We start from the raw sequence: 55,719 nt of genomic DNA, 5'->3' as shown, positions 1-55,719 counted from the left end.
CAACAATCCGAACGCCACGGCGACTTGCGGCTGCGGATCATCGTTCCGCACGGCGACCGAAGCGGGTAATCCGGCAGCGGAGCCTTGCTAAGACCGTTGGGCTAAGAGTTACGAAACCTCCGATATATAAAATCGGAGGTTTTTTTATTCCATCGCGGCTTCCCTGGCGGCGTTATGGGCTAGTCTATGGAGTTCGTTATTCGACTTATGTTTGCTTATGTATCTTACCCTCACGCTTACCCCTGGATAATTATCCCTCAATCGATTCAAAGCAATTATTATTTCGTTCCTGGACCTTGCGTAATGCGGGCGCGGAGATTCGCTCTTCCCCAAAATCCGCTCGATTCGACTGCAGTCGGTATAGACGACGGCGATTTTCGGTTTGTTGTCGATATCGGAAAGCCATTTATCGAGGATTTCCAAGCTATATAAAACTGCTAACAATTCCCCGTAATTCGAATCGGCATCAACATCCATACGCAACCGCTTGGCGGATATGCCTATGAATCGGTCGTGAACGTAACAGCAAGCAACACTATATCTGCTTCGATCAACGAAACCGGAATAATCGCAGTAGAGGGTAATCATGCCCGCATTGACGATTTTGTCCCTTAGCAGGGGATTGCCGTAGGCTTTGCTAATCCATCTTTCTTGGCTACCGTTCATTTGCCATCTACTCCATTCGCGACAATAAGAAGAAGGAGCCCATTACAGGCTCCTCTTGACGGTGGTTGATTGAACGAGTCTCAAAACATCACACTTCGCGACAATGGAACTTTTCGGGCACCGCTCTTATGCTTTTCCGGTTTAACGGAGAAACATAAAGCGAGTGTGTTCAGATATGCTCTGCAGCACAACCCCTCGCTTCCTAAGGCTAAGTGATTAGATAAGTCCCTCTTGCAGTCCTTGCACCGATTGGTCCAATGGAACCACACCTCTCTTGCACCGTCCATATTAGAATGGGTTAAGACGATCATGATTATTCGCATCGGCGAATGTTGCTAACATTTACCTAATAATTTACCATGAACTTTCCATATACTTTTTAGTTATGCTAATGAAGCAGAATGGATGGGATTCACCTCGGACGGGAGGGAAATCAATGGGAAGAGCGCTTAGAACGATCAAGCAAAGAATCGAGAACCTGCGCAACGAAATGGTCTTAATGTTCATTCAGAACGGGGCGCGCATGAACGATCCTCAGGTTCTACGGTTGTCTCAATTACTCGACGACCAACTTAACCGTTATGAACGATGCGTCAGATTCAGGACGCCTGGGCAAGCAATGAAGACTAGCGGGTTTGCGCGGTTGGATTACCGACGCGATGCCTGAAAGGAATCGGACAATCCATAAACGGCTATAACGACATCATGCCAGCGGAGCATGGGCTTGTCGATGGAGCCGTTTTTTGTCGTTCATGGAGAATAAGCGGAAAATAAGGCGAATTTCGGGCGTCATTTATCCAAGATCATGTCCTTCTACCGGAGTATGTATATATATACCCTCAGGGAAGGAGCCCGATGGATGGAAGTTACGATCAGTCGGCAATTGGCAAGCAAATGGGTGAAGACGAACGCATTGCTATCCAATCCTTATATCGCTCGGCATATTCCGTCTTCCAGACTATATAATTCGGAGAACTTGCGCAAAATGATTTCCAGATACGGCATGGTGGTCGTGAAACCGGTTTGCGGCGCAGGGGGTATCGGAGTCATCAAGGTTGAAAGAATAGGGAATGCCTACAGGCTTACGCATAAATCGACCAAGCGCAAGTATTCCAGTTTCGGAGCACTGGTGAGAGGTTTGAACGGAGCGCGGAGAAAAAGGGCTTATTTGATCCAACGAGGTATTCATTTGGCCACGATCGGCGGAAGGCCGATCGATTATCGCGTTAAATTCGTCAAAGAAAACGGGAATTGGACTTATCGATCGATGGTGGGGAGATTAGCGAGGCCCGGATTGTTCGTCACGAACCTTTGCCGGGGCGGGACGAAGATGTCGGCAGCCCAAGGAATTCGGCGTTCTTTGTCTTCCCGGGTCGTAGGCGCGAAAAAAAGGGAAATGCGACATTTGACGAATGCCTCAACCGCGCTATTGGAGAGCCGTTATCCCGGGATCGGACAACTGGGTTATGACTACGGAATCGACCGAAACGGACATATCTGGATGTTAGAGGTCAATACTCGACCGCAGTAACTCGCCCATTCCGACAACTTTTTCTATAGAATCCTCTAATTGAATATTTTGCGGTTATGAAAGTTCTTTATGAAAGCATCCATGAAAAAACTGTGTATAACTTCATCCACAATTCTCGCCTTGCCGACATTGGTCTACAAGCATTTTTCAACAAATTGCTCACAAGTTGCGCACACCCTGTTGTGGATAACCTTAAGGTTGTCCACGAACTTGAGGACATGCTATGATGCCTTCACGATCTTCCTAAAAGAAGGAAAGGGTGTGGGCGATGTTGCCTCTATTGACCGATGATCTATTGTTGGATGCTTACCGTAGCGCTCTTCGTTTGCAGTTGGAAAGGGAATTCGTACGTATGCTTAAATCCGAAATCAGGCGCAGAAAGCTATCCGTTCCGGAAGAACGGGGATTCTAAACATGCCACGCGGTAATGTCTGCGGTAAAAGGACGATGACAGTCGATGCAGCGAACGGCGTGTTGGCATATGACCTCGATTGCGATTTCGAGGGTTCCCTGGGCGGAGAGCTGTGCGGGTTCATAGGGGGCATAAGGACCGCTCCAATCGCTCCAACGACCTTCGTCTTCGGCCGCGGAACCGCAATCCGGACAAGAAATCTCTAGGGGGCTCAGCGCATTGCAGATCGGACAAATCAAAAGGGCATCCTCCTCAGGCACCGGTTCGATCCGGTATGCCCATGGTAGGATGCCCTTTTGCATTATAATTTCATGTTGCTGCTATGGCCCGGAGATAGTTTGGCTGCCGGATCGACGTAAACTTTAGCGTTATTAATCGCGGTAGGCGCTTCTCCGAATCCAACGGCGATAAGCTTAAGCTTGCCGGGATACGTCGTGATGTCCCCAGCCGCGAAAATTCCGGGAATGTTCGTTTCCATCCTGGAGTCTACGATAATCGAACCGCCTTCGATCTTTATTCCCCATTCTGTAATCGGACCCAGAGAACTGACGAAACCGAAGTTAACGATAACCGAATCGACTTCGTAATCGGTGGTTTCGCCCGACTTCACGTCGGTGAGCGTAACCTGCTTAATCAAACCGTCGCCGTGCAAAGCCGTGATTTCGGTCGGCGTGATCACTTCGACCTTGGATTTCATGAGCAACTCCACGCTGTGCTCGTGAGCGCGAAACTTATCGCGACGATGAACGAGCATGACCCGTTCAGCGATCGGCTCTAGCATGAGCGCCCAGTCGAGTGCCGAATCGCCGCCGCCGCTGATCATCACTTTTTGATTGCGATACCTTTCCAAGTCGTTAACGAAATAATCGAGATTGGTTTTCTCGTATTGAGATGCTTCCGGTAGTTCGAGTCTGCGGGGCTCGAATGCTCCGACGCCTGCCGTAATAATGACGGCGCGTGCATGATGAACTCGCTTATCGGTAACAATTTCAAAGAGGCGTTCTTCGAGCTTGCTCACCTTGACGACTTTTTCTTCTAAATATAAGTCGGACTGGAAGTGCTCCATCTGACTTTTTAAGTTATCGACGAGCTCCTGAGCGGTGATTTTAGGAAAACCGGCTACGTCGTAAATATATTTCTCGGGGTAGAGAGCGGCAAGCTGACCGCCGAGTTGCGGCATGCTTTCGATAAGGCTGACCGACATTTGCCGCATTCCGCCATAGAAGGCCGCGAACATCCCGGCAGGTCCTCCTCCGATGATGGCTACGTCTGCGACAAGTTCATTGCTCTGATTCAAAAGCGTGACACCTCCGTTAATCTTGCGGGAAGATAAGATGGACTAACTTGATCTAAACGTATTTAATTATAAACTTGCAAGGGCAAACATGAAAAGGACTTTGTAAGGATGTCCAAATTAATTCGTGAAAATGAACCTTGAAAAATGTTGGAAAAGCCGATATGATTTACTTGTAGATCTCCGTTAAAGCGACTTAACGAAGAACATTGTGTAATTTTTCACAAACTAAACACACATAGGGATTGGATGGGATCATCAATGAGCAGTATACCGAAGATTGTTATCCTTGGAGCAGGCTACGGCGGTGTTCTAACCTCGCTTCGGCTGCAAAAGGAATTAAATTATAATGAAGCGGACGTAACGTTAGTCAACAAGCACGACTACCATTACATTACGACTCACCTGCATATGCCTGCGGCGGGTACGGATAATCCGGAGAATGCTCGAGTCAACATCTCCAAGCTGATCGATGAATTCAAAATCGATTTCGTGAAATCGACGGTTGTCCAAATCCGCCCGCAAGACCGTAAAGTCATCTTGGAGGACGGCACGCTATCCTACGACTACCTTATTATCGGACTTGGCGGAGAGTCCGAAACTTTCGGAATCCCCGGATTGGGCGAGCATGCGATGAACATTCGGAGCATTAACTCCGTTCGGTTGATCCGCGAACATATCGAATACCAATTCGCGCGCTTCAAGCGCGAGCCGCATCGTACGGACTACCTGACGTTCGTAGTCGGCGGCGCAGGCTTCACCGGCATCGAATTCATCGGCGAGCTTGCCGACCGCATCCCGGAATTGTGCAAACAATTCGACGTGGATCAGTCATTGGTGAAAATCGTTAACATCGAAGCGGCTCCGACGGCGTTGCCAGGATTCGATCCCGAACTCGTTGAATACGCGATGCAAGTGCTGCAAAAGAAAGGCGTTACTTTCCGCATCGGCACAGCGATCAAAGAATGTACTCCTGACGGCGTTATCGTCGGCGAAGGCGAAGAGATCAAATCGCAAACCGTTATCTGGACAGGCGGCGTGCGCGGTAACCGTTTGATCGAGGAAGCGGGCTTCGAAACGATGAGAGGCCGCGTGAAAGTCGACGAATTCTTGCGCGCTCCCGGTCACGAGAACGTGTATATCTTGGGAGACAACTCCCTTGTGTTCAATCCGGAAGGACGTCCATATCCCCCGACGGCGCAAATGGCCATGCAACAAGGCGTTAACTGCGCGCACAACTTGGTAGCGTCGATCCGCAACCAACCGCTGAAAACTTATACCTTCGTTAATAAGGGTACGGTGGCATCGCTGGGCAAAGGCGAAGCGATCGGGATCGCTTTCGGCAAGAAATACAAAGGCCGCGTAGCCGCATGGTTGAAAAAAGCAATCGATATCCGTTATTTGTTCATCATCGGCGGTATTCCACTCGTGCTTCGTAAAGGCAAGTTCCTGTAATGAGACACTGCAGCGTGCAAGTGCGGGGCCTGTTGACAAGAGATGAACTGGACCGGTACAACGCGCTGATGGAAGTGGGCTCCTATTTGGAATCGCAATCCAGGTACGATCTAGTGGCGACGGTTCAAGCGGAAGTGGACTTGCTCATTCAACCGGGAATCGAGAGGTTGAAGGAGAAGGGACGAGCGAGGGATCGGATGACGCAGGAATACCTGGAAGAGAAGCGTCGCGCGGAATGGGAAGCACAAATGAAAGCCGTGGACGAAGACGAAGATTAAACGAATTGGATATATGGTCGGATGGGCGTCAGCCCATCCGGCCTTTTTTGTCATTGGCGCCGACCGACCACGGGAATCTGATTGAGGCTCCATCTTATGGGGAATAGATAACAAGATTCAATGATGTATAGCTTCGATCGGCGAAGGAGAAAGGATATTCCGCGTCGAAAAGATTGGCATACATACATAGAGTAAAGAAGGAGAGATCCATATGACCGAACGTATCGAGAAGGATTCGCTTGGCAGCCACACGGTGCCGGGGACGGTTTATTACGGCATTCAGACGTTGCGCGCGCTCGAGAACTTTCCGATAACCGGTACGCCTATTCATGCGGAGTTGGTCGTCGCTCTCGCTCACGTGAAGAAGGCGGCAGCCTTGGCTAACGCGGAGATGAAAAGGTTGCCGGAACCGATCGCCAATGCGATCGTTCAAGCAGCGGAAGAAGTCGCGCAGGGGATGTGGGCCGACCAGTTCGTTGTCGATTCCATACAAGGCGGAGCCGGAACTTCCATTAACATGAACATGAACGAAGTACTCGCCAACCGGGCGCTCGAGATAATGGGACATGTCAAAGGCGATTATTTTTATTGCAATCCGAACAATCACGTCAATATGTCCCAGTCGACGAACGATGCGATCCCGACGGCACTACGCATAGCCTCGTATACGCTGGCGGAGAAGCTGACCGCGACGATGCGCGAGCTGCTTGACGGGTTCGAGCGGAAATCGCGCGAGCTCGACGATGTCATCAAGATGGGACGAACCCACCTGCAGGATGCGGTTCCGATTAGAATGGGGCAGGAATTCGGCGCGTATGCCAAAGTATTGGCGCGGGACATCGGGCGAATTAGCCGCGCGGCGGAGGGACTGCTATCCGTTAATATGGGAGCGACGGCCGTAGGAACGGGACTTAACGCTTCCGAGGATTACATCGAGAAAGTGGTAGCCTTAATGGCCGAAGAGCTGAAGATCCCAATTCGTTCGGCTTCGGACTTGGTAGACGCGACGCAAAATACGGATGCCTACACAGAGTTGTCAGGTTCGCTTAAAGTTTGCGCGATGAATATGTCCAAAATCTGCAACGACATCAGGCTAATGGCTTCGGGACCGATGGTCGGACTGGGCGAAATTTCGTTGCCGTCGCGCCAACCCGGTTCCTCTATCATGCCGGGTAAAGTGAATCCCGTCATGGCGGAGGTCGTTAACCAAGTCGCGTTCCAAGTCATGGGCAACGACCACACGATCTGCATGGCTTCGGAAGCCGGTCAATTCGAGCTTAACGTCATGGGGCCTGTTATCATTTTCAATCTGTTGCAGTCGTTGAAAATCATGCGCAACGCTTTGGACGTATTCAATCGTTACCTGCTTGAAGGCTTGGAAGCGAATCGGGAACGCTGCCGCTCATACGTGGATCGCAGCTTCGGAGTCGTGACCGCCCTCAATCCGCATCTGGGCTACGATGTTGCCGCCCAATTGGTTAAGGAAGCGATGGCGACCGGGTTGACGATCAAAGAGATCATACTCGAACGAAATCTTCTGACGAAAGAGGAAATGGACGAGATTCTCGACCCGGTACAGATGACCACGCCGGGAATCGCGGGCGAGCGGCTTCTTCAGGATCCGAAGTAGCGATTAAATCGCGTTCCTTGGTTCAGTTTTCAATGCTTGATCATGTTTTTAAGTATGAATAGAACGTTAGCCGGACGTTCGGCGAGCCTGCGAACGAAATAAGGATACCACATTCGACCGTACGGAACGTAGCAACGTACCCGGTAGCCTTCCTTGGCTAACGTTTCTTGCAGTTGGGTTCGGATTCCGTAGAGCATCTGAAACTCGAACGAGGAGTAGGGGGTCGTCTGCTCCTTGACGAAGGACTTCACCCAATCGATAATCGCTTCGTCATGAGTGGCGACGCCCGTATAGATTCCGCTTCGCAGTCGCGCCGCTATAATTTCGCGAAAGTTGGCGTTAACGTCTTCCATGCGCGCGAAGGCAAGGGTCTTCGGTTCCTTATAAGCTCCTTTTACCAGCCTCAGATTGACTTTCTCCAAGCTAAGCCTGCGGATATCCTTTTCCGTCCGAAATAAATAAGCCTGAATAACGGTGCCCACGTTCAGGTAACCTTCGGCGTGCAACCGCCTTACGATGTTTATCGTATCGTCGGTGTAAGCCGAATCCTCCATATCGATCCGCACGAAATTTCGCATGCTCCGGGCTTCCTTTACGATTTGCTTGATGTTATCGTAAGCCCGCCCCGGGTCGATCGCGAGTCCCATTTGCGTAGGTTTCAGGGAAACGTTGCAGTCGGCCTTGGATTCGCGAATACCGATAAGCAGCCTCGAGTATTCCTCTCTGAACGAGTCAGCCTCCGAAATACGCGTAACTCCTTCACCCAAATGATCCAGTGTCGCGGCGATGCCTTTATCGTTTAGCCGTTGAATTTTTTCCAACGCTTCCGTTAGCGTTTCTCCGGCTACGAACTTGTGCGCCCCGAGTCTCAAGCCGTACTTTAAGGCAAATGCTTCCGCGGCGCGATTGCCTGCCAACGAGAGCAAAGCCGAACGAAATAGCTTATCGGCGAACTCCAATGGAATCATCCTCTCTATCTCCGCATTTATTGTACGAAGCGCATAGCGAAATACAAGGAGGCGGACTAAGCATGCAGCAAGCTTATCGCAACGAACCGTTTACGGATTTCGGACGGGAGCATAACCGGCTCGCGTTCCAGCAGGCTTTAGATTTGGTAAAGTCGCAGTTCGGCAAAAGCTACGGCATTCTTATCGGCGGGGAAACCATTCATACGGCTAAAACGATAAGCTCGATAAATCCCGCGAAGAAGGACGAAGTGCTGGGTTTCGTATCGCAAGCCGATATCGGACTCGCCGAGAAGGCGATGGCAACGGCGGCAGAAGCTTTCGAAAGTTGGAAGACGGTACCCGCAAGCGAACGGGCAAGGTACATTTACAAGACGGCGGCGATTCTACGCAGACGAAAGCACGAGTTCTCGGCTTGGATGGTTTACGAGGCGGGCAAAAGCTGGCAAGAAGCCGATATCGACACGGCGGAAGGGATCGACTTCCTTGAGTTCTACGGTAGGGAGATGGAGCGTCTCGCCGAACGTCAGCCACTTGAGCGCATCCAGGGCGAGGACAACGAGCTCGCTTACATTCCCCTAGGGGTCGGCGTCATCATTCCGCCATGGAATTTCCCGCTTGCGATCATGGCGGGGATGACGACGTCCGCCATCGTTACCGGCAATACGGTCGTACTGAAGCCCGCAAGCCCGACCCCCGTCATTGCGGCTAAGTTCATCGAAATTCTGGCGGAAGCGGGAGTACCGGACGGCGTCGTTCAGTATTTGCCGGGAGCGGGCGGCGAGGTAGGCGATTACTTGGTCGATCATCCGCTTACCCGGTTCGTGAGCTTTACGGGTTCCCGCGATGTGGGATTGCGCATTAACGAGCGCGCGGCCAAAACCCAACCGGGCCAGAAGTGGATCAAACGCGTCGTCGCCGAAATGGGCGGCAAGGATACGATCGTCGTCGACGCAGATTGCGACTTGGACTTAGCCGCCGAATCGATCGTCTTATCCGCATTCGGTTTCTCGGGGCAGAAATGCTCGGCATGCTCGCGCGCGGTTATCGTGGAAGAAGCGTACGAAACCGTTGCCGAGAAAGTGAGGGCGCGCGCGGCGTCGTTAACGATGGGAGATCCGACGGATTATTCCAACTACATGGGGCCGGTTATCGACGAGAAAGCTTACCGGAAAATTACTGAATATATCGCGATCGGCAATGAAGAAGGAAAATTGCTTCAAGGAGGGGGGGCGGGAAGCCAGGCAGGCTACTTCATCGAACCGACGGTATTCGGCGACGTCACGCCGACGGCGAGAATCGCCCAAGAAGAAATATTCGGGCCCGTCGTCGCGTTGATTCGCGCAAGGGATTTCGACGAAGCGCTCGATATCGCCAACAATACGGAATACGGACTAACGGGAGCGGTAATCTCGCGCAACCGCGAACGGCTCGCGAAAGCAAGGGAAACGTTCCACGTTGGCAACCTTTACTTCAACCGCAAGTGCACGGGAGCGTTGGTCGGCGTCCATCCTTTTGGAGGATTTAATATGTCCGGTACGGATTCGAAAGCCGGCGGACGGGACTATTTGCTCTTGTTCCTGCAAGCCAAGCTCGTGTCGGAGAAATATTAGTTCGTATTGTATCTTACTCCCAACGATTAACGAAATGAACTCCGCAGCCGTCATTTTCAATGGGAAAATGTCGTAAATAGACCCGACAGCCAGGACGTTAATCGTAGTGTCCTGGCTGTCGGGTCTATTTCTTTGTTATGGATATTCCGCTTTACTTGAACAATTCCGACAGCGATTGCTCGGTCAGCAGGTTGCCGACGTAGAAGGCGCCGAACTCGCCGTAGCGGGCGCTTACTTCGTCGAACCGCATTTCGTATACGAGTTTCTTGAATTGCAAAGCGTCGTCCGCGAAGAGGGTAACGCCCCATTCCCAATCGTCGAAACCGACCGAGCCGGAAATGATTTGTTTCACTTTGCCCGCGTATCCCCGGCCGATCATGCCGTGGCTTCTCATAAGGGTTTTGCGTTCTTCCATCGGAAGCATGTACCAGTTATCTTGCAGGTCGCGCTTCTTGTTCATCGGGTAGAAGCAAATATGGTTGCTTCTAGGCAATGTCGGCTTCAAGCGGGCGACGATCTCCGGCACCTGCAACGGATCTACTCCCGGAGGGCTCATGTAATTGCTGAGCTCGACGACGCTGACGTAAGAATACTCTTTGCGCGTGAAGCGGGCAAAGCCGGAACGATTGAACGCGTTCTCGATCGCGTTCAATTCCTCAAGGGTTTCGCGAAGGTGCATGAAGATAAGGTCGGCTTTCTGTCCTACGACGGAGTACAAGGCCAGGCTTCCTTCCTTGCGTTCCTCTACTGCCCGCCAATCCGATACTAACGAGGTTAACTCGCTTAAGGCTTGATCTTTCTCCGAGGGCAGAGCGGCATTCCATGCCTGCCAATCGATGCTGCGCAAGTCGTGCAGGACATACCATCCGTCCAATGTTTGTGCGGCTTCGCTCATGCGTAATCACTCCTTGTCCAATATGCTTTTCCCATTGTAGCCCAATGGAGAGTGGCGGGCAAACGATTCGCTTGGTCCGTTCTCAAGAAATCGTCGCCCGGCCGCTAATTTGTTCACATCCCATTCACACCCTGCTCGTTGACTGAGAGGAAGCCAACTTGTAAACTGGTAGAGTACGCTATTTTGCATAAGCGGGAAGTGGTTAAGGACATGGTCGGCGGAGTACTCGGAGGAATACTGTTCGGAGTCTTGGGCTCATTACTTTGCCTGGTGCTTTTCTTCGGCATCGGTTTCATATTGAACATGCTTATTAAAACAACGTGGTTTCCCCTGTGGCTATTCGTTATTATCGTAGTGCCGCTCGGGATTTGGCAATTGTGGCAAGGCGATCTTACCGTAACGGAAAACATTCAGTCCCTGCTCGTCTCGGACATGATACTGATTGCCGCGGGCGCCGTAGGAGCTTATATGAGCGGATGGGCGATTCGCGCGTTACGGCGCGGCGGGTACAAGATGTTCTAGCGTGAAAAGTGAATGCAAGCGTCAGGGGGAGAATTATGCTCCGATTGTCGGAACGAATCAAAATGGCGAAGTACGCACTCGTAGGCGGTTTGAATACGGGGGTAGACTTCGTCGTTTTTTGTATATTGATTTACGGCATGGGTATGGGTTCGTTCGGAGCTCAGACGATATCGTACATCGCGGGAGTCGCGAATAGCTATTTGTTGAACCGTTACTGGACTTTCCAAGTCAAAGGTAAACGCGGGATGGCCGAAATCGTCCGGTTCCTGTTGATCAACGTTTTGTCTTTCGCGGCCGCCACGGCGCTCTTGCTTGGGCTGGAGCACTGGGGAACGGAATCGGCGATCGCCAAGATCGCATCGGTCGTCTGTTCTCTGGCGGTCAATTACGTCGGATATCGGTTATGGGTTTTTCGAGGGATGGAATTACAAGGAAAAAGGGCAAACTAACGAAAAAGACATCGCGAGGTGCTGACCGTGCCCTTGATTCACGCTAACGGAGTAGAGCTCCATTATCATTTGCAAGGTAAAGGCACGCCTATCGTATTTCTCCATCCGCCATGCATCGGCAGCCGGGTATTCACGTATTTACGGAACGACCTTGCGGAAGATCATAAGACGTTATTGTTCGATTTCCGGGGTCACGGCCGCAGCGGCGGTTCCCGATCGCCTATCACGATTCCGTTATTGGCAGAGGATTTACGCCAGCTGCTGGATAGGCTTAACATTTCGCAAGCTTATTTATGCGGATATTCATTGGGGACGATGGTGGCATTAGATGCTCTGTTAACTTACCCGGATAGGTTTCTTGGGGGGATCTTGCTCGGCGGGGTATCGGAGGTAACCGGATGGAAAACTCGCGCCAAGCTGAAAGCGGGACTATGGGCGGGCAAAATGAAGGCGCGCGACTTGATCTCGATTCCGCTGGCTTGGGCTCATGCGGACAATCGGGAAACCTTCTATCGAATCCGGGGAGAGACGATGGCGGGAGATATCGTCAAGTGGCGCGAATATATGGCAAGCGGGTTAAAACAGTCGTTCAACGCACGATTGGGGGAAATCCGTCAGCCTATGATGCTCCTTTGCGGGCAGAAGGATAAAGAATTCAAGGGATATATGAAGACGCTGCAGAAGGGGTTAACGAATTATAGCGCCGCTTATATCCCGGGATTGAAGCATACGATACCGATATACGGCGCCGAACCGATCGGGGAGCTCGTCCGGGGTTGGGTAAGCGCTCAGGAGCTCGATCGGGAGAACGAGCTCGAGCGAAGTGGGCTAGCGAAAGCAAGGCGCTCGTATGCCATAGAAGAAGAAGAACGGCTAGGGGAGCGCAAACCGTTTACGTTCGACGAGGCAGAACCCGAGGCTCAAGAACCTTTTTATCATTAATAGAGGTCCTAGATATGGACTCCAGCTAGCGCATATCGAAGGTGACGAAAGGCTTCGTTACCCCGAACGCGGCGGAGTCTTTTTTTACATGTCTTCGGGAGGTTGGATTTGTGCTACAATAGAACAACCATTATTCAAGCGAAAAGAGTTGTCGATCCCGCGATGCGCGTATCGAATATCATGGAGTTTACGGAAAATCACCGTTATTTTACGAATCGAGATTTTGCCTTGAGCGGTTTGGACCGCAAGGTGTTCATTACTCTCTATCAGCCGATGGTAGGGGCGGTTTCGGCTGCTTTCTATCAATTACTCTATCATCAGTTTCCGGAAGAGAGCGCGGGTTATTCCGTTCCGGAGCCGCAGCGCAAGCTGTTCTTGGGACTCGGATTGGAGCTTAACGCCACGGGTCGGCAAACGGCGATCGATGCCGCATCCAGACTGGAAGCGGTTGGCTTGCTTCAAGTGTTTCGCAATCATAATCCTTTGACGGAAGAGTCCATATACGAATACGTGCTGCAACGTCCTCTTAGTTATACGGAATTTTTCTCGAACTATCATCTTACTCTCTTGTTAAGGGATAGAATCGGCAAGTCCGCGCTATTGGAGCTGAAGGACGGCTTTGAAGTTGCCCAGCCCCCCGAGCTGGCCCGGTTCGTCAACAGGGAAGAGGCGACGATGCCGTTCTACGAAATGTTCCGCATCGGCTCGGCAACGCTGGATCCTGAGCTCGAGATGGGCTGGCAGGAGAGCGCAACGGCCAAAGAACGGACGCCGGCGTTCAAGACGCAGGAAAAGATACGCCACGGCGAGATGATGCTGCGTTTCCCGCGCGGATCCGCTAACCGGTCGTTCGTCGAGCGGCTTAACCGGGCGCCGGAGTCGATGGCGCAGCTGAATTACTTGGCTTATAAATTCAACCTGGAAGTACCGGAAATTTGCCGTCTTCTCGACGAAGACGGAATATTCCACTCCGACGGCACGCTGACTTGGGACGAGCTTCAGAACCGGGCCAACCTGATGTACCGTCAGGATCGCAAGCGGGACGAGGAACGGGAGAGATTTCTCGCGCGCGGCGAAGAACGGCAGATACCGGTGAACGAGGAACCGGCGGCAACGAGTTCCTCCATGCAACTTGACATACCGGAGCGGTTCCAAGAAGAAGTGACGGTTGCCCGGTATAACGAGATGTTGCGCCGGGAGCCTTATACCCGGATGCTCGAGCGTTATTTTCCCGGAGCGGTGCCGGATCCTTTCGTCCGTATTTTCGAACGAATCGATCTGAATTACAAGTTACCGGAACCGGTCATCAACGTTCTTATCCATTACGTTTTCTCCTTGGGCCACGCGCAGCGATTAACCAAATCCTTCGTCGATTCCATTGCGTCGAATATGCTGGCGAAGGGTATCGACACGCTTGATAAGGCGGCGATGTACATACGAGAGCAGGAGAAGCTGAACGTATCGCTGGAACGCAAGCGTCGCGGGGAAGAGACGGCGAGAGACGGCGGAAGTTCCTTCGGATCGCAAGGTCAGGCAAGAAGCGGGCGCCGCAAGCCGGCTATGTCCGTCGTTAAGGATAACGGGCCGGTCAAGGAAATGTCTCCGGAAGAGCTGGAGAGGATGAGAGAATTAGCTCGCAAAATGAAAGAAGAGAGTTAGCGGCGTGTTAACCGACTATTAGTGATTGTACTTGTAGGTTTATGAAGAAATGCTTTTGAAATTCTCGGCCCGGATGGCGAGTGGTGGGCGGAGTTAACGAAGTTACTTAGCTATCTCGGCTCGGATGGCGAGTGGTGGGCGGAGTTAACGAAGTTACTTAGCTATCTCGGCTCGGATGGTGAGTGATGGGCGGAGTTAACGAAGTTACTTAGCTATCTCTGCTCGGATGGTGAGTGATGGGCGGAGTTAACGAAGTTACTTAGCTATCTCGCTCGGTTGGCGAGTGGTGGGCGGAGTTAACGAAGTTACTTAGCTATCTCGCTCGGTTGGCGAGTGGTGGGCGGAGTTAACGAAGTTACTTAGCTATCTCGCTCGGTTGGCGAGTGGTGGGCGGAGTTAGTCTACGTAATTAGCGGGCTTTGATTGAGGTCAAGGTTAAGATATCATTCAATCTAGGGGGAACGGGAATGGAATCAATAGGTGAAGCGTTTCGAAGAATGCCGGTCATCGAAGGATTGGAGAAAACGGAGAAGATAGCCAACCAAGTGCTGAACGATCCGTTGGTACTGAAATTGCGTTCCCGTTACCCCGAGGTGGACGATCATGTGCTGAAGATTAATCTGAATAGGCTTTACCAGATGACATCGGAAGCTCGGGCATGTAAGGAATGCCCGGGCTTAGATAAATGCCCCAATGATATGCAAGGACATTCCACTGGAATCCAATGCACGGAAGTGGGAGGACGGTGGCAATTAAATGATTACAAAACTGCGTGTTCCAAGTGGACAGCCAACGAGCAGCAACAACAAATCCGCCGCAGAATTTCAAGCTTTTACGTGGACGAGGCTGTCTATAGGGAAAATTACGATGAAACGGAAATGCTGCAGGATGCCAATCGGGAACCAGCCATTCACGAATTATTGAACTATGTCCGGACAACGAAGAGCCAAGGTTTGCAGAAGAAAGGCTTATATTTGCAAGGTAGCTTCGGAACGGGTAAAACCTATATGGCCGGTTATCTACTGCAAAAGCTGGCCAGGGAAGGTTTCTCCGGTGTAATCGTGTACATGCCGGAGTTCGTCGAGGATGCGAAAGCTCTTATGTTCGAGCCTCAGAAGCTGAAAGAAACTCTTTCTTTGATGAAAGAAGCCGATTTACTTATTTTCGACGATATCGGAGCGGAGAATTTGAGCCCGTGGGTCAGGGATCATGTGCTCGGAGCTATTCTCAATCACCGGATGAACCGCAAGCCGACCTTCTATACTTCCAATCATGATTTGGAGGACTTGGAACGGCATTTCAGCTTTACCCATAAGGAAGGCGAGGAAATGCACAAAGGACAGCGTCTAATGGACCGGGTTCGTCCGTTCGTCGACGTCATTCACGTTCGCGGCCGCAATCACCGGGGAAGTTGATTCCCGTAAGTCGCGGAACGTGACAGAATTAGCCCGGTTTCTCCGGGCTAATTCGCTTAAGCCTGATCATTCCACTCAATTAACCCGACTGCGCCGGGCTAAACCGCCTGAGCGTGCTTGTTCCTCGCAAGTAACCCGACTCCGCCGGGCTAAACCGCTTGAAACCATTCATTCCTCGCAATTAACCTGACTTTTGCCGTTTACTCGTGGGTACTCGCTCATTTATAGCGCAAGGTCGTTCTAAACCCGTCTACAGTACCAAATCCGATGAATTGAAGCGGCATGGACCCTCTAAACCCGTCTACAGTGCCAAATCCGATGAATTAAAGCGGCAAGGTCGCTCTAAACCCGTCTTCGGTACCAAATCCGATGAATTAAAGCGGCAAGGCCGCGCTAAATCCACCTACAGTACCAAATCCGATGAATTAAAGCGGCAGAACCGCGCTAAATCCACCTACAGTACCAAATTCGATGAATTAAAGCGGCAAGGCCCCTCTAATCCTACCTAACCCTGCTAATTCCGAGTGAATAACTTGGACTCATGGAGCATGCTCAAGCTCTTGTTCAATCATTCACTACAGTCGTTTGCCGCAAGCTTAACATTTGTACCAAATATTCGAAATTATTTATCGTTATTTTTTATAGTATTTATTGACAGTAGGCAAGATCAACTGTTATTATTGCTCCAATACCAACTAAACGGGTAGTAATTATAAAAAGAGTAGGAATACAGGTGGTATCATGGACCTACGGATCGGCCATCCGGGTCTAAATGCACGAATTCAAAACTAAATTAATTCTAGGGGTGTATGAGAATGACAACATTTAAAACCCTCCGTCTCGTCCTTATCGCGACATTGATTATCTCGGTATTGTCAGCATGCGGATCGAATAACGGCAACAATCAACCGGCTTCCGAATCAGGCGCATCGACTCCGGCAGGCGAATCTAGTCCCGCTAGCGAAGCTCCCAAAGATATCGAACTGCTGAACGTGTCGTACGATCCGACTCGCGAGCTTTACGAAGAATTCAACAAAAGCTTCGCAGAATACTGGAAAGGCAAAACAGGCGGCACGGTAACGATCAAACAATCGCATGGTGGATCGGGTAAGCAAGCCAGGGCGGTTATCGACGGATTGGAAGCGGACGTCGTAACGTTGGCGCTCGGATACGACATCGACGAGATCGCAGCCAACGATTTAATCAAGCCCGATTGGCAGCAATCCTTTGAGCAGAACAGCACGCCTTACACATCGACCATCGTATTCCTCGTACGCAAAGGCAACCCGAAGGGAATCAAGGACTGGGGAGATCTGATTAAAGAGGACATCGAAGTTATCACTCCGAATCCGAAAACCTCCGGAGGAGCGCGTTGGAATTACCTAGCAGCATGGGGGTACGCTACGAAAACGCTTGGATACGACGAAGCGCAAACGCTGGACTTCCTCAAGCAGTTATTCAAGAACGTTCCCGTCTTAGACACCGGAGCGCGCGGTTCGACGACGACTTTCGTTGAAAAAGGAATCGGCGACGTGTTGCTGGCATGGGAGAACGAAGCTTATCTCGCGTTGAAAGAGTTCGGAGACGACTATGAAATCGTAACGCCTTCGATCAGCATCCTGGCTGAGCCGTCGGTTGCCGTCGTAGACAAGAACGTCGACAAGAAAGGTTCCCGCGCGGCAGCGGAAGAGTACCTGAAATATTTGTACACCGAACAAGGTCAGGAAATCGCTGCCAAGAACTTTTATCGTCCTCGCCTTCAATCGGTCGCCGATAAATACAAGGATCAATACGGACAATTAAACTTATTGACGATCGATCAAGACTTCGGCGGTTGGGCGGAAGCGCAAGCGAAGCACTTTGCCGACGGCGGAACGTTTGACCAAATATACACGCCGGGTTCCTAACAAAGGGCCGGAAGAGGAGTTAGGGCGGGCACATGACATTAATTCGCAAGAAAGACCGGGTATTGCCGGGATTATCGATTACATTGGGATTTTCCGTCCTGTACTTGAGCCTGATCGTTCTTATTCCGTTGGCCGCGCTTGTCATCAAGTCGGCCGAACTTTCTCCCGCCGAATGGTGGGATACGGTATCCGATCCCCGGGTCGTGGCCTCCTATCGGTTAAGCTTGTTGACCGCCTTCTTCGCGGCGCTGGTAAATTTGGTATTCGGTTTGTTGTTGGCTTGGGTGCTCGTGCGCTACAAGTTTCCCGGCAAGAAAATCGTGGACGGCTTGATCGATTTGCCGTTCGCGTTGCCTACGGCCGTCGCCGGCATTGCGCTAACGACGATCTACGCGCCTAAAGGCTGGGTAGGCTCCCTGCTTGAGCCTTTAGGCATAAAGGTAGCTTACACGCCGATCGGTATTACGCTGGCGCTCATCTTCATCGGGATTCCGTTCGTCGTCCGGACGGTTCAACCGATCCTGCAGGATATGGAGTCCGACATGGAAGAAGCCGCGGTGCTTCTCGGAGCCTACCGGGCGAGAACCTTCTTCAAGATCATATTGCCGGATCTGATCCCGCCGCTATTAACGGGTTTCGCGCTAGCGTTCGCTCGCGGAATCGGCGAATACGGATCAGTCGTATTCATCTCCGGCAACATGCCGATGAAAACCGAGATCGCGCCGCTGCTTATTATCACGAAGCTCGAGCAATACGAATACGCGCAAGCGGCGGCGGTAGCGGTCGTGCTGCTCCTCATCTCGTTCGTATTGCTTCTCATGATCAACATCTTGCAAAGGTGGAGCAATCGCCGCCTTCGCACCGTAAAAGGAGGGTAACCGGAAATGGCGGGAATCGTTACGAATCCCCGATCGGGGAAAAGCCAGCCGGCTAAGCCTCACTTGACGGAATCAAAGGCCGTGCGCTTTGTTTTAATCGGCATCTCGCTTCTTTTTATAGGGCTTATCGTCATTCTTCCCATGGTCTCCGTTATCGCGGAGTCGTTTCGTAAAGGCTGGGAAGCATACTTATCCGCGCTAACCGATCCGGACGCGATGTCGGCGCTTAAATTGACGTTAATCACCGCATTGATAGCAGTTCCGCTAAATACGATATTCGGCGTTGCCGCGGCTTGGGCGATCACGAAGTTCAAGTTTCGCGGCAAAAACCTGCTAGTCACCTTAATCGACCTACCCTTCGCGGTATCCCCTGTCGTGAGTGGGCTCATCTATGTGCTTTTGTTCGGCGCCCAAGGTTTCTTGGGGCCTTGGCTGGATAAACATGATATCGATATTATTTTTGCAACGCCGGGTATCGTTCTTGCTACTATGTTCGTTACGTTTCCCTTCGTAGCCAGAGAGCTCATTCCTCTCATGGAGGCACAAGGCGTGCAAGACGAAGAAGCGGCCGTCAGTCTTGGCGCGCGCGGATGGAGAGTATTCTTCAAAGTCACGTTGCCTAATATCAAATGGGGGCTCCTGTATGGCATGATCCTCTGTAACGCGAGAGCGATGGGGGAATTCGGAGCGGTATCCGTCGTATCCGGGCATATCCGGGGAGAGACGAACACGCTGCCTCTGCACATCGAAATCGTGTACAACGAGTACCAATTCAGCGCTGCTTTCGCCGTTGCTTCTCTGCTGATGTTGCTCGCGATCATAACTCTCGTCGCTAAATCCATTTTGGAGAGTCGCATGCATCAGGAGCAATAAACCTAATACTTAAACTAACGATGGGATCATTCCATTCAGGAGGGAAACGAGATGGCGAAACCGGTAGAAGTAGACGAACGTTGGTTGGGTCGTATTGCCGAGCAGGTAAACGGTTTGGAATACGGAGAGGTAAACATCGTCGTGCATGACGGCAGAATCGTGCAGATCGAGCGCAAGGAACGCAAACGCTACGACGATTCGTCCATTCGCGTCGTCAAGCAGGAGCGGAACGAAGCCCAATAGAACGAAGGTCGCTGTTTTCCGACGATATATAAGAAGAATTTAATCGCGCGGTCCTTCGAGAGAAGGGCTGCTTTTCTGTTAGGATGAATAAAGAGAAGAACTAAACTAAAGCAAAAGCCGCCATAGGAGCAATGCTCCTGGCGGCTTTACTGGTTGAATGCCATTGATTAAGAAATAACAAATTTAACGATTACCGCTGCAGCGAACACAACGAGCATGAAGCCGAACATGGCCCCGAAGCCGATAGCCGTATCCATAAAATCGTCGCGCGGCTCTTCGTTGATGTGCTGGCGGGGATCTCTAACGTTTTCCATGGGAAGCCTCCTGACACATTCGATAAGTATAGTATACCCAACATCGCTTTTTGTTGTAAAGTATTCCTGCATGACGCCGGTGACAAGTTTGCGAAGTTTGCCGCATCCGAAATCCGGTGAAGTCATGAAACCCCAAGCTGTGCTACAATGAGAAGAACGGGTGTTCTGCCCGATATTCATTCCGCTTAGAGGAGGTGCCGTTCATGGACATCCTGAATCCTTCCGTCAGCCAAGAGAAGGCGATGGTCAATATTCGCCACAAGCTGGCGCTGCTTCCCGACCAGCCGGGCTGCTACTTAATGAAAAACGACGAAGGCAAGATCATATACGTAGGGAAAGCCAAGGTACTGAAAAATCGCGTGCGCTCTTACTTCTCTGGAAGCCACGATGGCAAAACGCAAAAGTTGGTTTCGGAAATCCGCGATTTCGAATATATCGTCACGGCAAGTAACACGGAGTCGCTTATCTTGGAATGCAATTTGATCAAGGAGCATTTTCCTCGCTACAACGTGCTGTTGAAGGATGACAAATCGTTCCCCTATCTGAAAATCACGCACGAGGCTCACCCTCGCTTAGAGGTAACGCGGAGAGTCGTGAAGGACAAGGGCAAGTATTTCGGCCCATACCCCAACGCGTATGCCGCGCAGGAAACGAAGAAGCTTCTGGATAGGTTGTACCCGTTGCGTAAGTGCAATACGCTACCGGACAAAGTTTGCTTGTATTACCACTTGGGGCAATGCGTGGCGCCTTGCGAGTATCCGGTGGAGCAGAAGGTTTACGACGACATGATCGGCGAGATCTCTCGGTTTCTGAACGGCGGTCACACGGATATCAAGAAGGAACTGAAGCGTAAAATGGAAGTCGCCGCCGAGGACTTGGAATTCGAACGGGCAAGGGAGTATCGCGACCAGATCATAGCGATCGAAGCTCTGATGGAGAAGCAGACGATCAATATGGCGGATGCCATGGACCGGGACGTCTTCGGCTATTCGACCGACAAGGGCTGGATGTGCGTGCAAATTCTCTATATGCGCCAAGGCAAAATGATCCAACGCCACGTGTCCGTATTTCCTTATTACGGCGAGGCGTACGAGGATTTCCTGAGCTACGTGACCCAATATTACAGCGACAATCCGGCTCTTCCCCGCGAGATGCTATTGCCTGCTCCTCCGGGAGCTTCGGAAGCGGAAGGAAGTCAAACGGCAGCTGATACCGTTACTGCGGATGCATCTTCTCCCGTCGAGGAATCGGATGCACAGCCGAATTTGATTTCCGAAACAAAGGAAGACTTCGGAGAAGAGATCGCTGAAGAGGGAGAGGCGGCTGAAGTGGGGGAATCTCTGCGCCGGTGGCTGAAAATCAAAGTAGCCGTGCCGAGGAGAGGCTCGAAACGCCAGCTAGTCGCGATGGCTTGCGACAATTCCCGCGTCGCGTTGGAAGAGAAATTCCGGCTGATCGAGCGCGACGAATCGCGTAGCGTGAAGGCCGTGGAAGGCTTGGCCGGATGGATCGGCATTCCGAGCGCTAATCGGATCGAGGCGTTCGATAACTCGAACATGCAGGGGGCGTCACCCGTTTCCGCCATGGTCGTGTTCACGAACGGAAAGCCCGACAAGAAGGAATATCGTAAATACAACGTAAAGACCGTCCAAGGTCCGGACGATTATGAAACGATGAGGGAAGTCGTCCGCCGCCGCTACGAGCGAGTACTGAAGGAGGGCTTGCCGTTGCCAGATCTGATCGTCGTGGATGGCGGTAAAGGACATATCGCTTCGGTCATGGACGTGCTGATCAACGAGCTCGGCATGGACGTTCCCGTGTGCGGGTTGGCTAAGGATGCCAAGCATCGCACGGCGCAGCTGCTCATAGGAGATCCGCCGGAGGTCATACCGTTGCCTCGCGACAGTCAGGAGTTTTATTTGCTCCAGCGCATTCAAGACGAAGTTCACCGCTTCGCGATTACGTTCCATAGGGAGAAGCGGGCCAAATCGATGATCGCTTCGCGCCTGGACGCTATTCCCGGCATCGGCGAGAAGCGCCGCAAACAATTGCTTAGCCATTTCGGCTCGTTGAAGGCCATCAAAGAAGCTTCCATCGATGATTTCAAGGCGGTATCCATCGGGGAGGCGCTTGCGCAACGAATACTCGAGACCTTAAACGCGGAATAAAGCATGCGATAAATTTTCGAGAAAAGCAGCTGTAGCAACGGTTTATAAGCGACAGCTGCTCAATGCGCGGATTTCCGAAACGTAAAATTGCTTTCGGCGGCCGAGTGTGGTACAATCAATATATTGAAGCGACAACTTAATTCACATAGCGTAGAGGGTTATTCTTTTAGTGCTATTAATAACCTTGTACGATATGTGAATTTTTTATTTCCACAGGTAAATAAAAGGTCATGTAATTAAGAACAATAAGGTGGTAATCAGTATGGAACAAGGTACAGTGAAATGGTTTAACGGCGACAAAGGATTCGGATTTATCGAAGTTGAAGGCGGAAACGACGTATTCGTACATTTCAGCGCAATCGTCGGCGACGGCTACAAATCGTTGGATGAAGGTCAACGCGTTGAATTCAACATCGTTCAAGGCAACCGCGGACCGCAAGCCGAAAATGTCGTAAAACTGTAAATTTAAGTCTCATGCCCCGAACTTCTCGTTTGGGGCATTTTCTATCGCATCATCATTAGATCGACTTTAGAAAGAGGGATGCAAATGTATTATTCACGGAAAAGACCGATAGAAGATATACCTCAGGTATTAACGGAAATATGGTCTTGCGCGGATGAGAACTGCAAAGGATGGATGAGGGACAATTTTTCGTTTTCGATTGCTCCCGTGTGCGCCCAATGTCAATCCCAAATGTTCAAAAACGAGAGAATGGTTGCCGCGGTCGTGAATACAAGTCCCAATCAGATTAAACAATAAGTCGAAACGCCTTAATAACGTGTAAACCGCAACCGCACGAGGTTGCGGTTTTTTTGCGCGTTCTTGGACCAATGGCTTTCTTTTCTTTATTAAATCTTCAGAAATTCCTCGGGTCGTTCCTTATTTTTATTAGATAAGATTAGCTCGTCGGATCGCATGGGTATCAATAAGCGGCTGACGAGGAGGCTGATTGATATGCGTATCGTAAGCAAAGAAGCCCGGTTGTTTCTGCGGAAATTCATGGGCAGTCCCAAGGAAATCGGTAGCGTCATTCCTAGCTCGCGGCATTTAACGGGAAGCATGGTACGGGCCGTACCTTGGCATAATGTGCGAAAGGTAGCCGAATTGGGAGCGGGAACAGGAGTCATTACGGAAGCGATCGCGCGCAACGTATCGCCAGATGCCAGAGTGTACGTTTTCGAGAAGGACTCGGGCATGCGAAGAAAGCTAAGGATGGATTATCCCGATTTCGTTCATGCCGCGAACGCCGTTCATTTGGATCGGGTTCTGGGCAGCGACGGTCAGTCTCAGGGCCAATTGGATTGCATTCTCAGCGGGCTTCCGTTTTATAATTTCCCGCAAGCGTTCAGAGATAGTTTGCTTGAGCAAATCGTGAACGGATTAAAGCCGGGAGGGCTATTCGTGGCGTTTCAATATTCGCTTCAAATGAAGAAACAACTATCGAAGCATTTCGTTATCGAGCGAATCAAGCTCGTGCCGTTGAATTTCCCTCCCGCTTTCGTATATATTTGCAGGAAAGGGAACGAACGCGATGGAAAGTAGCCTGTTGGACCAGTGGATAGGGCAATTCGGATATGCCGCCATGTTCTTGGCATTATGCTTAGGGATCATTGGAATTCCAGTGCCGAACGAAATCGTGGTCATGACGGCCGGTGTTGCCGCCGGTACTGGGTATTTCTTGCCGCTTCCGGCGTTCGCGGCTACTTACGCCGGCGTCGTATCCGGCATATCCTTCGGGTACGCGATGGGCAGGCTATTTGGTCCGTCCATCGTCAAACGGCTTATGAGCTTAGGCAATCGGAGGATCGGAAAGGGATTATCGGGTAAGTGGTCGAAAAGATACGATGGGATCGGATTAAGCCTGAGTTATTTTATTCCTTTGATTAGGCATCTGATGCCCTACCTGACAGGTATGAACAAGATGCCCTACGGTAAACTCGCGGTATACGCTTATGGTTCGGGGTTTGTCTGGACGTTGATCTATTTCTTGTTGGGCTATTATGCGGGCAATCATATTCGGGATATCGAAGAAGCGCTAATTCGTCACGGCTCCACCCTTCTCTGGCTCATCGCAGTGCTGGGGAGCGTATTCGTTATCGTTCGATCGACGAGATCGCGAGAAAGGAAGGAAAGTCTCCCATGAGCAAACAAACCGTCCTGGTCGTGGACGACGATTCCGAAATCCGGGACGTCATTCATGTGTATTTGAGGAATGAAGGATATCGAGTTCTGGAAGCGGGGAATGGCATCGATGCGTTAGAGGTCATCTCGAACGAGCCCGTTCAACTCGTTATTCTGGATGTCATGATGCCGGATATGGATGGAATCAAGGTATGTCTTAAGATCCGGGAGACGATGAACATTCCCATCATCATGTTATCCGCGAAGCAAGAAGATATAGATAAAATCACGGGGTTATCGACCGGCGCGGACGACTATGTCGCCAAGCCCTTCAGTCCGCTCGAATTAATGGCAAGAGTAAAAGCACAGCTTCGCCGACAGGGCATCGTCTCCAAGAACGAAGCAGGCGGTTCCGTTATTCACGTCAACGATTTGGTCATCGATATCGCCCAGCATCAGGTGACGGTGAACAATAAGGCCGTTTCCTTGACTCCGCTTGAATTTTCCATCCTGGAGCTGTTGGCCAGCCACAGAGGCCAAGTCTTCCATGCCGATAAAATCTACGAGAAGGTGTGGGATGAACCGTCGGGGTATTCGGAAAACACGGTCATGGTCCATATTCGCAATATCCGCGAGAAGATCGAGGATAATCCACGGGAGCCCCGGTATATAAAGACGGTATGGGGAGTAGGGTACAAAATTGAAAAATAACTTCTGGTCGATTCTGTCCGGACGAAAAAGCATTCGGGTTCAAATGATATGGGCGTTCATTGCCAGCATAGCGACGAGCTCCGTGGTATCTATCTCGATCCCAATTGGCTTGGTGTTCGACGTACCCGTATCCGTAATCGTGTTCATAGGGACATTCGCCGTCTCGTTCATGTTGTTTACCCGCCATACGATTAAGTTCATGCGGACGTTATCCGATGGCTTAACCGTCATCTCGGCAGGGAATCTCCATCATCGGATACCTACCGTTCGGAAAGACGAGCTGGGCAAGGTAGCCGAGCATATCAACGCGATGGCCGAAAAGCTCGAAAGCCTGATGGAGAAGGAGAGAGACGCGGAGAAATCGAAAATGGAGCTGATCACCGGAGTGTCCCATGATCTAAGGACGCCGTTGACGAGCATTATCGGTTACTTGGAGTTGTTAAAAGAGAAAGGGTATCGCGATGAAGCCGAATTCGAGCGTTTTATCGGAAATACCCATAATAAAGCGAGGCAGTTGAAAAACCTTATCGACGAATTGTTCGAATATACGCGTCTGTACCATAGCGGGGCGAAGCTGGAGCTCGAAACGATCGACCTCAAGCAGATGTTGATCCAAATGGTCGCGGAAATTCAACCTCTTGCTGAAGAAGAACGAATTTTCCTGAACTTGGAGTTGCCCGATCGCCCGTTATTCATGAGGATGGATCCCGAGCAGATGAGGAGAGCGATCGATAATTTGCTGATGAACGCTTTGAAATTTTCGATCAAGCCAGGGGTAATGAGGGTTTCGCTGATCATAAGCGATCAAAGCGTTATGATTACGGTCGAAAATGACGGGCAATCGATAAGCAAGGAACAGGAAACGTTGCTGTTCGATCGATTCTATAAAATCGATGGTTCGCGCTCGATCGACAATCTAAGGGCCGGAGCGGGCTTAGGGCTGTCGATCACGCGAGGCATAGCGGAGCTGCACGGCGGTAAAGCGTATTTGATTCACGATGCCGGGCATTTCAAGTTCGGGATAGAGCTGCCTTGCCCCGCAGCGTTCGATGCAGCCACCAAATGACGATACCTACGAGACCCGGCATGAGCATGCTGAAGACGCCGCCGAGGAAGTCTCCGGGAAGGCCGTCGAACATCATCTGCATGCCCATAAGGATCGCGTCCAAGGTGACATGGGCAAAGATAACGGTGATAATGCCGAATCGGAGCATGAACCAACCGAACAGGAACGACATGAGAACAAGCTCGATAACCCGCGTATACACCGGATAGATGGCGTAGCCGACGTGGCCAAGAGCCCATAGCAATCCGGGAGGAACGATCGCGATCGTCGTCAGGATGATCGTCGTTCTGCGCGACGGCTCGCGACGGAGTAGCTTGCGCGCGCCTCCCACGAACCAACTTCGGAATACGCCGATACCGAACAACCTGCTCTGCAACTCCTCCGATATTCCCGCGCACCAAGCCAACAATGGCAACAATAACGGAATGCTCATATTGTACATGGATTGCGTGGCGTCCGACGAGGCGAACGAGCCTAACGATTTCTCGAGCACCAGCAAGATGAAGGATTGGGCACCAAGCAGAATGAAGGCGAGGAAGTATCCTTCGCGCATGCTTCTTAACACGGCTTCGCCGTATCCGGACTCTTTCCATCTCGGCCATAATGAGCGCCCCATCGACTTCCATAACCCGTCCCCTCCGACGGCGGAGAAATAAGTGAGCACGGCCATCGCCCCGTAGGTGATCAAGCTGAAGACGATATTCAGGTTATTGCCTAGACTGATTCCTTCTTCCCATGTTCCGGCGCGGAGTCCCGGAAGCATGTTGAACGTAAGACCTGCGTATAGCGCGAAGAACAGCACCGACAAGAAAATGCCTCTGCGATAAGAGGTATGTCCTCCATGCGTTCCGGTATAGATGATGGCGATGATAAACAACACGATCTGAGGAAGAATGAATCCGAGCACGGATAATTTGGCTGCCCAACTTTCCTGAACATTAATGTAGCCTGTGAACGCTTCGGGTAAATCCACGCCGTAAACGACGGACCCGCCTTGCCATGGCGGAAAGGAGGAAGCCGTCGATTCGAATCCCTTCGGCATCGACACTTTAAGCCATAGCTTAGCTTCCCCGATGTCGGCTTTCCGCGAGGAGTAAGTAACGGAGCCTTCTTCGTCCGGAACGCCCGCCCATTTCCAATCGCTTGGATTAACGCCCCAGAATGCGGCATATTGAATCGCGCGGGCGGCGAATTGTTCATTGCTAAGACTCGCTTCGGCCGCTCCGGTCGTCGTTGAGGAAGAAACGCCGAGCTGCTGCCAAGCGACCAAAGCCCCGGTCTCCATATTCATCGATAAGAGCAAGCTGCCGTCGAAATCGCTTGATCGCAGTTCGACAACGTAAATGTCGGTCGGAGTGCTCGCGGACCATTGCTTGTCGTATTGCCCGAACAATTCGTATTTGGACAAATATCCCGTCGTATCGCCATCCGACAGGTGCGTAACCGTGGTTTCATCAATTCTCGCGGGCTCGATTCCGAACCGGTCGCCTGCCCATTCAATAGCTTTATTTTCGGCTTCCGATCGCGTCATTACGTGCTGAACATCCATGTTGAACAATTGCCCGGTCACGGGGAATACTTGGATGAATAGAAAGAGTACAAAACCTACGGCCGACGCCCAAATCCACCGTTTATCCAACTGGGAGGATCCCAAACGATTCAAAAAGCATCTCTCCTTATGCAATAGAAGCTCAAGTAAACGCATACAGTGTGCTTAATCTAATGACTGCCTTAATTTCCATCAAGTATCTCTCATTTTCGCCGAAAATGAAAGGAAAAGGAACGATAATCACTGTCCGAGGGCATATCCTTGAGCATGTTCATGCTAAAATCGTTCAAACGAGTCGGTTTGCCCCCTTTTTGGTGTTGTCCCCCTTTGATGGAAAGAATATAATTCCTAAGTACGTCTTGAAACCGTAAAACAATTCAATAACCAGCCGAATTTCTTTAAGAAGAAAACGGGGGAACCAACCGATCTCGCGCGTACAAGTCTAATGTATTCGGAGATTCCGGGGTGAATTCCAAAGCGCGCGATATGCGCGATGGATAGGGCGGCCTGTTCGAGCCCGAACCCGACAGCTAACCTCGTAGGCTATTACGAACAGGACTCGCGTGCGAAATCGAAGCACTGGGGTTCCAGTGTTTTTTTTGTTGCTTGAAATCCGCAAAACGACGTGAATAAGCAGTAGAGGTGACTGACTTGATTAGACAAACGGTTCGGTGGTTCGGCGTATCCCCTCCAAGAACTTTGTTGTTGGGATTCTCCTTCATAATCTTCATCGGGGCTCTATTATTGAGATCGCCGATATCGTCCGTGGAGGGCGAAAGCATGTCCTTTATCGACGCATTGTTTACTTCGACATCGGCGACGTGCGTAACCGGGCTAGTATTGTTCGATACCGGCACTTATTTTTCCACGTTCGGGCACTGGGTTATCCTATTTCTTATTCAAATCGGCGGAATCGGTTTCATGACTATGGCGACGTTATTCGCTTTGATTCTAAGAAGAAAAATTTCGCTTAAGGAACGACTCATCCTGCAGGAGTCCTTGAATCAAGGCAGCATCGAAGGGCTTGTCCGATTAGTCAGAAAAGTCATCATTTACGCCTTAGCTTTGGAAACGGTCGGAGCGATTTTGTATACTTTTCGTTTCGCGTTCGACATGCCGTTGGGCAAAGCGATTTACCATGGCGTTTTCCATTCCATATCCATTTTCAATAATGCGGGCTTCGATCTATCGGGCGATTTTAGCAGCTTCTCCGATTATTCCACCGATCTGTATATGAACGTGGTTTCGATGGTTCTGATCATTCTCGGAGGGTTCGGGTTTATCGTGCTGGCCGACTTGTTCGAATTTCGCAAAAAATCGAGATTTTCCTTACATACGAAAGTCGTTCTTAGCATGTCTGCGGGATTGATCGTGATCGGGGCCGCCATTATTTTCATCTTCGAGTATACGAACAGTCAATCGATCGGAAGCTCCGGCTTCGGCGAAAAGATGCTCGTCTCCTTTTTCCAGTCCGTTACCACTCGTTCGGGCGGAGTAACGACCGTGGATATCTCCACTTTCAGACAAGCCACGCAGTTTTTTATTATCATCTTAATGTTCATAGGCGCATCTCCGGGCTCGACGGGCGGCGGGATCAAGACGACGACGTTCGCCGTTCTGGTCGGAGCGGTGCTGGCTATGATTCGCGGCAAAGAGGATGTCGTGCTGTTCCGACTGAGGCTGGCTCAGGAGAGGGTTTATAAGGCGGTTACGGTCACCTTGTTTTGTATCGGTATCGTCATGCTAGGGACGATGATCTTGGCGACGACGGAGGATGCGGCGTTCTTGAGAATATTGTTCGAAGCCACGTCAGCGTTCGGAACGGTAGGTTTATCGATGGGATTAACGGGCGATTTAAGCACATCCGGGAAGTTCACGATCATTTTCCTCATGTTCATTGGAAGGCTTGGTCCGCTGACGTTAACCTATGCGCTCGGGCCTAAGCCGGGCCGATTGCTCTATCGCCATGCGGAGGGCAAGATCATTATTGGATAACCGAGGAGGTAACGTCATTGCGCAAGTTGCTTCGTTCCATCGTAGCTTCCCCGCCGAGAATTCTCGTTCTGGGATTCGCCGCCATTATTTTTCTGGGAGCCGGTTTGCTCATGTTACCCTTCTCTCACTTGCAGGGAGCTGCTCCGAGATTTATCGACGCCTTGTTCACCGCGACTTCGGCAACCTGCGTAACGGGGCTTGTGGTGGTCGATACGGGAACTTATTGGACGACGGCGGGGCAAATCATCATACTGGCGATGATTCAAATCGGCGGGCTAGGCTTCATGACCATGTCTACTTTATTCGCCATCATGCTTAAACGGCGAATCTCGCTGAAAGAAAGGCTCGTGCTTCAAGAAGCCTTAAACCAGTCAAGCGTCGAAGGGATTATCCGACTTGTGCGCAAAGTCGTCGTTTACTCCCTCACGATCGAACTCACGGGCGCGATCCTGTTCGCGATAAGGTTCATGTTCGATATGCCCGTCGGCGAAGCGATCTACAAGGGCGTATTTCATGCCGTATCCTTCTTTAACAACGCCGGATTCGATATTATGGGCGACTATCGCAGCCTTGTCGATTACGTGGGCGACCCATTGGTCAACGTCGTAACGATGCTGCTTATCATTCTCGGCGGTTTGGGATTCGTCGTGCTGGCGGACTTGGTTGAAATTCGTAATCCCAAGCGGAAATTATCCCTACATTCGAAAGTCGTGCTAAGCATGAGCGGGTTTTTGATCGTGGCGGGAGCGGCGGTTATTCTATTGTTCGAGTTTACGAATGCGCGCACGATGGGGCCGCTAGGATTCGGCGAGAAGATATTTGCCGCGTTCATGCAGTCCGTATCTCCCCGAACGGCCGGGGTCAATTCCGTCGACGTCGGCGCATTAAGGCAGGCGACCCAATTCATCATCGTAATTCTCATGTTCATAGGGGCGTCTCCGGGTTCAACGGGGGGAGGAATCAAAACGACGACGTTCACGGCCTTGGTCGGAGCCGTCTCGGCCATGATAAGGGGCAAAGAGGACGTGGTGCTGTTCAGGTACAGACTGGCGCAAGAGCGGGTATACAAGGCGTTAACCGTTACGCTATTCGCATTCGGACTCGTTATTCTCGTGACGATGATCTTATCGACAACGGAGGATCACGGGTTTCTGATGATCCTATTCGAAGTCACCTCGGCGTTCGGAACAGTCGGATTGTCGATGGGGCTAACGGCACAACTGACAGTGGCCGGCAAAATTATTATTATCCTCATGATGTTCATCGGCCGATTAGGGCCTTTAACCTTGACTTACGCGCTTGGTCCGAAGCAGGGGCGCGCATTATACCGCAATGCGGAAGGCAAAATCATAATCGGGTAGGAGACATTATAAACAAATGAAAATGAATCAGTTCGTCATCATAGGGCTAGGTCGTTTCGGCTCGAGCTTAGGAGAGGAGCTCGTCAAGCTGGGCTACGAGGTTCTCGGCGTGGATCGCGACGAGGAGAAGGTCCAAGAGCTTTCCCATATTCTCACGCATGCCGTCGTCGCCGACGCGACAGAAGAAGAGGTACTGCGTTCCATCGGCGCCCGCAACTTCGACTGCGGCGTCGTTGCGATAGGCGACGATATTCAGGCGAGCATACTGGCTACGATTTTATTGAAGGATCTTGGGGTGAAGAAAGTCGTCGCCAAAGCGGTATCCGACTTGCATGGGCGGGTTCTGGAACGGGTCGGAGTGGATAGGATCATCTATCCCGAACGGGATATGGGTATCCGGGTCGCTCATCAGCTTGTATCGCCGAATTTACTCGATTATATCGAGCTTTCGAAGAAGTACACGATTGCGGAGCTTGCGGTACCGCAATGCCTGTCGGGCAAGTCTCTTGACGACGTGAATCCAAGGGGAAGGTTCGGCTGCAGCATCGTGGCGATCAATAAGCCTAAAGGAATCATTATCGCCCCGGTAGCGAAGGACGTTTTGTCTACGGACGACGTCATGGTCGTTATCGGCACGAACCAGCAAATCGAACAATTCCAAGAATCGATCGGACAATAGCCCGGTCGTTTTGTTAGCCATGTGAACGGAGCGGAGAAGAATAGATGGATAACGAGGTTATGCAAACGGTACGCCACGTCTTGCTTCTGGTCTTAATCGTCTTCGGTATCGGAATCATCTCGGGCAGAGTGGCTAAGTGGTTGAGGCTGCCCGACGTCGTGTTATTTATTGGAGCGGGAATGCTGCTAGGACAAGGGATGCACCTGATAGCGGAGCAAAGCAGCTCGCTTACGAATCAGCTTATTTTGGCGGTCGGATCCGCGTTGATCCTATTCGATGGCGGACGCAACATTCGGTGGCATGGTTTGAAAAAGGTTGCCGTATCCGTTACTTTGCTGAGTACGGTCGGAGTCGTAATTACGGCAGGGCTTTGCGGCTACGTCGCGCATGAAGCATTCGGTCTGGATTGGATGACCTCGCTGCTGATCGGAGCCGTCATTTCTTCCACGGATCCGGCAACGATTATCCCGGTATTTCGACAGGTGAAGGTTAGGGAGCGCTTAAGGGAAACGGTGGAAAGCGAATCCGCTTTTAACGACGCGACGGGATCGATTCTGACGTTCGCTTTGCTTGCTGCCATTGTCGGAGGACAATCCTTGAACATCGGAGAAATCTCTTATGATTTTCTAAGAACGGCGCTTGGCGGAATTGCGGTCGGATTGGTTATATCCTTCATCGTTGTTTTCTTGGTTGCCCACGCTAGCTGGGGCTGGTTTCGCGAATACGCGGCGATATCGATGATATCCGTGTCGCTTGCAGCTTATTTGGCTGGAGACATGCTTCACGTTAGCGGATTGATGGCTACTTTTACTGCTGGGCTCGTATGGGGGAACGCGCATCTTCTTGGTTTGTCCGTTCCGGACAAACAGAAGGAAATGGGACATGTCGCGGACAACGCCTCCGTCATGATGCGGATGTTTATCTTCATTTTATTGGGAAGCCAAGTCGACTTTTCCCTTCTGGGCGAATACTTATGGCCTTCGCTCGCGGTCGTGGCTATTCTCGTGTTCATCGCTAGACCGCTTACGGTATTCGCTTCCGTCTTGCCGGATCTGCGTTCGCGATGGACTTGGAAGGAAATGTTGTTCATGTGTTGGGTTAGGGAGACCGGGGTTATACCCGCCGCGCTGTCCGGTATCATCGTTGCAAGCGGTATTCCATACGCGGACCGAATTGCCGCGGTCGTGCTAATGGCGGTCGTATTCACGATTCTCGTTCAAGCAAGCACTTCCGCTTGGTTGGCCCGAAAGTTGGGGCTGGAGGAAAAGGATTCAACTCCCATTGAATGAAAACCATCCCATTCGCTCAGGATATAGATAAGACGAGAGATAGAATGGGGAGGATGGCAAGATGACGATGTCGCGTTGCAAAAAAGCGGTGATGGTGCTGGTGGGCGCCGTCACCCTTTTGTCGTCGGGGGGGAATTATTCGGAAGCGGGAGCGCACGTTAAGCCGAAGACCACGGGGGGCTCCTGGTCCGAATTGCAGCGTAAATACGATGGCGTCTTCGTGTTGTCCGCTTCGCGGGGCTCGCGTAAAGTCGCGTTGACTTTCGACGACGTACCCGATCCGAGATATACGCCGAAGGTGTTGGACGTGCTTAAAGCCAAGAAGGTTCAGGCGACGTTCTTCGTCGTCGGTACGCGCAGCATGAAACATCCCGATATTGTAAGGCGTATCCACCGAGAGGGCCATAACATCGGGAATCACAGCTACAGCCATCCGGATTTCTCCAGACTGCCTTTCGACAAAGTGCAAGAGCAAATTTATCGGGCGGAGAAAACAATCGATGGAATCGTCGGGTTTAAACCGCGACTCGTTCGTCCACCATACGGAGAAATATTGCCGAAGCACTTGGAGTGGGCGAAAATGACGGGGTATACGGTTGTCAATTGGGATGTCGATTCGTCGGATTGGCGCCAGTTGAGTTCGGATCAGGTGTTCAAAAACGTGACCCGTTCCGTTAAGCCCGGTTCCGTCGTCTTGCTGCACGCCGGGGGAGGAGAGGGGCAGAATTTATCCGGTACCGTGAAAGCTCTGCCGAGAATAATCGATTGGCTCCGAGAACACGATTACGAGCCCGTTACGCTGACGGAATTGCTGGCCATTCCCGAGAAGAGAAAGGGGTGAATGGGCAAAGGCTATCCAGGCGAGGTGGATCGCGCCTGGATAGCCTTTGGTTATTGCCTTGTTATTTCAAAATATAAACCTTAACGCTTTGGTTGCCGAAGCCCATGACGAAATCTCTTGTGCCAGGGACGAAAATGTCGATGCGATTGCCTTTAATCGCGCCGCCTTTGTCGGTTGCGGTGGCGACTAGTCCACCCGCAGGCAAGCCGGCGAAGTTGTAGCCGGTAATATAAACTTTCGTTCCGAAAGGAATGACAGTGGGATCGACCGCGATCGTTCCGAGCTTGAGCGCGTTGCCGAAGTAGTCGACGGAGCCCCATTTACCGTTCTCTTCGGCGGAAGCCGAGTATGCGGTCGCTTTAATGTCGATCACTTTGGAGAAGGAGAGGGATTGCCCGGTTACGGTAGTCACGGACTGCGCCGGATTTGCCGGCTCGACCGTCGCTGCTTCTTTCGTTTCCATTTTGGAAACGGTCGAAGAATTGCTTGGAATGACGATCTTCAGTCCCGCGTAAATATTTTGCGGATCGACTTTCGGATTCGCCGCAACGAGTTGCTGCATCGGGACGTTTAACTGCTTGGATAGCTTCCAAAACGTATCTCCGTCCTTTGCCGAATAAGGCGTTGCCGCATTCGCGGTCAATGCGGGAACGAGCAAAGTCGCGCCCAGTACAAGCGCCGCGGATCGAGAGGTAAGCTTTTTCCAATTGTATATCATTTAAATAGTGTCCTCCTGGTTGGGCCGGCGAGGTTAGCTGTCGGATTCGGACTGGGAGATCAGCCCTACGCTTAACGCGATTCACCCCTAGTGCTTTTTACGGTTAAACAACCGGACATGCACTTTCGATATTTTCCCCCGCACCTAACGGTTTTGGCCGGATTTTGATTCTGTAAGAGGTTACCACACGAGCTCTGTCTTTAAAACCGGTAAGTAAAGGAAACAAGGCTTAAACCCGTGTGGCGCTTAAGATTAATGATGATTGTCGCGGCGAGCGAAATAGGCAGTGGTTTCCTCGATTAGGTAGCGGGTGGAAGGGGGAAGCCAGGCAGGATCCCCATGAATTAAGGAAGTCGTTCTCTTCGTTTCCTCAAGCTCGCGGATACGCACGAGATACAGGTCGTTGTCCTGCAGAACTTGATCGCGAAGATACGATTTCGGAAGCAATGTTCCGGCGCGACACGCGGATAATAAGCGAATGATCGCTTCGAAGGAATCGATCTCCATTCTTACGTCCGGCTTAAGATTGTATTTACGGAATAACTCGTCGGTCATCGTCCTGTACCAGGTGCCGGGAGCGAACAGAATCATCGGCAAGCCGTCTAAATCCGCCATCTCGAGATGGGTTCTTTCCAATATAAAGTGCGTACGCGGAAGGACGAGGATGAGATGATCGTCGAATAAGGGTAAACTGGTAATGGCAGGGTCGTCGATAACGGAGGAAGCGACGATTCCGAAATCGACCTTGCGCTCCTTGACCAGCGTGGCAATTTCATGGGATTTGCCCGTAATCGCCTTAATCTCCAAATTCGGGTGATTCTCGGTCATCGCGGTAATCAATTCGGGCAATGTGGTCTGAAGAGTCGTCAAGCTCGCGCCTATCGTGGCAAGCGGCGCTTCCGAAGACTTGAAAGCGTTCAGCTTCTGAAGGTAAGTGCCATGAAAGCGGCGCAGTTCCAATGCGAATTCATAGGTCACTTGACCGGCGGCGGTCAATTCCAGTCTCTTGCCGACTCTCCGGAACAAGTCGACCTCAAGCTCGGATTCAAGCCTGGCAAGGCGACGGGAGAGTGCGGGTTGGGACAGATTCAATCTCTCCGCGGCTTTGTTAAGGCTCGTTTGTTCCACGATCGTTGCGAATAACCTCATATCTTCAAGCACTTTAGCCCGCTCCCTTATGCGTATTTGGTATAAGTTTTAATATTAAATAAGCAGTTCCATTATAAGCGAAAATAGAGTAATCTTAAAAGCGGTGACAAATGGTGACGAATGGCAAGATATTGCATAATCGTTATCTGAGTCTAAGCACGGATGCGAAAGGAGATCAACACAGACATGGCAAGTAAAGGTAATTCCTACTTACCGAGAAAGCTTCACTCGTTGCTCGGAGTAATCCCGCTCGGATTGTTCATAATCGAGCATGCGGTGGCGAACTATACCGCCTTTGAAGGAGGACAGGAGGGCTTTTCGAAAAGCATCAACTTTCTGAATAGCATTCCTCTGGTTTTCTGGGTGGAATTGTTCGTGATATGGCTTCCGATTTTGTTCCACGGAGTTTACGGACTGTACATCGCTTACCAATCCAACGTGAACACCGGAAGATTCAGCTACGGTCGGAACTGGGCCTTCACCGCGCAACGGATTACGGGTGTAATCACGTTTATTTTCGTGGCTTGGCATTTCTACGAAACGCGAGTCCAGATTATGCTGGGCAATGTTACGCATGAGGAATTAGGACAGCACATGAATAATATTCTTAGCGATCCTCTTACGGTTACGGCCTACGTCATTGGAGTAATCGCGGCAACGTTCCATTTCTCCAACGGTCTCTGGGCATTCCTTGTGAGCTGGGGCATTACCATTGGACCGCGCGCGCAGAAGGTTTCTTCGAACATCTGCATGGTTATTTTCGTGATCGTCTCCGCGCTGTTCTTGCTTTCCATTTTTGCGTTCCGCGGCGATGAATTCGCTTCGGCCGCGGCGTCGGCGTTGACCTCGTTATCGGTAGGTTAAGATGACGCTTGCGACGTTATCGCTTTACTAACATAACGATCGGAAATATGGAATCTAGTTTATATACCCATCCGATCGCTCGATACAAACGTTTACTGCCGTCCAAGGACGGCGGAACCGTTTTACTTGCAATATCAGAAAGTATAAAATTTTGAATTCTTTATACTCATCTGATAGCTCGATACAAACGTTTACTGCCGTCCAAGGACGGCGGAACCGTTTTACTTGGGAGGAGAAAACATACACAATGGCTACTCAAAAAGTGATCGTCGTCGGCGGCGGGCTTGCCGGCTTGATGGCGACGATTAAAGCGGCGGAAGCGGGAGCGCGGGTCGATCTGTTCTCGCTAGTCCCGGTTAAAAGATCTCACTCCGTGTGCGCGCAAGGCGGCATTAACGGAGCGGTAAATACGAAGGGCGAAGGCGACTCCCCTTGGGAGCACTTCGACGATACGGTATACGGCGGGGATTTCCTGGCCAATCAACCGCCGGTTAAAGCGATGTGCGAAGCGGCGCCGGGCATTATCCATCTGATGGACCGGATGGGCGTTATGTTCAGCCGTACGCCGGAAGGCTTGCTCGACTTCCGCAGGTTCGGCGGCACGCAGTATCACCGCACAGCTTTCGCGGGTGCGACGACCGGACAACAATTGTTGTACGCGTTGGACGAGCAAGTTCGACGCTGGGAAGCGGCCGGACTCGTGCAGAAGTTCGAGCACTGGGAATTTACGTCCGTCGTCATCGACGACGACGGCGTGTGCCGCGGAATCGCGGCGCAAGATCTTCGCTCGATGGAGTCGGTTACGTTCCGCGGGGATGCGGTCATCTTAGCTACTGGCGGTCCCGGCATTATTTTCGGGAAAACGACGAACTCCGTCATCAATACGGGTACGGCGGCGAGCGCGGTATACCAACAGGGCGTTTATTACGCGAACGGAGAATTTATCCAAATTCATCCGACGGCTATTCCGGGCGACGATAAGCTGCGTCTCATGAGCGAATCCGCTCGGGGCGAAGGCGGACGGATTTGGACGTACAAGGACGGAAAGCCTTGGTACTTCCTCGAGGAAAAATATCCGGCATACGGGAATCTCGTTCCGCGCGATATCGCGACTCGCGAAATCTTCGACGTCTGCGTAGAGCAGAAGCTCGGAATCGACGGAGAGAATAAGGTTTACCTGGATTTGTCGCATAAGGATCCGAAGGAGCTAGACGTTAAGCTCGGCGGAATCATCGAAATATACGAGAAGTTCATGGGCGACGATCCTCGCAAGATACCGATGCAGATTTTCCCGGCGGTTCATTATTCGATGGGCGGAATGTGGGTCGATTACAATCAGATGACGAACATTCCCGGCTTGTTCGCTTGCGGGGAATGCGAGTACCAATATCACGGCGCGAACCGCCTTGGCGCGAACTCGCTACTGTCCGCGATTTACGGCGGCATGGTCACCGGACCGAAAGCGATCGAATACATTCGCGGCTTGAAGAAGTCCGCGGAAGACGTTGCGGAGAGCGTGTTCGAGCGCGAACGCAACAAGCAGGCGGATAAATACGAGTCGATCTTGAAGATGGACGGTACGGAAAACGCTTATGTGCTTCACAAAGAGCTTGGCGAGTGGATGACGAACAACATGACCGTCGTCCGTTACAACAAGAAGCTCGAAGAAACGATCGGCAAGATCAAAGAGCTTAAACAGCGTTACCAGAAAATCAATATCAACGATACGGCCCGTTGGAACAACACAGGTGTGGCGTTTACCCGCCAACTGTGGAACATGATGGAGCTTGCCGAGGCGATGACGGTGGGCGCGTTGATGCGGAACGAAAGCCGCGGCGCGCATTACAAACCGGAATTCACGGAACGCGATGACGATAATTTCATGAAAACCACGAAAGCGAAATGGACGGCCGAAGGTCCTCAGATCACTTACGAGGACATCGACGTATCCTTGATCGCTCCGCGGAAACGCGATTACTCCACGAACAAGAAGAAGGAGGGCTAAGCCATGGCGGGAACGACTACCACGACGACTGCGGCACGCAAAGTTAAATTTGTTATTACGCGCCGGGAACGTCCGGATGCCTCCCCTTTCACGGAGGAATTCGAAGTTCCGTATCGTCCGAATATGAACGTAATTAGCGCATTGATGGAAATTCAGCGGAATCCCGTCAAGACGAACGGCGAGAAAACGGCGCCGGTCTGCTGGGAATCCAACTGTTTGGAGGAAGTGTGCGGCGCATGCTCCATGGTCGTCAACGGCAAGCCGCGTCAAGCTTGCAGCACGCTTATCGACAAGCTGGAGCAACCGATTCGTTTGGAGCCGATGTCGACTTTTCCCGTTGTCCGCGACTTGGTCATTAACCGCGAGCGGATGTTCAAGGCGCTGAAGAAAGTCAAAGCATGGATTCCGATCGATGGAACCTACGACCTCGGACCGGGGCCTAGATTGGCCGAATCGAAACGTCAATGGGCTTACGAATTATCCAAGTGCATGACTTGCGGCGTTTGCCTTGAGGCATGTCCCAACGTTAACGACCGGAACAGCTTTATCGGTCCGGCCGCCATCTCGCAAGTTCGTTTGTTCAACGTACATCCGACAGGCGAGATGAACGCGCACGAGCGCTTGGAAGCGTTGATGGAAGAAGGCGGCATCGAAGGCTGCGGCAACTCGCAGAACTGCGTGCGCTCTTGCCCGAAAGGCATTCCGCTAACGACATCCATCGCCGCGATGAACAGAGACACGACGAAGCATATGTTCAAGCAATGGCTCGGCATGTAACTTCGAGAACCGCTAAGCAGGGGATTTCCCCTCTTGGCGGTTTTTTTTAACGGCTTTTCCGGCTATGAAGCGTGCAAATCGAAATAAGCGTGCCTCGCACGGCTATTGTGCCGAAAGTGACCCTCAAGACCGGAATAAGCGTGCCTCGCACGGCTATTTTACCGAAAATGACGCTCATGACCGGAATAAGCGTGCCTCGCGCGGCTATTTTACCGAACATGCCGCTCATGACCGGAATAAGCGTGCCTCGCGCGGCTATTTTACCGAAAATGACGCTCATGACCGGAACAAGCGTGCCTCGCGCGGCTATTTGTGCTTGCTTAGCCGGATCCCGAGCTTTCATGATCGCGTATATACGCGGAGTAGCTGTTCGCTTCGATCAGATCAAATAAAAAAACGCCCTCCCCATTGAAAAGGGAATGGACGTTCTTCGTATCGATCCGACCAAAGGGTTACGGTTCCGATTATTGGTCAGTCGCTTCCTTAGATGCGCTGACGTTGCTATTAACCCTAAGCAAGAAGGTGACGAATCGGTTACGCTTGTTTTTCTCATCCGGCTGGGTCGTCGAGACCATGAGACGCGTTCCGGTCGGGCTCCAATGCAACGGGTCGGCTATAAACTTAACGTCGACGGTAAGAGGCATAGAGAGCCCGGTAACCAAGTCGGCCAAGTAAATGCCTCTTACGGTACCGTTGTCCGTTATGCCCGCGTAAGCGATACTGTTGCCGTCGGGAGACCAAGCCGTGCCGTAGATTTGGTTATCCTGCGCGATCGCCTTCAAGACATTTCCCTGCAGATCGGTTATAAGCAGCTCCATCCGCCCGCTTTTTGTTCTATTAACGACTGCCAGGCGTTGCTCGTCCGGAGACGGGACCATCCAAACGACGTTGTTAATCGGCAACGCTACGGACTTGCCCGTTAGAGTATTCGCGAAAAGCGTTCCCTTCAAGGCTGAATAGTACAACATGCCGTCCATGTACGCAACGTTGTTCACGAAGGGGATCGCGCTGTCCAGAAGCAATCGGGGTTGCTCGTGGCTATCCGCGCTTGCCATATAAATTTTGCCGTCGATCGTCGCATATACGACTGAATCGTTGTCGATCCAGCGGCCGCTCTGCACTTCCATGGCATCCTCTTCCGTAAAAGCTTTCTCCTTCATCGAAGTAAGATCAAGAAAATAACCTTTCCCGGTATTACTTTGCGAATAGAACGTTTTATAGAAGACCCGCATTCTGTCCGGACTCACCTGAGCAAAACCTTGGTGCTCGTTCGCTGCCAAGAGAGGGGTTTGAGTGCCAGTCTGCAGAGATTGGATGTAGATGTTGTGAGGATACCACTCTCCGCCTTCGATTTTCTCCGGCGTTCCGGTCTCGCGATTCTCGCGGTCTACGAGAATTTCCTCCTCGCTGAGCCAATCCATTCCCCTTACGTCGTCCAGCTTGACGAGCGTATTGACGAGGGACTCATCGTAAGAAGAATCTTCGGGATTGTCTATGACGGTAATCTTCTTGGCGGTAGTGTCCAGGGTAGAGCTGCCGGGTACGTTCATCTGTTGGCATCCGAATAAGAAAAGAAGAGCGAGGGGAACTATCCAGCGAAGCGTTGTTCTTACTTTCATTGGAGACCCTCCTTCAATAAGGAATGATTGAGACAAGGAAACGTTAGCCTGAAAAGAGTTCCTTCTTCCGAGTCCGCTATTTCGATCGTTCCATGGTGTTTGTCGACCAACTGCTTGACCAGCGCCAAGCCAAGTCCCGTACCGCTGCTCCCCCGGGAACGATCCTTATTGACCGTGTAGAAGGGCTCGAATATTTTATCGCGGGCTTCCTCGGGAATTCCGATGCCGGTGTCCGCGATATCGATAACGACCCGGTTGTTATCGAGTCGGTTCGTCACGATAATCCGTCCGCCGGGTACGTTATACTTGATCGCGTTATCCAACAGATTGATCAGAATATGCACCATGCTTTCGCGGTCGGCCCATATGGCGACTTTCTCGAGCTTGGACTCGATCGCGACGTCGAATCTCTCGGCTTTGGCTTTCATCCTGTCGATCAGACCAAGGAGAAGCTCTTGAACTTCCACGCGTTCCGCCTGATATTCGAACTCGTACTTCTCGAGCGCGGCAAGCCGTAAAATCATCTCGACCATCTCGTGCAGCCTTTCGGTTTCTAAGCGAATGCGCTGGACGGCGTCTTCTTGCAAAGCGGAATCGTCCCGATAGATATCCATGAGCTCCGCGTAAGCTTTAATCGAAGTGAGCGGCGTCTTGAATTCATGGCTGATGTTACCGATGAATTGCTTCTGTTGTTGCTCGAGCTTCTGCAATTTCTCGACCGCCTGCCGCAGCTTCGTTTCTTCTTCGAGCATGGCGGTCATGCTGTATTGGATTTCGGAGCTCATGTAGTAAATACCTTGGCTGAGCTGCCCTAGCTCGTCTTTGCGTTTCAACGGAGAAGAAGAAAGAAATTGCCCCCTGCGAATCTGTTCGGCAGATCGGTTAAGCGCGATGATTGCCGACGTTGCCCGCCGGAAATAGAGGTATCCGAGCACGAAGCTCGCGGCCAGGACGGCGGCTCCGGTTACAATGAAGAGCCTGGCGATCGTATCGTAAAATTTGTTATCCTCGGTTAACGAATATTGGAATTGGATAACGCCCATCTGTTGCTTGGGGCCTTGCAGCGGGGTCAAATAAAACAGCGACTCGCCTTCCCTCTGATAGGCGATCTTGCCTTCGATGGCGTAGGTTAACGTTTGTTCGACGTCGTAATGGGAGCTCAAAGGGACGGAATCGCCGACCTTGTTGCCGGAATTGTCGTAAAGGACGACATGCAGCCCGGAGTAAACGGCCAAATCCAAAGCGAATTGCTGACCGCGCGTGCGAAGGAAGGTTTGCGCTTCGATCGGAGTGGAAGTTAAATAAGCCTGTTTAATACTCAGATTGGCGATCCTCGTTTGCTGCAGAAGTTCCTTTTCCATTCGAACCTTCTGTTGATCCTGTATCCCTCTTAGTACGAAGATGCTAAGAACGAGCACGGTTAATAACAAAAGGACGGCGAGAAAAAAACTGAATTTGATTTTGATGCTAACGGTGGTCATGAAGAAGTTCCGGCTCCGACCGCTTTATATCCGACTCCGAAAACGGTTTGCAACAGACGCTGTCCCGTTTCTCCCAGCTTTTTGCGCAAACGCTGCATATGGATGTCGACCGTTCTCGTACCCGCTGCGTATTCCATCCCCCATACGGCATCCAGCAGATCATCCCTCGTATATACGCGTTCCGGATTGGAGAGCAGCAGCGCAAGCAGGTCGAACTCCTTGGGCGTGAGCTCGACCGGTAAGCTATCTACGAGCACGGATCTCAGCTTGAGATGCACGACCAGCGAACCCCACGCGAGCGTCTCGACGTCAGGTGTTTTTTGCTCCAGACGGCGAAGCAGCGCTTTAACCCTGGCAATCAATTCCCGCATGTCGAAGGGTTTGGTCATGTAATCGTCCGCGCCCATCTCCAAGCCGACGATCTTATCCACGATATCGTTCTTGACCGTAAGCAGAATGATTCCCATGTTGGCGCGGTTATCGAGCTTGCGGCATACTTCGTAGCCCGTCAGCTTGGGCATCATGACATCGAGCACGATGACATGGGGCTTAAAGCTGAGGGCTGTATCCAGAGCGGCTTGGCCGTCGTAAACGGTTTCGACCTCATACCCTTCTCTGCGGAACGCATAGGAGATCGGGTTGGCGATCCCCGGTTCGTCGTCGGCTACCAGAATTCGTTTGTTCATCGATTCACCTAATTCAGTGGTTTATGACATCTACATATTATCGGCAGCAACGGCATCGAAATATTGCTCTAGCGTTAATTTTTTATCGGCGATTTCCTTCGCGACGTCTTTACCTACGTAACGTACGTGCCAAGGCTCGTAAGAATAACCCGTTATGGACTCTTTACCCTTCAGGAAACGAATGATAAACCCGTGCTCGGCAGCGTGCTCGGCCAACCATTTGCCTTCTTTCGTTTCGCCGAAGTTCTCTTCAAGAGCATAATCGGCGCTTGCGCTCGACACGTCCATCGCCAAGCCGGTTTGATGCTCGCTTTGGCCTGGGCGGGCGCTCGTGCGGTTTGCGACTTCCTCGCCTTTAATTGCCGCATTGTTCTCGAATATGGATTTCTGCGAAGCGTATGAACGGTAACCGGACACGGCTTTCAAAGTGAAGCCGTCTTCCTTCGCCGCTTTAAATAGCGACTCCAACGCTTCGGCCGCTTCTTTGCGCATTTGTTTCTTCGGCGAGTCGCCGGAGAAAGAGAACTCGACGTCGGGAATGACCAAGTCGCTCGGCGTATAAGTCGACGGCAAATTCCGCTTCTTGTTAACGACGGCGAGAAGGCTTGAAGTATTCGTAACGATGGCAAGCCCTTGCTTGTCTGTCTTGACGTTCGAATCGGGTAAGTTAGCCACCAACAGGGCGTTCAATTCGGAATTTTCAAGCGGGGGATCTACCTGCTCGACGGGTGGTTTGCTTGACTCCGGAGGCTCGGATTGTACCGGATTCGTCCCCGAAGGAGACGGCTCGACTGATGGCTCGTCCGTTTGCGTATCGGACGAAGACGGGGATTCCGACGGTTCATCCGATGGAGAGCCGGAAGGCTGAGAGATAGGAAGTTCATCCGACTTCGGGTGAGTCAAGGCATCCACCTTGGACCATAAGCCTGCTGTGACGATAACTCCGATAACGACGACAATAACCAAACTCTTCTTCATTCATCTCGCTCCTTCAGAACTTAGCTTCTGATTAGTAGAGTAAGAGAATGATGTAACCCCGTTATATCGACATGTATCAAAGTTGTAAACTTTTCTTTATTCGTCAATCTATTTTTCGAATATTGTGGAAAAATGCTAGATATTGTCGAATAAGAAGAGGAAAATGATGGGTGACTGTCAAATGAAAATAGAAGCTGTTTTAAAGGGGTTGTTTCTTGTATGGTTAAAGGCCGACGTTTTTGGGGGTATTTGCGCGTTCAAGTCATGTTATTAATGGTCGTCATGCTCATGCTTCCGCTAGGTTGCGTGGGATGGCTGTACTACGACACGTTAAGCTCGGATTTACGCGAAATAGAGAAAGCGCATGCCTTGGAGGTCAGCGATTCCGCCCATAGACTGCTAGAGCAGCTTGGGGAGCATTTGTCGGGCTCGGCTATCACGAACGCGAAGTGGAAGGACAATCTGGATGCGGTGAACAGGAAGGATATCGCATGGATCGAGGAAAACGTAAATATATCTCTGGAAATTATCCCGGGCCTCAGTTTCCTGGCGACCGTGGATAACGATGGTAACGTGATGTCGCAAGCGGGAGATATCCCGGAATTCACGGGCAAGCTCAAGGACGGCTCGATCGTCGAGAAGGTCAGGCAAACACCCGACGTCTATGGCATGATACAGACCTCCAAGGGGCTGGCGGTCATTGCGGCTTCGCAAATCACGGACGAGAAGAAGACGGAAGCTTCCTCGGGAATTTTGATTTTCGGACAGCTATTAAGCGACGAGGCGATGAAAGGGATCGGTACGATATTGAACGCGGGAATTGCCATTCGTTCGCTTGAAGGGCAGAAGCTCGCCAGCAATGAGGAAACGTTGGCCTTGATCGGAGAAGCGAGCAACGGGGAGCTTCCGGCCGTAGGCGGTGAACCGGATTTCCGGACCGGCGGTAAAGGAGGTTCGAGATCTAGCGAGGTGATATCGGGTCATCCGGGCATGTCGGGTGTCTCTGTCGCGGAGATGATCGTTTCCGTACCCGCGGAGGCGAGCGGCACCGTACAGACGGAGATGGTCCGACTAAGCGGAATCGCAGCGGTGATGGCTGTCGTGCTGATACTCTTGATCGCCGTCGTGCTGCGCAGAAGAATTATCGTACCGCTCGTTAGATTCGATGCTTTTCTTCATGAAGTATCCTTGGGTCATCTATCGGTTTTGTTGCCGGACAAAGTGAAGAACAGGGAGGATGAAATCGGGTCGATCGCGCGATCCCTGCAAGATATGGTAGGGCAGCTAAAGCATCTTGTCTCGGGCATTCGCACGACGGCAGCCGACTCTTCGACGGCAGCAGGCCATTTGACCGCCGAAGCGGATTTCGCGGCGGAGGGCGCGAACAGAATCGCGGAATCGATGCGGGAAGTGGCTGCCGGAGCCGATTCGCAGGCGCAAGGAATGAAGCGGGGAGCCGAAGTTACCCGGGAAATACTCGGCAGCATGAACATTATCAGCGATCGTACGACCTCGGTAGCCGCAGTGGCCGAGCAAGCGACCAAACAAGCGGGAGATGGGAACGATACGGTCCATCGCGCCGTCGAACAGATGGGGAAAATCGCGTCATCCGTCGAAAGCTCGGTTCGCGATGCGCACGAGCTTCAAGAGAAGTCGGAACAAATCGGCAAAATGGTCGAAGCGATATCCGGAATAGCTTACCGTACGAATTTGCTTGCGCTGAACGCCAACATCGAGGCCAGCAGAGCCGGCGAGCATGGAAAGGGATTTTCGGTCGTCGCGGACGAAGTAAGGAAGCTTGCCATGCAGGCTGACTTGACCGCATCCGAAATCAGGCAAGAGGTAACAGACATTCAAACGGGAATTCAATCCGTACTGAGAAGAACCGAGGACGGATATCGCGAAGTGCAGAGCGGCACGGAATGGGTCCGTGCGGCGGGTAATGCATTCCAAGACATCGCTTCGGGAATCGAGGCCATCGAAGGCGAGCTTCGGGACATCGCCGCCGCAGGCCAAGAAGTTGGCGCCCAAGTCGAAGAGCTATCGACGTTGGTCGGCCAATCGGATGCCATCTCCGAATCGAGCGCGGAACGCTCGCAAGACGTCGCCGGCATTGCGGAGTCCCAGATGATCTCCGTTCGCAAGGTCGCGGACGCGATGGGATCGCTGTCGGACCGCATTCGGGAGCTGGAGCAGGCGGTCAATCGGTTCAAATAGAATACTTCGCATGAACGAGAAAGAGCTGCCCGTCAGGTCGATTGCGACTTGACGGGCAGCTCTTTCGTTAATGGATGATCTATGGCTGATTACATCCAATTTTCGCCCCAATTTTGAATGGAATGAATGACTTCATCCAAATGTTGGCCTTTTTCGGTTAACTCGTATTCGATGCGCACCGGCATTTCGGGATACACGGTTCGAGTAAGAATTCCGCTGGCTTCGAGCTCTTTCATGCGGTCGGTCAGCATTTTGTCGCTCATATCGGGAATTTGCTCTTTAATATCCTTAAACCGTTTGGGTCCTCCGAGCAGTACTCGGATGATGAGCCCCGTCCATTTTTTGCCCAGCAGTTCGGCTGCTGACTCGTACTTGGGGCACATTTTGGAATAGTCCATACCGATTCCCCCTTTGATCCTATATTAGCATACTCACTTCAGAAAAGTAAGTGTGACTAAAATTTAATATAGTTACTTGACAAAAGTAAGTTACAATATTATTATTTTTCAAGCGGGAACAACATCTTGCTAAACAAAATAAAGGACGTGGGTTATGATGGAATGGGGATTATTGATACTCAGAGTCATTGTCGGTTTATTATTCGCTGGACATGCGATGCAGAAATTAGCAGGGTGGTTCGGCGGTTACGGTATTGCGGGCACGGGAGGATTCTTCGAATCGATCGGATTAAAGCCCGGCCGAACGATGGCCATACTGGCAGGACTTTCGGAGCTCGTAGGCGGCTTGCTGTTCGCGGTCGGATTGTTGACTCCATTAGCCGCCGCGTTGCTAGTCCTCATCATGCTGATTTCAATTATTAAAGTACATGGGAAGCACGGATTATGGGTTACCCAGAACGGATACGAATACAATCTCGTGCTTATTGCAGTCGCCATTGCCGTGGCGCTTATCGGGCCTGGTGACTATTCTATCGACGCAATTTGGGTAAACTGAACGAAACAAGGAGGCGTGAAGCCATGATTGCCATTCAACGAGCTGACGAGCGTTATTCCGCGGACAACGGCTGGTTAAAATCGAATTTCAGCTTTTCGTTCGCGGATTACTACGATCCTAATTACATGCAATTCGGACCTATGAGAGTGATGAACGACGATTCCATAGCGGCGGCGCAAGGGTTCGGCATGCATCCGCACCGAGAGATGGAGATCGTGACGATCGTCCTAAGAGGTAGATTGGAGCATCGGGATAGCTTGGGCAACATAGCGGAGACGACTTGGGGCGGCATTCAACGGATGTCCGCGGGGACTGGGGTTTTCCATTCGGAATTCAATATTTCCAAAGAGGAACAGCTCGATTTATTGCAAATGTGGTTCGTACCGAACGAGAAGGGCGTGACTCCTTCGTATGAGACGACGGAGTTCGACAAAGACAGGCTGGCGGACGTTCTTGTTCCGGTTGCCTCCGTTAACGGGGTCGAAGGAAAAGTCGCACGAGTACATCAGGATATGACCGTTTATCTATCGGAGCTATCCGTGAATAAACCGTTAACCTTTTCGCAACCATCAGGGAGGAAAGCGTTTCTCTTCGTGCTCGAAGGCGATATCAGCTTAAACGGAATGCATGAGCTCGGACGGCGAGATGCCGCGAGGATCACGGACGTTTCCGAGTTGACGATCGTAAGTCCGGAAGGCGCCAGCATTTTACTGATAGACTTGCCTTAAAGGTTATGAAAGCTTTTGTTACACAATTGAAACATTCCTGTCATCCGCCTGTTGCAGTGGTTGGATAAGATAATAAACAAGACCCCCTTTTTTCATATGATTGAAGCCTGCCACCGATGGCGGGCTTCCTTTTTTTTCTATCGGAAAGCATTCTGATAGCTCGATAAAACCGCAAAAAACCTTCAAGTTCACCGCTTTTGACGGACTTGAAGGTTTTTCTTTTTACGAGATATGTAGCGCAACCTACAAAGATACGACGACCTTCTGTTTCTGCCGGAAAAACACCCAGCGACTAAAGCCGATTTCACGCAAACGCTTCTGCACCAATTCCCAATCTTCGCCTACGCGGTCGGGCACGTGGGCGTCCGATCCGAAAGTGACGTCGACGCCGAAGTGATGGGCTCGCTCCAATATAACGTCGGATGGATACCAGCCTCCGCAATATTTCGTCTTCCCGCTCGTATTGATTTCGATGGAGATGTCGTTGGCAGCGACGGCTTTAAGCGCTTCGTCGATTTCCTCTTCCGCGCCGGTAATGTTGCTGAAGAGAGGGAAGTAGCCCTTCATCGCGTCGATATGACCAAGCACCTGGAACAGCCCGCTGTGGGCGGATTGCCGGATTAGCTCGTAATAATGTTTTTTCTCTTCGATTTGTTCTTCCGTTTCTTTGCCGTTCCATCTGTTGCGATTGAAGATGCTGACGCCCCGGGTCTGGTGAACGGATCCGATGATGTAATCGAAGGGATAAGGCTCGTAGGAGGAACGGTACAAATCGATTTGATCGACATAGAAGTCGGACTCGACTCCGAGCAGCACTTCGATTTTGTCCCTGTATTTGTCTTTAAGCCGCAGAACTTCCGCTACGTAGTTAGGGAAGTCGCTTCTAGCCATGGCGATGCCGGGTTGAGGTTGATCGTGTTCATGAGCAAAATATGGCGAGTGGTCGGATATTCCGATAACCTGCATGCCGGCCCGGATAGCGGCCGAGATGTAATCGTCGATCTTACCGGACGCATGCCCGCATCTGTCATGGTGCGTATGCAAATCGAATTTCATGTCTTCACTCCTCGATCTATCGTTATTCGCTGCCGATAAATTGATCCTCGGGCATGCCTTTCAAATCGTTAAGGAACTGTCGCATCGCGCTGTTCACGTATCGGCCGGATTTGGTCATGACTCCGACGGGATGACTGACTTCGAGCTCCGTAACCGAAATCATCTTCAGCGTACCGCGTCGCAGCTCGCTGGCGATCGATAGCTTCGACACGACGGCGGCTCCCATGTTGAGCTCCACCATCCGCTTGACTTCTTCGCTGCTTCCGAGCTCCATGGCGATATTCGGCTCCAGGCCATGCTCGCTGAAGATGCGGTCGACGAAACGGCGACCGAGCGTGTCCGGCGATAACATAATGAGCGGAACATCCTTTAGCATGGAAATCGTAATCCGCTTCGACGAAGCTAGAGGATGCTGCGGGGCTACGACGAATTCGAACGTATCGTAATAGAGAATCGACGTTTCGACTTGAGGGCTTCTAACCGTCAAGTAACAGATTCCGATGTCGACGGTGCCGTTCTCGACGCTGGAGAGCACTTGCGTAGAGGTCATCGATAAGATGCTTGTTTTAATAAGCGGAAATTGATTCTGAAAATAGGAAAGCACCCTCGGCAAAATTTGAATCGCGATTGAGGTCGTCGTTCCAAGCACGATATGGCCTTGGGGGATTTGGTTCAGATCCGATAGCTTTTGCTTCAATTGCTCCACGACGGCCAATATTTGCTCGGCGTGATCAAGGAATACTTGGCCCCGGTCGGTCAAGGTTACGGGATGATTGCGATCGACGAGAATGGCCTTGAATTCGTCCTCCAAGCTTTTGATCTGCGCGGAAACGGCGGGCTGAGTTAAGTTCAATACTTCCCCGGCTTTGCGGAAGCTTAGCGTCTTGGATATCGTGACTAAGGTCTCCAATTGGCTAATGTTCACCTGATCGCCTCCGTAGATTGAATAAATTTATCATGGATTCTAAAGGATATAAAAAGGATTTGTCATTGGTTTTATTATAGGGGATTATTTATTTCGGAGCAAAGGGTTGAAAGATACTCAAATTTGAGTATAATAGCGATTGGGTAATCAAATTTGAGTACTTAGAAGGTTCGATCGTTATTCAGAAAGGATGTCGTAAGATTATGGACGTGAAAAAAAGCAATACCAAGCTGGTGGTAGCGGGTCTGTTACTCGGCCTATTCATGGCCGCGTTGGACCAGACGATCGTTTCCACCGCGATGACTACCATCATTAAGAAATTAGGCGGCTTCGAAAGCTTTATATGGGTTTATTCCGCCTACATGATCGCGATGGTCGTCTCTACGCCGATTTTCGGCAAGCTTTCGGATATGTACGGTCGTAAAAGATTTTTCCTAATGGGTTTGGCGCTGTTCTTAATCGGCTCTATCCTCTGCGGGACGGCGCAGAACATGGATCAGCTCATTATTTACCGCGCCATTCAAGGGATCGGCGGCGGCGCGTTGATGCCGATCGTGTTCACGATCATATTCGATCTGTTCCCGGCCGAGAAGCGGGGCAAAATGATGGGGTTATTCGGAGCCGTGTTCGGACTATCGAGCGTATTCGGACCGATCTTAGGCGGGACGATTACCGATAATCTCAGCTGGCGCTGGATTTTCTACATCAACGTGCCCATCGGAATTCTTGCGATCATATTCATCATGCGTGCTTATCACGAGTCTAAGGTGACCAAAAAACAAGTCATCGATTGGGCGGGAGCCATACTGCTGACCGGAGCGATCCTCTGCTTGATGTTCGGTCTGGAGCTGGGCGGATCGGATGGATGGGCGTGGGATTCGGCGAAGACCATTTCGTTATTCGCGGGATCCGTCGTTATGTTGATCGCTTTCCTATTAGTGGAAAGGGTCGCCAAGGATCCGATTATCAAGTTAAGCCTGTTCCAACGGCGCTTGTTTACCGGAAGCATGGGTATCAGCTTGCTGTACGGGGCGGTCATGATGGCAAGCGCAACGTACATTCCGATTTTCATCCAAGGCGTCTTCCATAAGACGGCTACGGAAACGAGCACCGTGCTCACCCCGATGATGCTCGGCGTTGTCATTAGCGCCCAGATCGGCGGAAGAATAGCGATCAGGTTCAGATACCGGGATGTGATGATCCTCTCTGCGCTGACGCTGCTCGTCGGTTCGTTCCTGCTCGGATTCGTTATGGATGAGTCGACTAGCCGTCTGTTGATTACTTTTTTCATGGTCATCGTCGGACTTGGAATGGGAGTTTCCTTCTCGCTCCTTAACATTTCGACTCTTAATTCCGTTCCTCCTCAGTTCAAAGGCTCGGCATCTTCGCTCATTACGTTCTTCAGAACCATCGGTTCGGCATTGGGCGTGACGGTGTTCGGTACCCTTCAGAAGCATGAATTCCAGCAAGGCGTTCAGGCGCTTCCCGATATCAGCCCGCAGATGGCCGAACAGATCAAGGGAGGGCAAGCGCTGCTCGATCCTACGATTCAAGCCCAGATGGGCTTGTCACCGACTATCGTAAACGAACTGCTAGGAAAGCTGGGGGATTCGATCATCTATATTTTCCAATGGTCGGTGCTTCTGCCGATAATCGCATTCGTATTCGTCATCCTCATGGGCAATGCCCGAATGGAGAAAACGAACCCGGGACAACAGGGGTCGTCCGGACCGCAAGGTCCGAAAGGCACGCCCGGTTCTCAGGGATCGCAAGGTCCGAAGGCCGAAGGCGTCGGCAAACCGGAGCCGTCTTACCACGGGGGTTAAGTAACCCATGTCGATGAAGCTGATCATTCTGGGATTGTTGATGGAAAGCGATCGGCATCCGTACGAGATCCGTCAAACGATCAAGGAACGGAACTGGCATTTGACCTTCAAACTGCGGGATGGATCACTGTATTACGCGGTCGATCAATTGCGGGAAGGCGGCTTGATCGAGGCTTTCGAGGTCATCCCCTCCCCCGGGGACAAAAGACCGGATAAGACGGTGTACCGGATTACCGAAAAAGGAAAGGCCTCGTTCCTCGACGAGCTTTACGAGCAAATGGAACAGCCGGCGTATCCGACGCATCCGATATTCATCGCGTTGCCGTTCGCCCGGCATGGAGATTCGGATCGCTTGGCGGAACTCGCGCGGAAACAACTGGAGTCGTGCGAAGCAAGAATCGCGCATATTCAGTACGTGCTCGAGCTGAAGGGAAGCTGGCTTCCCCCCGGTGCCGTGCATATGATTCGCGGCATTCTGCGCTTCAGCGAAACGGAGCGGGATTGGATCCGCGATCTGCTGACGGACGCCGAGAACGGGCGGCTGGCCGAAGGGAAGCGCGAAGCTTCTCCATCCGAAGAGGCGTAATAACGAAACGAAAATCCCTTGGAGAGTCGATTTACGCGACTATCCGAGGGATTTTCTTCGTTCAGCGGATTTGCAGTTATCAGCGCCATAGCGCAATGTAAATTTCATATTAAATTTAAGTAATAGCGGTTGTTGGTTAATTGCGCCCACAGGAATTCGCCCACAACCGTCGAATGTTTCCGCATAAGCGAAAAATAGGCGAAGGAGCGGATGAAGTGCGGGACGATAGGAAGACGATTAGATCATGGGTCATGTACGACTGGGCGAATTCCGCGTTTGCCACGACGATCATGGCGGCGGTCATGCCGATTTATTATATCGATGCGATCGGAGGCACGGATTCCGACTGGGGCTTCACGCAGACGGCTGCCGCGATCGTGGTGGCATTGCTGTCGCCTCTTCTCGGGGCGATAGCGGATTACTCGGGGTTTAAGCTTAAGTTTCTAGGGATGTTCGCGATTATAGGCGCATTGTCCAGCATGTTGCTCGTATTGCCGGGAAATGGAGACGTCTTGTTCGCCTCGGCGCTAGTCGTCTTCGGAATGATCGGCTTTGGTGCCGGGAATACCTTCTACGATGCGCTGCTTAACGACATTTCCTCGCCGGGTATGAGGGAGAAAGTAAGCGCCCGAGGGTTTGCGATGGGATATCTGGGCGGAGGAGTATTGCTGGCACTGAATATATTGTTCATACAGAGTCCGGAGTTGTTCGGACTTAAGGATAGCACGGGCGGCTCTCAGCTATCGTTCCTGACGGTAGGCCTGTGGTGGCTGATCTTCTCCATCCCGATCTTCCGCAACGTGAAGGTGCCGCAGCCCGCCGTTCGGCTAAGCGCGGCGAAGCATGTGCGCGAGGGTATGCATCGGCTTCGGACAACCTTCTCCCAGATTCGGCAATATCCGGAATTGTGGAAGTTCATGATCGCATATTGGTTTTTCTTCGACGGCGTGAACACCGTAATCGTTATGGCCACGAGCTATGGGACCACGATCGGAATAGAGACAAGCTCGCTGATCACCGCACTGCTGTTAACGCAATTCATCGGTTTTCCGGCCTCTTACTTATTCGGCAGTTTAGCCGTTCGCTGGGGACCGAAGAGAATGCTTTACGCTTCGCAGGCTATTTACATCGTCATCGTCATTCTTGGGTTTTTCATGGAAAATGCCACGCACTTCTATATCCTCGCCGGCCTCGTCGGCCTCGTGCAGGGAGGCTCTCAAGCGACTGCGCGATCGATCTATAGCCGCTTGATCCCGGGAGACAGAGCTGCCGAATACAACGGTTTCCTCTCGTTCACGAGCCGATTTTTCTCGTTCGGGGGACCGCTCGTCTTCGCGCTAGTTAAAGTATTCAGCGATTCCAGCCGCTTGGCGATTCTAGCCGTCGCATTTTTCTTCGTGATGGGCATGATCCTGCTGACTTTCGTCGATACCGCCAAAGGGGAACGGGAAGCAGAGCGCGCGATCGGCTAGACGCGTTCAAGCGTTATGCCGGGACGATGGAATCCGCGTACGTAATTCTTCCCCGATCGCATGGGAGTCCGGTTTCATATGAAATGTCTTGAAGCAGATTTATAAATTCGATCTTAGTGTGATCCGCTTCTTCTCCCGGCTCGGCTTTCAACCAAGCAATACCTGCTGCGGTCGTCGCGTTGGCATCCTCGAGGGCGCGATCCCATAAGTCCATCGCGCTTTCACGGTGAAGGACCGTACGGTCGGTCGGATCGATCCACGGCTGGCGGGCTTCGTTCAGCACGTCCCACTCGGGCAAACGGCGAGGCGGAGAGAACGGTTCGATCTGGCCGAAGAGCAGCTTGCTTTTCCAACCGGACGGGTCGAAGAACAGGCGCTGGGCCTTCATCAATTGCGCAACGGCATAATCAAGCTGCTCCGCGGTGATTAAGCCGGCGAGCACGGGATAATGAAGGGATACGACCCGCAGGAAATCGGTGGCGAAGCCACCGGGCAATCGGCCCGCCGTATCGATTTCGGGAATGACGGACGTCAGTCCGGTATTCACTCCTGCCCGCTTCAGGAGAATGACGGAATCCATCGCCGTTTCGAAACGCTGATGGTGCCATTTCTTAAAGCCGGAACGGCTGAATACGTAGGGATGGAGATGTCTGTCCAGGATATGGTGAAGAAGAAATCCGATCGTGTAAGCGACTGCAGGATCCTTCATATCGCGATTCTTAACCTCTTGGAATAAGGAGAGGAGAAAAGGGCCGCACCGGACGTTATGCATCTGCGAGCCCAGCTTGTTGAGAGGAGTCGGTTTCTGCCACGGCAAAAAATGATCGTAAAACAAAAAATCGGGTCCTTGGCAGCCGAGTTGAAACGCGTTTTTCCATGCTCGGTCATCCAGGTATCCGGTTGCCCGCATAGTCGTTAAGACTTCTTTCCCGAATTGAATATGGGCCCAAATATTCGGCAATGTTCTACCCCCTTTGACAAAAATCAGTGTACTTGTACCTATGATTTCAGTATAATGGGGGAAAGCAGTTACGGCTAGCGGTTTCAATCCAAGCAGGAAAAGGGGCGCGTTCAGGCATGAAGGCTGAGTACATCAACCCATTTTTGGAGTCCGCGCGAATGGTTATCGAACAGATGGTCCAAATCCGCCCCAGCACCGGCCAGCTCTCTATCCGGGATATCAAATTCGCAGAAAACCACGTTTGGATACAAATCGGACTAACGGGACATATGACCGGAGATATCGTTTTCGGATTAAGCGAATCGGTCGCGTTGAGAATTATTTCCGCGATGATGGGCGGATACGCGATTACGGAAATCGACGATATGGGCAAGAGCGCGATATCCGAACTGGGCAATATGATCAGCGGCAACGCGAGCACGATGTTGTACAATCAGGGCGTGCATGTCGATATTACGCCTCCGAAGATTATGGGAACTCATTTTGCATCGGCAACCGGCGCTAGTCGCGCGTTGGCAGTTCCGCTCATTATGGATGGCATCGGCGAGATGGAAATTCAAGTGCTGATCGCATAATTCAAGGACTTATACGAATGTTATTAGCGTCACAGCCCCGGCAGGGGCTTTTTTAATGGGAGTCGATCCCCCTAAGTCCCCCTTTCCAAGGGGGATCCCAAGGGCTGCAGCCCTCTGGACACCCGCCTGCGCGCGGAGCAACCGACGAGCGGTCTGAGCGGGGCTGGTGCGGGGGAGACGTCCATTTTCTCGGAGAGACGTGGAGCCTCGCTGCGCTTGTCGCCACTTTTCTCCGAATGATGGACTACTGCGAGAGTAGTGCGTTGGCTTTGGAGCTTGCATTTGCGCTCCAAAGGATGATTGCGGAGCTTGCTGCGCGCTCCTAAGTGCGGAGAGACGTGGAGCCTCGCTGCGCTTGTCGCCACTTTCTCCGAGAGCTTGCTGCGCGCTCCAAAGTGCGGAGAGACGTGGAGCCTCGCT

56 protein-coding genes and 2 riboswitches are annotated in these 55,719 nt (G+C 51.6%); of the genes, 39 read left to right on the top strand and 17 right to left on the bottom strand.

The genetic code is table 11. From position 1 onward, the window contains the following. Positions 1 to 144 precede the first annotated feature (144 nt). Positions 145 to 666: a hypothetical protein gene (locus DFP95_RS18085; protein WP_115994065.1), complete on the bottom strand. Its 522-nt coding sequence runs from the start codon at positions 664 to 666 to the stop codon at positions 145 to 147. 436 nt (positions 667 to 1,102) lie between these two features. Here DFP95_RS18085 and DFP95_RS18080 point away from each other — a divergent pair, with 436 nt between their 5' ends. The 4 genes from DFP95_RS18080 to DFP95_RS18065 all read left to right on the top strand — a co-directional run bounded on the left by DFP95_RS18080 (position 1,103) and on the right by DFP95_RS18065 (position 2,815). After that, positions 1,103 to 1,333: an aspartyl-phosphate phosphatase Spo0E family protein gene (locus tag DFP95_RS18080; protein WP_181907500.1), complete on the top strand. Its 231-nt coding sequence runs from the start codon at positions 1,103 to 1,105 to the stop codon at positions 1,331 to 1,333. 192 nt (positions 1,334 to 1,525) lie between these two features. Further along, the gene (locus DFP95_RS18075; protein ID WP_115994063.1) at positions 1,526 to 2,197 is read left to right on the top strand and encodes a YheC/YheD family protein; all 672 of its coding nucleotides are present in this window, start codon (positions 1,526 to 1,528) and stop codon (positions 2,195 to 2,197) included. A gap of 268 nt (positions 2,198 to 2,465) precedes the next feature. After that, positions 2,466 to 2,609: a sporulation histidine kinase inhibitor Sda gene (sda, locus tag DFP95_RS18070; protein ID WP_115994062.1), complete on the top strand. Its 144-nt coding sequence runs from the start codon at positions 2,466 to 2,468 to the stop codon at positions 2,607 to 2,609. Positions 2,610 to 2,611: 2 nt separating this feature from the next. Beyond that, positions 2,612 to 2,815 (top strand): hypothetical protein, encoded by a 204-nt coding sequence (locus DFP95_RS18065; protein ID WP_115994061.1) that lies wholly within the window; start codon positions 2,612 to 2,614, stop codon positions 2,813 to 2,815. Positions 2,816 to 2,910: 95 nt separating this feature from the next. Here the strand turns inward: DFP95_RS18065 and DFP95_RS18060 are convergent, their stop codons facing one another. Further along, the gene (locus DFP95_RS18060) at positions 2,911 to 3,906 is read right to left on the bottom strand and encodes an NAD(P)/FAD-dependent oxidoreductase (protein WP_281273426.1); all 996 of its coding nucleotides are present in this window, start codon (positions 3,904 to 3,906) and stop codon (positions 2,911 to 2,913) included. A 258-nt stretch (positions 3,907 to 4,164) separates the two neighbouring features. Between DFP95_RS18060 and DFP95_RS18055 the strand changes: the two genes are divergently transcribed. From DFP95_RS18055 to aspA, 3 genes are all read left to right on the top strand, one after another. After that, positions 4,165 to 5,358, top strand: coding sequence for an NAD(P)/FAD-dependent oxidoreductase (locus tag DFP95_RS18055; protein ID WP_115994059.1), 1,194 nt, complete (start codon positions 4,165 to 4,167; stop codon positions 5,356 to 5,358). Beyond that, positions 5,358 to 5,636 (top strand): hypothetical protein, encoded by a 279-nt coding sequence (locus DFP95_RS18050; protein WP_115994058.1) that lies wholly within the window; start codon positions 5,358 to 5,360, stop codon positions 5,634 to 5,636. The genes DFP95_RS18055 and DFP95_RS18050 overlap by 1 nt, the downstream gene beginning before the upstream one ends. A 211-nt stretch (positions 5,637 to 5,847) precedes the next feature. Beyond that, the gene (aspA, locus tag DFP95_RS18045; RefSeq protein WP_115994057.1) at positions 5,848 to 7,266 is read left to right on the top strand and encodes an aspartate ammonia-lyase; all 1,419 of its coding nucleotides are present in this window, start codon (positions 5,848 to 5,850) and stop codon (positions 7,264 to 7,266) included. Positions 7,267 to 7,295: 29 nt separating this feature from the next. Here the strand turns inward: aspA and DFP95_RS18040 are convergent, their stop codons facing one another. Beyond that, on the bottom strand, positions 7,296 to 8,234 hold the full coding sequence (locus DFP95_RS18040) for a proline dehydrogenase family protein (RefSeq protein ID WP_115994056.1): 939 nt from the start codon (positions 8,232 to 8,234) through the stop codon (positions 7,296 to 7,298). A 62-nt stretch (positions 8,235 to 8,296) separates the two neighbouring features. On the opposite strand from DFP95_RS18040, the gene pruA reads away from it, so the two are divergent. Beyond that, the gene (pruA, locus tag DFP95_RS18035; RefSeq protein WP_115994055.1) at positions 8,297 to 9,844 is read left to right on the top strand and encodes an L-glutamate gamma-semialdehyde dehydrogenase; all 1,548 of its coding nucleotides are present in this window, start codon (positions 8,297 to 8,299) and stop codon (positions 9,842 to 9,844) included. A 151-nt stretch (positions 9,845 to 9,995) separates the two neighbouring features. On the opposite strand, the gene hemQ is transcribed toward pruA, so the two are convergent. Next, positions 9,996 to 10,739 (bottom strand): hydrogen peroxide-dependent heme synthase, encoded by a 744-nt coding sequence (hemQ, locus tag DFP95_RS18030; protein WP_115994054.1) that lies wholly within the window; start codon positions 10,737 to 10,739, stop codon positions 9,996 to 9,998. A gap of 183 nt (positions 10,740 to 10,922) precedes the next feature. Between hemQ and DFP95_RS18025 the strand changes: the two genes are divergently transcribed. The 9 genes from DFP95_RS18025 to DFP95_RS17985 all read left to right on the top strand — a co-directional run bounded on the left by DFP95_RS18025 (position 10,923) and on the right by DFP95_RS17985 (position 19,627). Continuing rightward, the gene (locus DFP95_RS18025) at positions 10,923 to 11,261 is read left to right on the top strand and encodes a YuiB family protein (RefSeq protein ID WP_245987720.1); all 339 of its coding nucleotides are present in this window, start codon (positions 10,923 to 10,925) and stop codon (positions 11,259 to 11,261) included. Between the two features lie 35 nt (positions 11,262 to 11,296). Next, positions 11,297 to 11,710 carry a GtrA family protein gene (locus tag DFP95_RS18020; RefSeq protein ID WP_115994052.1) on the top strand — a complete coding sequence of 138 codons (414 nt, stop codon included), beginning with the start codon at positions 11,297 to 11,299 and terminating at the stop codon, positions 11,708 to 11,710. A gap of 27 nt (positions 11,711 to 11,737) precedes the next feature. Next, a complete protein-coding gene (locus tag DFP95_RS18015) occupies positions 11,738 to 12,652 on the top strand; it encodes an alpha/beta fold hydrolase (protein WP_181907499.1) in 915 nt (304 codons plus the stop codon). A gap of 108 nt (positions 12,653 to 12,760) precedes the next feature. Next, positions 12,761 to 14,311, top strand: a complete 1,551-nt coding sequence (locus DFP95_RS18010) for a DnaD domain protein (RefSeq protein ID WP_245987719.1) — start codon at positions 12,761 to 12,763, stop codon at positions 14,309 to 14,311. 467 nt (positions 14,312 to 14,778) lie between these two features. Then, on the top strand, positions 14,779 to 15,726 hold the full coding sequence (dnaI, locus tag DFP95_RS18005; RefSeq protein WP_115994050.1) for a primosomal protein DnaI: 948 nt from the start codon (positions 14,779 to 14,781) through the stop codon (positions 15,724 to 15,726). A gap of 815 nt (positions 15,727 to 16,541) precedes the next feature. Next, a complete protein-coding gene (locus DFP95_RS18000) occupies positions 16,542 to 17,633 on the top strand; it encodes a sulfate ABC transporter substrate-binding protein (protein WP_245987718.1) in 1,092 nt (363 codons plus the stop codon). A gap of 32 nt (positions 17,634 to 17,665) precedes the next feature. Continuing rightward, positions 17,666 to 18,511: a sulfate ABC transporter permease subunit CysT gene (gene cysT / locus DFP95_RS17995; RefSeq protein WP_115994048.1), complete on the top strand. Its 846-nt coding sequence runs from the start codon at positions 17,666 to 17,668 to the stop codon at positions 18,509 to 18,511. Positions 18,512 to 18,517: 6 nt separating this feature from the next. Then, positions 18,518 to 19,384 carry a sulfate ABC transporter permease subunit CysW gene (gene cysW / locus DFP95_RS17990; RefSeq protein WP_115994047.1) on the top strand — a complete coding sequence of 289 codons (867 nt, stop codon included), beginning with the start codon at positions 18,518 to 18,520 and terminating at the stop codon, positions 19,382 to 19,384. Between the two features lie 51 nt (positions 19,385 to 19,435). Continuing rightward, positions 19,436 to 19,627 (top strand): YezD family protein, encoded by a 192-nt coding sequence (locus DFP95_RS17985; RefSeq protein WP_115994046.1) that lies wholly within the window; start codon positions 19,436 to 19,438, stop codon positions 19,625 to 19,627. 167 nt (positions 19,628 to 19,794) lie between these two features. Here the strand turns inward: DFP95_RS17985 and DFP95_RS17980 are convergent, their stop codons facing one another. Continuing rightward, positions 19,795 to 19,941, bottom strand: a complete 147-nt coding sequence (locus tag DFP95_RS17980) for a YqzM family protein (RefSeq protein ID WP_115994045.1) — start codon at positions 19,939 to 19,941, stop codon at positions 19,795 to 19,797. 203 nt (positions 19,942 to 20,144) lie between these two features. On the opposite strand from DFP95_RS17980, the gene uvrC reads away from it, so the two are divergent. The 7 genes from uvrC (at position 20,145) to DFP95_RS17945 (ending at position 26,008) form a co-directional block, all read left to right on the top strand. Then, complete coding sequence (uvrC, locus tag DFP95_RS17975; protein ID WP_115994044.1) at positions 20,145 to 22,109, top strand: excinuclease ABC subunit UvrC; 1,965 nt, start codon at positions 20,145 to 20,147, stop codon at positions 22,107 to 22,109. Between the two features lie 262 nt (positions 22,110 to 22,371). Then, positions 22,372 to 22,572 (top strand): cold-shock protein, encoded by a 201-nt coding sequence (locus DFP95_RS17970; RefSeq protein ID WP_115994043.1) that lies wholly within the window; start codon positions 22,372 to 22,374, stop codon positions 22,570 to 22,572. 78 nt (positions 22,573 to 22,650) lie between these two features. Continuing rightward, complete coding sequence (locus DFP95_RS17965) at positions 22,651 to 22,869, top strand: cold-shock protein (RefSeq protein WP_342768255.1); 219 nt, start codon at positions 22,651 to 22,653, stop codon at positions 22,867 to 22,869. 195 nt (positions 22,870 to 23,064) lie between these two features. Next, positions 23,065 to 23,652, top strand: coding sequence for a class I SAM-dependent methyltransferase (locus DFP95_RS17960; RefSeq protein ID WP_115994041.1), 588 nt, complete (start codon positions 23,065 to 23,067; stop codon positions 23,650 to 23,652). Next, a complete protein-coding gene (locus tag DFP95_RS17955; protein ID WP_115994040.1) occupies positions 23,642 to 24,253 on the top strand; it encodes a DedA family protein in 612 nt (203 codons plus the stop codon). Before DFP95_RS17960 ends, DFP95_RS17955 begins: the two co-directional genes overlap by 11 nt. Continuing rightward, complete coding sequence (locus DFP95_RS17950) at positions 24,250 to 24,942, top strand: response regulator transcription factor (RefSeq protein WP_115994039.1); 693 nt, start codon at positions 24,250 to 24,252, stop codon at positions 24,940 to 24,942. The genes DFP95_RS17955 and DFP95_RS17950 overlap by 4 nt, the downstream gene beginning before the upstream one ends. Then, positions 24,932 to 26,008 (top strand): sensor histidine kinase, encoded by a 1,077-nt coding sequence (locus DFP95_RS17945; RefSeq protein WP_115994038.1) that lies wholly within the window; start codon positions 24,932 to 24,934, stop codon positions 26,006 to 26,008. The genes DFP95_RS17950 and DFP95_RS17945 overlap by 11 nt, the downstream gene beginning before the upstream one ends. On the opposite strand, the gene DFP95_RS17940 is transcribed toward DFP95_RS17945, so the two are convergent. Then, positions 25,953 to 27,671 (bottom strand): CPBP family intramembrane glutamic endopeptidase, encoded by a 1,719-nt coding sequence (locus tag DFP95_RS17940; protein ID WP_115994037.1) that lies wholly within the window; start codon positions 27,669 to 27,671, stop codon positions 25,953 to 25,955. The two genes, DFP95_RS17945 and DFP95_RS17940, sit on opposite strands and share 56 nt — an antisense overlap. Positions 27,672 to 27,933: 262 nt before the next feature. After that, positions 27,934 to 28,117: riboswitch (cyclic di-AMP (ydaO/yuaA leader) on the top strand. A 94-nt stretch (positions 28,118 to 28,211) separates the two neighbouring features. On the opposite strand from DFP95_RS17940, the gene DFP95_RS17935 reads away from it, so the two are divergent. The 5 genes from DFP95_RS17935 (at position 28,212) to DFP95_RS17915 (ending at position 33,722) form a co-directional block, all read left to right on the top strand. Continuing rightward, positions 28,212 to 29,552 (top strand): TrkH family potassium uptake protein, encoded by a 1,341-nt coding sequence (locus tag DFP95_RS17935; RefSeq protein ID WP_115994165.1) that lies wholly within the window; start codon positions 28,212 to 28,214, stop codon positions 29,550 to 29,552. Between the two features lie 17 nt (positions 29,553 to 29,569). Beyond that, the gene (locus DFP95_RS17930) at positions 29,570 to 30,913 is read left to right on the top strand and encodes a TrkH family potassium uptake protein (RefSeq protein ID WP_245987717.1); all 1,344 of its coding nucleotides are present in this window, start codon (positions 29,570 to 29,572) and stop codon (positions 30,911 to 30,913) included. A gap of 16 nt (positions 30,914 to 30,929) precedes the next feature. Beyond that, positions 30,930 to 31,592 carry a potassium channel family protein gene (locus tag DFP95_RS17925; protein ID WP_115994036.1) on the top strand — a complete coding sequence of 221 codons (663 nt, stop codon included), beginning with the start codon at positions 30,930 to 30,932 and terminating at the stop codon, positions 31,590 to 31,592. A 44-nt stretch (positions 31,593 to 31,636) separates the two neighbouring features. Beyond that, the gene (locus tag DFP95_RS17920; protein WP_115994035.1) at positions 31,637 to 32,881 is read left to right on the top strand and encodes a cation:proton antiporter; all 1,245 of its coding nucleotides are present in this window, start codon (positions 31,637 to 31,639) and stop codon (positions 32,879 to 32,881) included. Positions 32,882 to 32,942: 61 nt separating this feature from the next. After that, complete coding sequence (locus DFP95_RS17915; protein ID WP_115994034.1) at positions 32,943 to 33,722, top strand: polysaccharide deacetylase family protein; 780 nt, start codon at positions 32,943 to 32,945, stop codon at positions 33,720 to 33,722. A 61-nt stretch (positions 33,723 to 33,783) separates the two neighbouring features. Here the strand turns inward: DFP95_RS17915 and DFP95_RS17910 are convergent, their stop codons facing one another. Both DFP95_RS17910 and DFP95_RS17905 read right to left on the bottom strand, forming a co-directional pair. Continuing rightward, positions 33,784 to 34,440, bottom strand: coding sequence for a 3D domain-containing protein (locus DFP95_RS17910; RefSeq protein WP_115994033.1), 657 nt, complete (start codon positions 34,438 to 34,440; stop codon positions 33,784 to 33,786). 7 nt (positions 34,441 to 34,447) lie between these two features. After that, positions 34,448 to 34,609: riboswitch (cyclic di-AMP (ydaO/yuaA leader) on the bottom strand. A gap of 83 nt (positions 34,610 to 34,692) precedes the next feature. Next, complete coding sequence (locus DFP95_RS17905; protein WP_181907498.1) at positions 34,693 to 35,601, bottom strand: LysR family transcriptional regulator; 909 nt, start codon at positions 35,599 to 35,601, stop codon at positions 34,693 to 34,695. A 174-nt stretch (positions 35,602 to 35,775) separates the two neighbouring features. On the opposite strand from DFP95_RS17905, the gene DFP95_RS17900 reads away from it, so the two are divergent. The 3 genes from DFP95_RS17900 (at position 35,776) to sdhB (ending at position 39,235) form a co-directional block, all read left to right on the top strand. Then, entirely contained in the window at positions 35,776 to 36,453 is a 678-nt protein-coding gene (locus DFP95_RS17900) for a succinate dehydrogenase cytochrome b558 subunit (protein WP_115994032.1), read from the top strand. Positions 36,454 to 36,700: 247 nt separating this feature from the next. Further along, complete coding sequence (gene sdhA / locus DFP95_RS17895) at positions 36,701 to 38,458, top strand: succinate dehydrogenase flavoprotein subunit (protein WP_115994031.1); 1,758 nt, start codon at positions 36,701 to 36,703, stop codon at positions 38,456 to 38,458. Positions 38,459 to 38,461: 3 nt separating this feature from the next. After that, a complete protein-coding gene (sdhB, locus tag DFP95_RS17890) occupies positions 38,462 to 39,235 on the top strand; it encodes a succinate dehydrogenase iron-sulfur subunit (RefSeq protein WP_115994030.1) in 774 nt (257 codons plus the stop codon). A 46-nt stretch (positions 39,236 to 39,281) separates the two neighbouring features. Here the strand turns inward: sdhB and DFP95_RS17885 are convergent, their stop codons facing one another. The 5 genes from DFP95_RS17885 to DFP95_RS17865 all read right to left on the bottom strand — a co-directional run bounded on the left by DFP95_RS17885 (position 39,282) and on the right by DFP95_RS17865 (position 43,999). Next, positions 39,282 to 39,578: a hypothetical protein gene (locus DFP95_RS17885; protein WP_115994029.1), complete on the bottom strand. Its 297-nt coding sequence runs from the start codon at positions 39,576 to 39,578 to the stop codon at positions 39,282 to 39,284. Between the two features lie 121 nt (positions 39,579 to 39,699). Next, a complete protein-coding gene (locus tag DFP95_RS17880; RefSeq protein WP_115994028.1) occupies positions 39,700 to 40,854 on the bottom strand; it encodes a TolB family protein in 1,155 nt (384 codons plus the stop codon). Next, positions 40,851 to 42,335, bottom strand: coding sequence for a sensor histidine kinase (locus DFP95_RS17875; RefSeq protein WP_115994027.1), 1,485 nt, complete (start codon positions 42,333 to 42,335; stop codon positions 40,851 to 40,853). The genes DFP95_RS17880 and DFP95_RS17875 overlap by 4 nt, the downstream gene beginning before the upstream one ends. Next, positions 42,332 to 43,021, bottom strand: a complete 690-nt coding sequence (locus DFP95_RS17870; RefSeq protein WP_115994026.1) for a response regulator transcription factor — start codon at positions 43,019 to 43,021, stop codon at positions 42,332 to 42,334. Before DFP95_RS17870 ends, DFP95_RS17875 begins: the two co-directional genes overlap by 4 nt. Before the next feature lie 30 nt (positions 43,022 to 43,051). Further along, positions 43,052 to 43,999, bottom strand: a complete 948-nt coding sequence (locus DFP95_RS17865) for a M15 family metallopeptidase (RefSeq protein WP_115994025.1) — start codon at positions 43,997 to 43,999, stop codon at positions 43,052 to 43,054. 219 nt (positions 44,000 to 44,218) lie between these two features. Between DFP95_RS17865 and DFP95_RS17860 the strand changes: the two genes are divergently transcribed. After that, a complete protein-coding gene (locus tag DFP95_RS17860; protein WP_115994024.1) occupies positions 44,219 to 46,216 on the top strand; it encodes a methyl-accepting chemotaxis protein in 1,998 nt (665 codons plus the stop codon). Positions 46,217 to 46,305: 89 nt separating this feature from the next. Here DFP95_RS17860 and DFP95_RS17855 read toward each other — a convergent pair whose 3' ends face one another. Further along, the gene (locus tag DFP95_RS17855) at positions 46,306 to 46,614 is read right to left on the bottom strand and encodes a winged helix-turn-helix transcriptional regulator (RefSeq protein ID WP_115994023.1); all 309 of its coding nucleotides are present in this window, start codon (positions 46,612 to 46,614) and stop codon (positions 46,306 to 46,308) included. A gap of 154 nt (positions 46,615 to 46,768) precedes the next feature. On the opposite strand from DFP95_RS17855, the gene DFP95_RS17850 reads away from it, so the two are divergent. Further along, complete coding sequence (locus DFP95_RS17850) at positions 46,769 to 47,170, top strand: DoxX family protein (protein WP_115994022.1); 402 nt, start codon at positions 46,769 to 46,771, stop codon at positions 47,168 to 47,170. Positions 47,171 to 47,193: 23 nt separating this feature from the next. After that, a complete protein-coding gene (locus tag DFP95_RS17845) occupies positions 47,194 to 47,898 on the top strand; it encodes a pirin family protein (RefSeq protein WP_115994021.1) in 705 nt (234 codons plus the stop codon). Positions 47,899 to 48,141: 243 nt separating this feature from the next. Here DFP95_RS17845 and DFP95_RS17840 read toward each other — a convergent pair whose 3' ends face one another. Together DFP95_RS17840 and DFP95_RS17835 are read right to left on the bottom strand one after the other, a co-directional pair. Continuing rightward, positions 48,142 to 48,954 (bottom strand): histidinol-phosphatase, encoded by an 813-nt coding sequence (locus tag DFP95_RS17840; RefSeq protein WP_115994020.1) that lies wholly within the window; start codon positions 48,952 to 48,954, stop codon positions 48,142 to 48,144. Positions 48,955 to 48,976: 22 nt separating this feature from the next. Beyond that, a complete protein-coding gene (locus DFP95_RS17835; RefSeq protein ID WP_115994019.1) occupies positions 48,977 to 49,879 on the bottom strand; it encodes a LysR family transcriptional regulator in 903 nt (300 codons plus the stop codon). Between the two features lie 203 nt (positions 49,880 to 50,082). Here DFP95_RS17835 and DFP95_RS17830 point away from each other — a divergent pair, with 203 nt between their 5' ends. The 3 genes from DFP95_RS17830 (at position 50,083) to DFP95_RS17820 (ending at position 53,763) form a co-directional block, all read left to right on the top strand. Beyond that, positions 50,083 to 51,705 carry a DHA2 family efflux MFS transporter permease subunit gene (locus tag DFP95_RS17830; protein ID WP_115994018.1) on the top strand — a complete coding sequence of 541 codons (1,623 nt, stop codon included), beginning with the start codon at positions 50,083 to 50,085 and terminating at the stop codon, positions 51,703 to 51,705. A 7-nt stretch (positions 51,706 to 51,712) separates the two neighbouring features. Further along, positions 51,713 to 52,291, top strand: coding sequence for a PadR family transcriptional regulator (locus tag DFP95_RS17825; protein WP_115994017.1), 579 nt, complete (start codon positions 51,713 to 51,715; stop codon positions 52,289 to 52,291). 215 nt (positions 52,292 to 52,506) lie between these two features. After that, complete coding sequence (locus tag DFP95_RS17820) at positions 52,507 to 53,763, top strand: MFS transporter (protein ID WP_245987716.1); 1,257 nt, start codon at positions 52,507 to 52,509, stop codon at positions 53,761 to 53,763. Between the two features lie 13 nt (positions 53,764 to 53,776). On the opposite strand, the gene DFP95_RS17815 is transcribed toward DFP95_RS17820, so the two are convergent. Continuing rightward, entirely contained in the window at positions 53,777 to 54,724 is a 948-nt protein-coding gene (locus DFP95_RS17815; RefSeq protein ID WP_115994015.1) for a zinc dependent phospholipase C family protein, read from the bottom strand. 116 nt (positions 54,725 to 54,840) lie between these two features. Here DFP95_RS17815 and DFP95_RS17810 point away from each other — a divergent pair, with 116 nt between their 5' ends. Beyond that, the gene (locus DFP95_RS17810; protein WP_115994014.1) at positions 54,841 to 55,299 is read left to right on the top strand and encodes a chemotaxis protein CheX; all 459 of its coding nucleotides are present in this window, start codon (positions 54,841 to 54,843) and stop codon (positions 55,297 to 55,299) included. Positions 55,300 to 55,719: the final 420 nt, after the last annotated feature.

It is taken from the genome of Cohnella lupini, assembly GCF_003386205.1.
Taxonomy (GTDB): domain Bacteria; phylum Bacillota; class Bacilli; order Paenibacillales; family Paenibacillaceae; genus Cohnella; species Cohnella lupini.
The sequence above is the reverse complement of the archived record's forward strand: the minus strand, read 5'-3'. Positions and strand labels throughout refer to the sequence as shown.

Bases quoted from the DNA above. Each gene is read 5' to 3' on its own strand.
- DFP95_RS17970 (WP_115994043.1), top strand. From the start codon at position 22,372: ATGGAACAAGGTACAGTGAAATGGTTTAACGGCGACAAAGGATTCGGA.
- DFP95_RS17920 (WP_115994035.1), top strand. From the start codon at position 31,637: ATGGATAACGAGGTTATGCAAACGGTACGCCACGTCTTGCTTCTGGTC.
- DFP95_RS18055 (WP_115994059.1), top strand. From the start codon at position 4,165: ATGAGCAGTATACCGAAGATTGTTATCCTTGGAGCAGGCTACGGCGGT.
- DFP95_RS18075 (WP_115994063.1), top strand. From the start codon at position 1,526: ATGGAAGTTACGATCAGTCGGCAATTGGCAAGCAAATGGGTGAAGACG.
- DFP95_RS17860 (WP_115994024.1), top strand. From the start codon at position 44,219: ATGGTTAAAGGCCGACGTTTTTGGGGGTATTTGCGCGTTCAAGTCATG.
- cysT (WP_115994048.1), top strand. From the start codon at position 17,666: ATGACATTAATTCGCAAGAAAGACCGGGTATTGCCGGGATTATCGATT.
- uvrC (WP_115994044.1), top strand. From the start codon at position 20,145: ATGGACATCCTGAATCCTTCCGTCAGCCAAGAGAAGGCGATGGTCAAT.
- DFP95_RS18040 (WP_115994056.1), bottom strand. From the start codon at position 8,234: ATGATTCCATTGGAGTTCGCCGATAAGCTATTTCGTTCGGCTTTGCTC.
- DFP95_RS18050 (WP_115994058.1), top strand. From the start codon at position 5,358: ATGAGACACTGCAGCGTGCAAGTGCGGGGCCTGTTGACAAGAGATGAA.
- hemQ (WP_115994054.1), bottom strand. From the start codon at position 10,739: ATGAGCGAAGCCGCACAAACATTGGACGGATGGTATGTCCTGCACGAC.
- sdhB (WP_115994030.1), top strand. From the start codon at position 38,462: ATGGCGGGAACGACTACCACGACGACTGCGGCACGCAAAGTTAAATTT.
- sda (WP_115994062.1), top strand. From the start codon at position 2,466: ATGTTGCCTCTATTGACCGATGATCTATTGTTGGATGCTTACCGTAGC.
- dnaI (WP_115994050.1), top strand. From the start codon at position 14,779: ATGGAATCAATAGGTGAAGCGTTTCGAAGAATGCCGGTCATCGAAGGA.
- DFP95_RS17825 (WP_115994017.1), top strand. From the start codon at position 51,713: ATGTCGATGAAGCTGATCATTCTGGGATTGTTGATGGAAAGCGATCGG.
- DFP95_RS17865 (WP_115994025.1), bottom strand. From the start codon at position 43,999: ATGAAGAAGAGTTTGGTTATTGTCGTCGTTATCGGAGTTATCGTCACA.
- DFP95_RS17870 (WP_115994026.1), bottom strand. From the start codon at position 43,021: ATGAACAAACGAATTCTGGTAGCCGACGACGAACCGGGGATCGCCAAC.
- aspA (WP_115994057.1), top strand. From the start codon at position 5,848: ATGACCGAACGTATCGAGAAGGATTCGCTTGGCAGCCACACGGTGCCG.
- DFP95_RS17965 (WP_342768255.1), top strand. From the start codon at position 22,651: ATGCAAATGTATTATTCACGGAAAAGACCGATAGAAGATATACCTCAG.
- pruA (WP_115994055.1), top strand. From the start codon at position 8,297: ATGCAGCAAGCTTATCGCAACGAACCGTTTACGGATTTCGGACGGGAG.
- DFP95_RS18085 (WP_115994065.1), bottom strand. From the start codon at position 666: ATGAACGGTAGCCAAGAAAGATGGATTAGCAAAGCCTACGGCAATCCC.
- DFP95_RS17980 (WP_115994045.1), bottom strand. From the start codon at position 19,941: ATGGAAAACGTTAGAGATCCCCGCCAGCACATCAACGAAGAGCCGCGC.
- DFP95_RS17810 (WP_115994014.1), top strand. From the start codon at position 54,841: ATGAAGGCTGAGTACATCAACCCATTTTTGGAGTCCGCGCGAATGGTT.
- DFP95_RS17855 (WP_115994023.1), bottom strand. From the start codon at position 46,614: ATGGACTATTCCAAAATGTGCCCCAAGTACGAGTCAGCAGCCGAACTG.
- DFP95_RS17950 (WP_115994039.1), top strand. From the start codon at position 24,250: ATGAGCAAACAAACCGTCCTGGTCGTGGACGACGATTCCGAAATCCGG.
- DFP95_RS17875 (WP_115994027.1), bottom strand. From the start codon at position 42,335: ATGACCACCGTTAGCATCAAAATCAAATTCAGTTTTTTTCTCGCCGTC.
- DFP95_RS17955 (WP_115994040.1), top strand. From the start codon at position 23,642: ATGGAAAGTAGCCTGTTGGACCAGTGGATAGGGCAATTCGGATATGCC.
- DFP95_RS17985 (WP_115994046.1), top strand. From the start codon at position 19,436: ATGGCGAAACCGGTAGAAGTAGACGAACGTTGGTTGGGTCGTATTGCC.
- DFP95_RS17840 (WP_115994020.1), bottom strand. From the start codon at position 48,954: ATGAAATTCGATTTGCATACGCACCATGACAGATGCGGGCATGCGTCC.
- sdhA (WP_115994031.1), top strand. From the start codon at position 36,701: ATGGCTACTCAAAAAGTGATCGTCGTCGGCGGCGGGCTTGCCGGCTTG.
- DFP95_RS17915 (WP_115994034.1), top strand. From the start codon at position 32,943: ATGACGATGTCGCGTTGCAAAAAAGCGGTGATGGTGCTGGTGGGCGCC.
- DFP95_RS17960 (WP_115994041.1), top strand. From the start codon at position 23,065: ATGCGTATCGTAAGCAAAGAAGCCCGGTTGTTTCTGCGGAAATTCATG.
- DFP95_RS17850 (WP_115994022.1), top strand. From the start codon at position 46,769: ATGATGGAATGGGGATTATTGATACTCAGAGTCATTGTCGGTTTATTA.
- cysW (WP_115994047.1), top strand. From the start codon at position 18,518: ATGGCGGGAATCGTTACGAATCCCCGATCGGGGAAAAGCCAGCCGGCT.
- DFP95_RS18000 (WP_245987718.1), top strand. From the start codon at position 16,542: ATGACAACATTTAAAACCCTCCGTCTCGTCCTTATCGCGACATTGATT.
- DFP95_RS17910 (WP_115994033.1), bottom strand. From the start codon at position 34,440: ATGATATACAATTGGAAAAAGCTTACCTCTCGATCCGCGGCGCTTGTA.
- DFP95_RS17900 (WP_115994032.1), top strand. From the start codon at position 35,776: ATGGCAAGTAAAGGTAATTCCTACTTACCGAGAAAGCTTCACTCGTTG.
- DFP95_RS17845 (WP_115994021.1), top strand. From the start codon at position 47,194: ATGATTGCCATTCAACGAGCTGACGAGCGTTATTCCGCGGACAACGGC.
- DFP95_RS17925 (WP_115994036.1), top strand. From the start codon at position 30,930: ATGAAAATGAATCAGTTCGTCATCATAGGGCTAGGTCGTTTCGGCTCG.
- DFP95_RS17880 (WP_115994028.1), bottom strand. From the start codon at position 40,854: ATGAAAGTAAGAACAACGCTTCGCTGGATAGTTCCCCTCGCTCTTCTT.
- DFP95_RS18020 (WP_115994052.1), top strand. From the start codon at position 11,297: ATGCTCCGATTGTCGGAACGAATCAAAATGGCGAAGTACGCACTCGTA.
- DFP95_RS18065 (WP_115994061.1), top strand. From the start codon at position 2,612: ATGCCACGCGGTAATGTCTGCGGTAAAAGGACGATGACAGTCGATGCA.
- DFP95_RS17830 (WP_115994018.1), top strand. From the start codon at position 50,083: ATGGACGTGAAAAAAAGCAATACCAAGCTGGTGGTAGCGGGTCTGTTA.
- DFP95_RS17885 (WP_115994029.1), bottom strand. From the start codon at position 39,578: ATGAAAGCTCGGGATCCGGCTAAGCAAGCACAAATAGCCGCGCGAGGC.
- DFP95_RS18080 (WP_181907500.1), top strand. From the start codon at position 1,103: ATGGGAAGAGCGCTTAGAACGATCAAGCAAAGAATCGAGAACCTGCGC.